Source organism: Novosphingobium sp. HR1a (assembly GCF_015594425.1).
GTDB classification, from domain to species: domain Bacteria; phylum Pseudomonadota; class Alphaproteobacteria; order Sphingomonadales; family Sphingomonadaceae; genus Novosphingobium; species Novosphingobium resinovorum_A.
In genome coordinates this window covers 1-57,671 of record NZ_JABXWS010000112.1, presented here as the reverse complement: position 1 = coordinate 57,671, position 57,671 = coordinate 1, and the positions used below count along the sequence as shown (strand labels likewise).

Here is a 57,671-nt window from a genome sequence, read left to right as displayed (position 1 = left end):
GAATAAGCTGAACGATTCTGGCTAGGCTTCTTTGATTTTCACAGGACAGGAAGCCGCCGTGGGAAGTCTCAGCGCACTAATCCGCCGATCTCATTATGGTCGATCAGGCTGATAGGAGGGATGCGGCGTGCGGGAAACGTCCCGCTGTGAAGTGGGACAGTTCGTCAATCATAGTGTCAACAACCACGCTCTTCTCTCTCTCTCTCTCTCTCTCAAGCACGCGCCGCGCAGCGGGTCGGGCAATCACATTATCTTTCAACCTCCTCATGTTGGCGAGCTTGGTGATCGGCAGGCTCAGGTCGCGGCTTCAGCAGAAGACGATCAGCGCCTAGGGGGCGGCCAGGGTAAAACCATCAGTTCGTCGATCGCTATTCCGAGCGCGAGCGGCTCGGGGTGCCGGTCGATACCGCCACCGATCACTCCACTATCGCGATATCCGGCAGGTAGTGGTCCACGGCGATGGGAAGGGACAAGCATTGTGGCGAGAAGGCAGCCAAATTTTCCACATTCCCTTTGAAATAGCGGGCATGCTGGTGGTAGCCGCCTTGCCCTCGTTACGTGGCTATCAAATTTCACATTTCTGAACCATGCGTTCGATTCGAGCGAATCGATAGCTTATGATGTCGATTGAAGTGGGATGATTATCAACCTTAGGCGGCCTGAAGATGGGATGCCGTTCGTCAAAAAAAGGATAATATGGCGCAATAATCGAAACTTATCACTTTCGCGGCATCGATTTGACTTGAGGCCGCGGAGGGATCATGATGTTCACAAGGCTGAACGATTGGTTCCTCATCGTGAACGCCATTGCTTGACCAGGGGTGGCATGAGCGACGAGATTAAATCCGCAGCACGCGTGCTGGATATGCTGGAACTATTTTCGGCCCGGTGTGATGGTCTTAAGCTCAGTGAGGTCGCGCGCGGTCTGGAACTGCCCAAGAGCAGCACGCTGGGCCTGCTGCGCACCCTGCACAAGCGCGGCTATCTGGTGCGCGAGGACGAGGACGACAGCTACCGCCTCAACGACATGATCCGCCGCGACGGCTTTGCCCGCCATGGCCGCATCCTGCGCGTCGCCCCGCCGGTGATGACCGCGCTGGCAGTGGACGCAGGCGAGACGGTGCTGCTGGGCATGCCCGATGCGTCCGGCCTCGTGCGGCTGCTGGCCAAGGAGGCATCGCCTTCGGACATCCGCTACGATATCGAACTGCCGCGCAAGGTTCCCGCCTACTGCACCGCGCTGGGCCGCGTGCTGCTGTCGCGGATGGAGCCTGCCGCGTTCGAGGCCGCGCTCGACAGCGTGCCGCGCGCCGCGCTCACCGCCTCCACGCAAGTCGACCGCAGCGCGGTGATCGACGCGGTCGCTGCCGCCCGCGAGACAGGCTTCGCGGTGGTCGAGGACGAATTCGCGGTCGGCGGCACCGGTGTCGCCGCTGTCATTCCGCTCGGGCCGGGGCAGCCGCTGGCGGCGCTCGGCCTCGCCTGCATCTCGCAGCGCTACCGGCAGGACCCCGCGCGCCTTCAGGCCCAGTTGGGCGGCGCGATTTCCCGCATTGCCGAGGCAATGGCGGGTCAGGGCAACATGTAACCAACGCTTCGCGCAAAACATGACGGTCGCAAACATCATGAAGCATCCTTTTCGAAACCTCGCTCTGACCGCCGCAGCTCTTGGCCTGTCGGGCATGGCCTCTGCCGCCGCGCCCGAGCGCGATGCCGCGGTGCCGCGCACCGACCGCCACGAGTGGATCGCGGGCGGCACCAACACCGATCACACCCCGCGCATGATCCCCGAGCGGCCCGAAGCGGCCGCCGGACCGGTCACCGTGCTGCGCGGCGGCTTCGTCTTCGACACGCAGTCCCTTCGGGTCGCACCGGGAAGTGTGGTGATGCAGGGTCGGCGGGTTATTGCCGTGCTTTCTCCCGACAGCAGCGCATGGCCCGCCGACGCGAAAGTGATCGACGTGACCGGCAAGTTCGTGATGCCCGGCCTGATCGACATGCATGTGCACCTAACCTACCCCGACAACGAAACGCCCTACGACGTCCAGGCCGAGGATGCGGACGGCGTACTGCGGGGGACGCGCAACTTGCGCTGGTTCATCGAGGCCGGGTTCACTTCCGTGCGCGACCTCAACGGTGTGGGCGATGCGCCTTATCGGCTGGCGGACTGGGCGGCCGAGGACGCCATTCCGTCGCCGCGCGTGTTTACCGCAGGGCACATCATTACCGGCACCGGCGGCCATGCCACAGAACGTCCGGTGCGCCCCTCGCACGGTCCCGACTACGCTTGGGAGCGCAACGGCGCCGACGCCTGGCGCACCGCCGTGCGTGAGACGTTCAAGCGCGGGGCCAGCGTCATCAAGGTCGCCAGCCACTTTGCCCCGGACGAGATCCAGGCGGCGGTGGACGAGGCGCATCGCCTTGGCCTGAAGGTGACGTGCGACTGCGAGACGATCTACACCCAGATGGCGGTGGAAGCGGGCATCGACATGATCGAACATCCACTGCCGCGCACCGACAGGACGATCGCCGAGATGGCGCAGCATCATACCGCCTCGGTGCCGACGCTGCAGGTCTACCAGAACGTGCTCGACCGTGCGGGCGGCTTCTGGGATTCGACCTCGCGCCGCTTCACGATGACCTCGGATGCGAACTTCGCGCTGTTCCAGAAGATGAAGAAGGCGGGCATCGTCATGGGCGTGGGCACCGACACGATCGGCGACGCCAACAAGATGATCCCCAACATCTACCTCGCCGAACTCAAGTGGTTCGTGAAGGGCGGTTACACGGTCCCACAGGCGCTGCAGGCGGCGACGCTGACGAACGCGAAGCTGCTGGCGATGGACGACCTCATTGGCACCATCCAGCCCGGCAAGCTGGCCGACGTGATCGTCGTCGATGGTCGCCCCGATCAGGACATCGACGCGCTGCGCAAGGTTTCGATGGTGTTCAAGGACGGACGCATGATGGTGAAGGACGGCGCCGTCGTTATCCCGCCGCATGTTCCCGTACCGCTCCCCAAGCCTTCGCCCGCCGAAGCCCCCTAAGACGCAAGGAAGACCTGCCATGACGACTACGGCGCTTCCCGCCGAGGGACAGCTTGCGCGTCCCGTACCCGGCCGCAAGGACATCGCGCGGGCCTTGGCCTCGGCGATGATCGGCAACTGGTTCGAACTGTTCGACTTCATCATCTACGGCTACTTCGCCGCGCAGATCGGCATCGCCATGTTCCCGGCCGCCGATCCGGTGACGACGATTCTCTCCAGTTTCGCGACGTACGGCGTTGGCTTCGTGATGCGCCCCGTGGGCTCGATGGTGCTCGGATCGATGGGCGACCGCTTCGGGCGCAAGTCGGCGCTGGTGCTGACGATGATGCTGATGGCGGGTGCGACCTGCGCCACCGGCCTCATCCCGACGTATGCTTCGGTAGGCCTGGTGGCGCCTTGTGCGCTCGTTGTGTGCCGTCTGGTGCAGGGTTTTGCGGCCGGCGGCGAGTGGGGCGGGGCGACCACGTTCCTTGTCGAATACGCCCCAGCCAACAGGCGCGGGCTTTTCGGGGCACTGCAGCAACTGAGCACCAGCCTCGCGGTGGTCTCCGCCGTGCTGGTGGCGCTGACGCTGAATTCGGTGCTTTCGGCCGAGGACCTGCAGGCCTGGGGCTGGCGCGTGCCGTTCGTGCTGGGCATCCTGATCGCGCCTTTGGGCTTCTACCTGCGCGCGAAAGTCCCTGAAACCCCTCACTTCAAAGCCGAGCGCGAAGTGCCCGAGCACCCCTTGCGCGAAGCACTGACCATCCACCGCCGCACCGTGCTGACGATCGCGGGCATAGTCGTGATCTGGACTGTCGCGGGCTATACTTACGGCACTTTCCTGGTCAGCTTCGCCAGCCAGGTGCTGGAAGTGCCCTCGCGCTATGCCTTGCTCGGCACCCTGACCGGCGCGCTGTGCAACGTCGCGGTGATCCCGCTCGCAGGCTGGGCCTCGGACAGGGTCGGACGCAAACCCTTCCTGCTGGCGAGCGCCGCCGGTTTCGCGATCGTCTCGATCCCGCTCTTCCTGTTCATGGCAGAGGCTCGCAGCGGCATCTCGGTCATCACCGCGACGGCGGTTGCGGGCGTGTTCTCCGGCCTCTTCAGCGGTACCGCGCCGACGTACTTGTGCGAACTGCTGCCGACCCGGGTGCGCTACACCGCGCTGTCAGTGGGCTACAACGGCGCGGTGATGCTGTTCGGCGGCTTCGCGCCCTTCATCGCGACGCTGCTGGTGCGCCTGACAGGGGTGACCATCGCCCCGGCCTTCTACGTCACGGCCGCCGCCGTGCTTTCCTTCCTCGTGATCGCCTTTGTGCGCGCGCCCGATCCTGCAAAGGCCATCGACCGATGAGACTGACCCGCGCTCTCCTCCTCGCCACCTGCCTGACGCTGGCGTCTCCGGCGCTCGCGCAGGAAAGGCCGGTGCCGACGCCCGAGCAGGTGCTTGGTCACCGGATGGGCGAGGACCGCTACGTTCCGTCCTACGACGACATGATGGCCTACTGGAAGGCCGTCGCCGCCTCCAGCGACCGGGTGAAGCTGGTCGATATCGGCCCCAGCACCGAGGGGCGCAGGCAGGTCATGGCGGTCGTCTCCTCGCCGGAAAACCTCGCGAAACTGGACGCATACCGCGAGACCAGCCGCGCGCTCGGCGCCGCAGAGGGCATCGACGCGGCAAAGGCGCGCGTCATGGCCGCCACCGGCAAGGCGCTGGTGTGGATCGACGGCGGCCTCCACGCCAGCGAGGTCGAGGCGCAGACCGCACTGATCGCACAGGTCCACGATCTGGTCTCCTCCGACGACCCAGAGGCGCGCAAGATCCGCGACAACGTCGTCACCCTGTTCGTGCCGGACAACCCGGACGGCCAGCAGTTCGTGGCCGACTGGTACATGCGCTTCAAGGATCCGATGAAGCGCGAGGCCGACTTCAAGTCGCTGCCGCGCCTTTATCACCCCTACGTCGGACACGACAACAACCGCGACTTCTTCCTCGCCACGCAGGTCGAGACGCAGAACATGGTGCGCGTGCTCTACCGCGACTGGCGCCCGCAGATCGTGATGAACCAGCACCAGACGGGGCCTGCCGGCACCGTGCTGTTTCTCCCGCCGTTCCGCGATCCGTTCAATTATCACTACGAGCCGTTGGTAATCTCCAGCCTCGACGAAGTGGGCGCGACGCTGCAGAGCCGTCTGCTGTCCGAGAACAAGGGCGGAGCGACCACGCGCAGCGGCGCGCACTACGACACCTGGTACAACGGCAACCTGCGCACCTCGACGTACTTCCACAACGCGGTGGGCATCCTCGTCGAGATCATCGGCAGCCCGGTGCCCGAGACGATCCCCTTCGTTCCCGAGCGGCAGGTGCCCGGCAATGATCAGGCGCTGCCCGCCAAACCCGGCCCGTGGTCGATGGCGCAGTCGGTGTCCTACAGCCTCTCGCTCGCGCGCGGGCTGCTGACGTATGCCGCCAACAACCGCGAGAGGCTGCTGTTCGTCCGCTGGCAGATGGGCGCCAATGCCATCGCCAAGGGCTCGACCGACAGCTGGACGATCTCCAAGGACCGCATCGAAGCCGCCCACGCAGCGCTGGCCGAGCGCGGCGGCAAGCCCAAGCCGGTGCGCACGCGCGGCTGGAGCGAGATCGACGCCGACCTCTACGACACGGTGCTGCATGATCCGGCGCAGCGCGATGCGCGGGCTTATGTCGTGCCGGTCGACCAGCACGATTTCCCGACGACGGCGAAGTTCCTCACCTCGCTCTCGCGCCTCGGCGTGGAGATGAGCCGTGCGGAGGAGCCGTTCACCGCTGCGGGCAAGACCTGGCCTGCGGGCACGTACATCGTCCCCGCCGCGCAGGCGTATCGCGCCCATGTGCTCGACATGTTCGAGCCGCAGCATTACCCGAACAACTTCGCCTATCCGGGCGGCCCGCCGATCCCGCCCGCCGACGCTTCGGGCTATACCCCGGCGTTCCAGGCGGGCGTCGAGTTCGCTCGTGCGCTCGATCCCTTCGCGGTGAAGATGCGTCCCGTCAGCGGCGAGATCGCGCCCGATGCGCAGCCGATCGCGGATGCAGGCGTGGAGGGCACCTCCGGCGGCTGGCTCGTCAGCCATGACCAGAACGACGCCTTCCGTCTCGTCAACCGTCTCCAGGCGGCGGGCATCGCGGTGAGCGCGTACAAGACGCCGCTCGCCGTGGCCGGGCGCGCGGCCGAGCCGGGCGCATGGTTCGTACCTGCATCGGCCGAGGCGCGCGGTATCGTCGAGGAGGGCGCGAAGTCGCTCGGCCTCACCGTGCAGGCGGTCGCCGCCGCGCCGCAGGGCGAGCGGCTTGCCGTGAAGAAGCCGCGCGTCGCGGTGGTCGATCTCTATGGCGGCCTCCATCCCACCGGCTGGCTGCGCTGGATCTTCGACGGGCAGGAGCTGCCCTATTCGATCGTCTACCCGCAGGAAGTCGACAAGGGCGGCCTTGCGAAGTCGTACGACATCGTCGTCGTGCCCGACGCGGCGATCCCGAATGCCCGCTCGGGCGTGGACGGCGGCATGTTCCGTGGCCGCTTCGACAGCGTCCAGCCCGATCCCAAGGACATGCCCGCCAAGTACCGCGCCTCGCTGGGTGACATCAGCGCGGAAAAGACCATCCCTGCCCTCAAGGCCTTCGCGGACGCGGGTGGCACGGTGCTGGCGATGGGTTCGTCCTCCTCGGGCCTTGCCGCAGCGTTCAAGCTGCCGGTCGCCGATCCGCTGCTGGTGGAGAAGGACGGCAAGCGCGTGCCGCTGTCGAACACCCAGTTCTATGTCCCCGGCGCCGTGCTGACGGCGGATACCAATGCGGCGGACCCGATCGCCTGGGGCCTCAACCCCAAAGTGGACTTGTTCTACGATTCCAGCCCTGTGTTCCGTCCGACCGCGCCGGGGGCTTCGGTCGCGGTGTCGTTCGGCGAGGGCGCGCTGCTGCACAGCGGCTGGGCCTGGCATCCGGAATACCTGAAGGACACCGCCGCCGTCCTGACGGTGCCGCAAGGCAAGGGCAAGGTCGTGCTCGTCGGGCCCGAGATCGCCCTGCGCGCCCAGACCCAGGGCGCTTTCAAGATCCTGTTCAACGCCATCGCGCTCTCCGCCGCGCGTCCTCAAGGAAAGTAAGATGCTGCGCGCAGCCGTCATTCAGCTCAATACCCGCAGCGACAAGGTCGCCAACCTCGCCGCCATCGAGGCCGCCGTGCGCGAATGCGTGGCGAAGGAGCGCCCCGACTGGGTGCAGCTTCCCGAGCATTGCGAATGGCTCGGTGGCTCTGCCGGTGCCCCCGCCGTCGCCGAACCCTACCGCGATGGCGACACCTGGACGCTGCTCTCGCGTCTCTCGCGCGAACTGAAGGTGTGGATTCACGGCGGCTCGTTCTACGAGCGGTCGGACAATCCGGGCCGCGCCTACAACACCACCGTCGTCTTCGACCGCGACGGCGTTGAACAGGCGCGCTACCGCAAAATCCACCTGTTCGACGTGACCACGGCGGACGGCGCGAAGTTCCACGAATCCGCCACCGTCGATCCCGGCAAGGCGATCGTTACCTACGATTGCGAAGGCGTCACCGTCGGCTGCTCGATCTGTTACGACGTGCGCTTTCCAGAGCTCTACCAGCAACTGGCGAAGCAGGGCGCGGCGCTGATTGCGGTGCCCGCCGCCTTCACCCTGCTGACCGGCAAGGACCACTGGGAAGTCCTCCTGCGTAGCCGTGCGATCGAGACCGAGTGCTGGGTCGCGGCGGCAGGTCAGTGGGGCACGTACCAGACGCCTGCGGGCGAGCGGCAGTCGTTCGGCCAGTCGATGATTATCGACCCGTGGGGCACCGTCGTTGCGCGCGTGTCCGAAGGGCTGGGCAGCGCCTCCGCCGCCATCGACATGGGTATCCTGAACCGCGTGCGCAGCCAGATTCCGGTCGCCGCGAACAAGGCGATCCGCATTGAGGCCAGCTTGTGAACTGCGTCCGCCCCCACGCCCTGCAGGACTTGAGCCACGCCGCCTTCGCCGCGCGGATCGCGAAGGATCGCCCGGTGATCGTCCTGCCGCTCGGCAGTCAGGAGGAGCAGGGGCCGCATGCACCGATGGGCGATTTCGTCGCCGCCGAGCGCATCGCCATGGCAGCCGCCGAAGCGGCGGGTGCGGTCTGCGCGCCGGTGCTGCCTTTCGGGTTCGCCGAGTTCTTCCGGGGTTTCCCCGGCGGCATGCAGCTGCGCGGATCGACTTTCCGCGCGGTGCTGCGCGACATGATCGACAGCTTCCTCGATCACGGCCTCGACCGCATCGTCATCGTCAACGGCCATTCCACCAACGCCCCGCTGATCGCAGAAGTCGTCCACGCGGTGCGCCGCGAGACGGGCGTGGTGGTTCCCGCCGTCCATCTCTGGCGCTCGCTGCCTGAGGCGGTGTGGCAGGAGGCCCATGGCGACAAGGCTGCTGTCGCACGCGGCCATGGCGCCGATCCGGTGACTTCGGTGATGATGTACCTCGCCCCCGGCCTCGTCGGCGAGGGGAAGTCGGGCGCCACCCCGCGCAAGCCCGTGTTCGGGCTGCCATCCGATCCGCACTTCGCCAGCGCGCAGTTCGGCGGCGTGCCAGTGGACCTGCCGCTCGATGCCACCGAAGTGGCGGACGATGGCGTCGGTTCGGGCGATCCCTCGCTCTCAAGCGCGCGGGCGGGGCAGGTGTTCACTCGCTTCCTCGTCGGCCACGTCGCCGATTTCCTGCGTCACTTTGCCAAGTGCGATCCGCGCAGCCCCGAAGCGGCGCCGGGAGAATGACGTTCGATCGCCAGCCGATGCCCCCGCAGGCTGCACTCCATCTGGTGCGCGGTCTGTCTCGCGTGGAGACTTCAACGCTGGGGCACTGGCGGCTCTGGGGCCTGTGCGATCCGGCGCTGCGGCCGCTCGCACCCGGCATGAAGGCGTGCGGAACGATCGTCACTCTCGCTCTGCCTGGTCCGGACGGCGCGCTGCTGCACGAGGCGCTCTCGCATCTGCGCGGGGGCGACGTGCTGGTGATCGACCGGCTTGGCGACACCCGCCATGCTGCGGTTGGCGGCGTGGTCGCGGCGGCGGCGATGCGGCGCGGGATCGCGGGCATCGTCGTCGATGGTCCCGTGGCGGACCTTGGCGAAATTCTCGAGACCGGTCTGCCGGTCTGGGCGCGCGGGGTGAGTGCGCGCACCACCCGGCGGCTGGGGCTGGGCGGGCGGTTCAATGCTGCGGTTAGCGTCGGCGGCGTGGTTGCGCGGCCGGGGGATATCGCGCTGTGCGATGCGGACGGCGTGGTCTTCCTCTCGCCCGAGGACGCGGCGGGGGACATCGACCGCGCCGAGGCCGCCGTGCGCCGCGAGACTTTGATCCGCGACGGGCTGGCCAGGGGCATCGCGCTCGAAGACCTGCTCGCCCCGCCGGCGCTGGCGGAGGTGCGCTGATGGCGCCCGCCCCTTCCGGACGGCTGACGCTCGACGATGCCGATATCCGCATCCTTGGCGCGCTGCAGAAAGACGGCACGCTGTCGGTCGCGGCGCTGTCGGAGGTTGTTCACCTGTCGCACAACAGCTGCTGGCGGCGGCTCAAGCGGCTGGAGGCGGCAGGCGCGATCACCGGCCGCGTGGCGCTGCTGGATCCGGTGAAGCTGGGGTTGGAATTGACCGCCTATGTTTCGATCCGCACCAGCGAGCACAGCGACGAATGGCTGCGCAGCTTCGCGCACGCGGTCGAGACGATGCCCGAGATCGTCGAGTTGTACCGCATGACCGGCGACGTCGATTACCTGATGAAGATCCGCGTCTCCAGCATCGCGGCCTACGACGCGGTCTACAAGAAGCTCATCGGCATGGTGAAGCTCACCGACGTCAGTTCCGCCTTCGCGATGGAGGAGATGAAGAACACCACCGAACTGCCCCTCGCGATGTCGCCCTGCAGGGCGGGGTGATGAATGTGCGGGGGATGAAGAATTCGGGGTGATGGACATCACGGCATTTCGCGAAACGGCGCGAAATCTGGGTGAGATCGTCAACGCCGCTACCGACTAGAAGACACGACAACGCCGCGCGGCCTTCGAACCCCGCGGGATACGACAGGAATTTCAAAGTGATTACCGAAGACGGCGGCAAGGGTGAAGCGACGCGGATGATCCATCCCGCAATGGATGGCAAATTCACGCTGCGCACGGCCGCACCTGTTCTTCAGCGTGGGACGACAGTACTTCTCGACGACTACGGCTGCTTCGGCCGCGAAGCGCCCACGTACGGGCGCGGCGGGCTGGCGACGCAGGCGGCGCTGCGCGTCTCGCTGTGTGAACTGGAGGGCGGCGAGGTGGCCGAACTCTACCCTTCGGGCCTCGCGGCGCTGTCTGGCGCGATCCTCGCGGTGTGCCGTACGGGCGACGAACTGCTGGTCTGCGAGACCATCTACGGCCCCACCCGCCGCTTCGCCGAGACGACGATGGGCGACTACGGCGTCACCGTCCGCTACTTCCCGGCTGATATCGCGCTCGATGATCTGGCGACGATGATCGGCGATAGAACCCGCCTGATCGTGCTGGAGGCGCCCGGTTCGCTCACGCTCGACATGCTCGACATTCCGGGCATCGCTGCGCTGGCACGGGCGCGCGGCGTGCTCACGCTGGTCGACAACACTTACGCTGCGGGCGTGCTGTTCAAGCCGCTGGCGCATGGCGTCGATATCTCGGTGCAAGCGCTGACCAAGTACGTCTGCGGCCATTCCGACGTGTTCATGGGCAGTGCCGTCGCCAGCGGCGAAGTGGGCGCGTTGCTGCGGCGCGGGTCGCGCAGCATGGGCTGGGCGGTTTCTTCGGACGACGCCTACCTTGCCCTGCGCGGCATGCGCACGCTGCATGCGCGCCTTGCCCGTCACGGCGAGGCGGCGCTGGAAGTCGCCGTATGGCTGCGCGCGCAGCCGATGGTGCGCGAAGTGCTCTGCCCGCAGCTTCCGGGCGCGCCGGGCCACGACCTGTTCATGCGCGACTACAGCGCGGGAAACGGTCTCGTCACCGTGGTGCTCGACGGGCCGGAGAGCGCCGAGCGCGCCTTCCTCGATGCGCTCTCGCTGTTCGGCCTCGGCTTCTCGTGGGGCGGGTTCGAGAGCCTGGCGATTCCATGCGGCGGCCAGATCCGCCAGCGGTCTTTCGCCGCTGACACGACATTCCCGGTGATCCGCCTCCACGTGGGGCTGGAGGACACCGCGGACCTCATTCGCGAACTTGACGACGCGCTTTCCGCATTTGCGGCGGCGGTCGGCGAGGGCGCGCAAACCGGGACGGGACAACCCGCCGGACACGTCGGCGCCGTCGCCCCTTCGGGCAACGATGCCCAGGGAGACAGCGTCATCTATCCGGCGGCAGCAGATACGCCGCCCATCATGGGGGTTTGAATGCGTAGAATACTCGTTACCTCGTCCATCCTCGCGCTGAGCATTGCTTCCGGCAACGCAGCGTACGCCCAAGCTGCTGATGATACCGCAGCACCGGGCGGTTCGGACATCGTCGTCACCGGCTCGCGCGGACAGGCCCGCACCGTCGCCACCAGCCCGACGCCGATCGACGTCATCAGCGGCGAGCAGATCGCCCAGCTCGGCGGCTCGATGCAGCTGCGCGACGTGCTGAGCCAGCTGGTGCCTTCGTTCCAGTCGCAGCAGGTCGGTTCCTCCTCGTGGAACTCGGTCACGCGTCCGGCGGGCCTGCGCGGTCTTTCGGGCGTGCACGTGCTGGTGCTGGTCAACGGCAAGCGCCGCCACAACTCGGCGCTGATCGACCTCAATTCGGGCTCGACCTCGATGGGCGGCAATCCGGTCGACCTCGACCAGATCCCGGCCAGCGCGATCGCCCGCATCGAAGTGCTGCGCGACGGCGCGGCGGCGCAGTATGGCTCGGACGCCATCGCCGGCGTCATCAACGTCATCCTCAAGAGCAACCCCGATGCGGGCAGCGCCTCGATCGAAGCGGGCCAGCGCTACAAGGACAGCGTCAACGGCAGCGACGGCGAGACCGTCTCGGCGCAGCTGTCCAAGGGCTTCCACCTTGGCGACAACGGCTCGATCGTGGTCTCTGCCGAAGCCAAGCGCCAGAAGGCGACGGTGCGCAATTCGGATTACACCGGCCGCATCTATTCGCGCATCAACGGCGCGGACGATCCGCGCGAAGCGACCGGCGACCGCCGCCGCTACCAGGGCGGCCTGCCCGACCTGAAGTCGGTGAATCTCGCCCAGAACAGCGAGATCCAGGCGGGCGACCTGACGCTCTACAGCAACGCCACCTTCGGCTACCGCGAGGCGCGCGTCGGCCAGGCGGGCCGCTATCCCAGCACCACCAGTGACATCGTCGAGATCTACCCCGACGGCTTCACGCCCTACTACACGATGGCCGAGACCGACTGGCAGGCCACGGCGGGCATGAAGGAGACGGTCGACGGCTGGAACCTCGATCTCAGCACCACTTACGGGCGCGACTACGTGCGTTCGGGCGCGGACAACACGCTCAACGCCTCGCTCGGCACTTCCAGCCCGACCAGCTTCGACACGTTCAGCTCGGCGTTCGACCAGTGGACGACGAACTTCGACGTCACCAAGGGCTTCGAGGTTCTGGGCGGCCGTAACCTGCAGGTCTCGGCAGGCGCGGAGTTCCGCTATGAAAGCTACGTCACCAAGTCGCTCGACACCGCGTCGTGGCAGAACGGCGGCTACGTCTACCCGACCGGCTCGGCGCTGGCCGGACAGCCCGGCGCGATCGGCGCGCAGGGCGCGACGGTCATCACCCCGGCCGACGAGGCGAGCATCCAGCGCACCATCGGCGCGGCCTACATCGACCTCGCGCTCGATCTCACCGATCGCCTGCTGGTGACCGGCGCGGGCCGCTTCGAAACCTATGACGACAGTTCGGGCAGCGTGTGGAGCGGCAAGGTCTCGGCCTTGTGGAAGGCTACCGACTGGCTGAACTTCCGCGGCGCGTTCTCCAACGGCTTTCGCGCACCCTCGCTCTCGCAGCAGGCTTATGCACAGACCGCCACGCAAGTCTCGCTGGTGAACGGTTCGTACCAACTGATCGAATCCAAGATCCTGCAGACCGGCTCCGCTATCGCGCAGGCGCTGGGCGGCAAGGACCTGAAGCCCGAGAAGTCGCGCAACTACAGCTTCGGCGTGACGCTGACGCCGCTGGCGGGCTTCACGCTGACCGTCGATGCCTACCAGATCAACATCGACGACCGCATCACCCTGACCGGCCTGCTCTCGAGCGCCGGGGTGCGCCAGATCCTGCGCGACAACGGGTTCTCGGGCGATCAGTACGTACGCTTCTTCGCCAATGCCATCGACACCCGCACGCGCGGTATCGACGCGGTGGCGAACTACAGCTTCACGCTGGGCGACTTCGGCAACGTCCGTGCGAGCGCGGCGTACAACTACAACAAGACCAAGATCACCCACATCGCCGACAACCCCGAGGAACTGGCGAACCTGGGCCTGACCCTGTTCGACCGGCAGACGCAGGGCTACTTCACGGTCTTCACCCCGCATGACAAGGTCATCCTCGGCCTCAACTGGTCGAAGGGGCCGTTCTCGGTCAATGCGAAGGAAACCCGCTACGGCAGCTGGAAGGCGCTGGCGAATCTCGTCAATGGCCAGCCTACCGCTGATCAGAGCTACGGTGCCAAGTGGATCACCGATGTCGAAGTGGGGTTCCAGGTGACCGAGAAGCTCAAGCTCTCGGGCGGCGCGTACAACGTGTTCAACACCTATCCTGACAAGAACACAGTGACCAACACTATCGGCAGCTCGCCTTACGGCAGCAACTCGCCGTTCGGTGCTTACGGCGGCTACTACTACGGCCGTCTCTCCTTCGACTTCTAACCTACCCATCCTGGCGGCCGGACCGGCGCCGACTGCGTCGGTCGGCCGCACTTTTCCCCTTACAACGTGACGATTTCACACCGCCGGGGCCTGCGGGCTTTCGCGCGGGGTGTCGTCCTGCGCCCGGTTCCCGCGATGCTGTTCCTGCTCCATGCCCACCCTCTGATGACCGCGATCGGCTGCGGCGGCCTGATCGGTCTCGTGCTCGCGCTGATCGGTGGTGGCGGCTCGGTGCTGGCGACGCCGATGCTGGTCTACGTGATCGGGCTGGGCAATCCACACCTTGCGATCGGCACCGGCGCGATCGGCGTCGCAGTGAATGCGGCGATGGCATTGGCCGGGCACGCGCGGGCGGGCCGGGTGCGCTGGCGAAGCGGCCTGCTGTTCGCGCTATGCGGCCTCGGCGGGGCGAGTCTGGGGTCGAGCCTCGGCAAGCTGTGCGACGCTGAGTGGCTGCTGCGCGGTCTGTCGGTGCTGATGCTGGTGATCGCCGCGTCGATGATTCTGCGCCGTGCCGTGGAAGACGCCGCCACTGTCCCCGCTTGCTGGCGCCGCCTTGCCGGGTTCGGCGCGGGCAGCGGCGGGCTTGCGGGCTTCTTCGGCATCGGCGGCGGCTTCATGATCGTGCCGGGCCTCGTCAGGGCGACCGGCATGTCGACGGCCGAGGCGGTGGCCACCTCGCTCATCGCGGTCACCGCTTTTGGCGCGACCACGGCCGCAAACTACGCGGCGTCGGGTCTCGTCGATTGGGCGGTGGCACTCGCGCTTATCGCAGGAGGGCTGATTGGCGGTCTTGGAGGCGGCGCGATTGCCGGCCAATTGACCGGCCAACGCGACCTCCTGCGCTTTCTGTTTTCCACGCTCGTCGCTGCAATGGCTCTGGCCATGCTGGCGAGCACCATCAACTGAAGGACTCTCACTTAATGCTGCGCAAGATCTTCCAGGAGCACCCGAAATCTGTCGGCGAGACCTACGTCGAGCATTTCCACTCTGCATTCGGCTTCGGGACCATGATGATCGTTGGGGGGATCAAATGCGTGATCCACGGATTTTTGCCTCCCATGTTCAAGACATCCGGGAGTGACGCAGTCCGGCAACTTCATGTGAAAATGGTGACGCACCGCCGTCGTGACACACCGCACGGCAAAGCATCGGAAGCATGAGATCATTCTAGGCGTTCGGGTCTGCGGCGGTATGTCGAGTAGCCGCCAATGACCCCGCTATTTTATTTGAATCCTGAGTTGGCCGTCAGGCGTCTGCTTTGAACGAGCAGCATTTATACCGACAGGCGCTTTCCAGAGCAGACTTTCGTCCATGTGGCCAGTACAAGGCATTCAGAATGGGAAGAACTGCCGGTCCGCACCTGAGTGAGTAAAATTGGCGGCTAAGCGAATGACAGGGGTCGCCTTATAACCGGCCGCGACGGCATGGTACGCAAGCACGATGGCATGTCCGGCGGGGCCCGCCCTCATTTCCGAGCTCGCCCCGCCGCCGGGCTTCTTGTGGGGCTACGCGGGAATGACAAACGGCCCGGACGCGTCGACGCGGAATAACTCGCCGTCCGAGTCGAGAATGTAGAGGTCACCAGAAGCATCAAGCACCATGCCCGCTGGGTTATCGATCGTTCCGGCATCGGGCGTAAAATCGGCATCGCGGATCTCCAGCGTGCCTTGCGCGACATTGGTCTGCCCTGTCCAGGGTATAGTCCAGATATGTCCACTCTTGTCGGCCAAGACATACCGGTCGGCCAAGCCGGTCAGCCTTCCTCGGTATATGAGTGCGGCGACGATGCCCTTGCTTTCGCGCCGGTTGGTGCCGACGGGGAGGACGAGCGACGGCGCGAACAGGTTTGCCAGCGCAGAACCGCCTGCATTGCGTTCCTGCTGTCCGTCGTAATAGGGCCATCCGAAATTCATGCCCAGATACCGCAAGGGGGCGGTCGTCACTTCGCTGAATTGCTCTCCCTCATCGGCGATTCCGAACAAGTTCTGTTCGAGCTTTGCGATGGCTGTCGGCGCATGCAGGCCAAGTCCCACGAGGCGTGGGTCGAAGTAGTGCGGGATCGCGCGGTTGGGGGCGGGATTGAAGGGATCGGGGTCGAGCCCGTAGTCATAGAGCTTGCCGTAACGGCCACCTGCCGGGCTGCTGTCCTGTGCACGCGCTCCCCCCTGGTCGCCGATCCCCACGAAGATCTCTCCGTCATACTGGCCCATGACGATGGACGTACCGTCCGCCACCGCGGCGATGTCGCTTTCGACGACGACGTCCTTGTAAAGCGAGACCCCGCAGCGGATGCAGGCGATGGACGCCACGCCGCCTTTTTCTTTGAGGACGTAGAGGCTCTTGTTGGGACCGAACGTGTATCCCCAGGCCAGGCCCAGGATGGTCATGCCATCGACCGACCGGCCCGACGCGTCTGTGAACAGGTGGAATGTCGAACTCGCGCCGGTAGCGCCGTTGATCAGGGAGACAAGGCTGCCGCTACCCGCGACCACCAGTTGATGCGTGTCTTCAATGCTGGCGATCGCATGGGTAGCTCCGAGCCCGGTGGCGATGCGCTTGACCGAAATGCCCTCGCGCTCGTTCGTCACGGTGATTGCCACGGCCTGGGTAGCGCTGAGCTTGCCGTCGCTGGCAGCAATCGTCACTTCGTAGACGTTATCGCCATTGGCGTCTGCAAAGAGGTCGAAGTTGGGCGCTTGCTTGAAATAGAGTTCACCCTGCGTGCCAAGAGTGAAAAATGCAGCATCCGCACCTCCGGTTATAGAAAATGACACAGGATCGTGATCCGCGTCGGTTGCGGTGGGGAGGTAAACATGTGCCGAAGAGTTTTCGGCGACTGATGCCTGTCCAGAAGACGAGAACGAGGGCGCGCGGTTAGGGCTTGCGGGGGCAGTCGATCCGCCGCCGCCTTCGCCGCCGCCGCAGCTGGCAATACCCATGGCCAATAGCGCAGCTGATGCACGTTTCATTCTATGGTAGAGCGCTCCGCGCTTCGATCCAGCCATTTGTATGTCCTACCCTGATTTTGCCCGGTAGAAGCGTCTATCCCTATGTTAAAAAAGGACAAGTATTGGAGGCCGATGCGCATGGGGATAACTGCAAGAATCCTGTGAAGTGCGAGGCATCCCATAAACGGATCCATTCAGTACTACTGGTGGGTACGGAGCCAGTCTTGGATGTTTAAAATGGGAAAGCAGACAGGCCGCATCTGGAGACGGAGAATCATTTGCTGAGCGACCGAGAATGATGACGTGGACGGCTCTCCAACCCTCCCGCAGGATGACCTGCGGATGAGCCGGAACGAGAGCCACGATGGCAACAGTCACGACGATTGGTTTGGACCTAGCGAAGAACGTGTTCCAGGTGCACGGTGTGGATGCCGATGGTGCGGCGGTATTGCGCCAGCGATTGACGCGCGGGCGCATGCTGAAGTTCTTTGCGAAGTTGCCGCCTTGTTTGATCGGGATCGAGGCCTGCGCCTCATCACATTTCTGGGCGCGTCAGCTCATGGCGCTGGGTCATGATGTAAAGCCGATGCCGGCGCAGTATGTGAAGCCGTACGTCAAACGCGGCAAGAATGATGCTGCCGATGCCGAAGCGATCTGCGAAGCGGTGACGCGCCCGACCATGCGGTTCGTCGGAATCAAGTCACCGGAACAGCAAGGCGCGATGATGTTGCATCGTGTTCGCCTTATTCTCAATCGCCAGCGGACACAGCTATCCAACGCCCTGCGAGCGCATATCGCAGAGTTTGGTATCGTCGCGCCAATCGGCAGGAATGGAATCGACCAGCTCCTCGATATTGTGGCTGACACGGAAGACGCTCGTTTACCCACGGATGTCCGGACCTGCCTGGACATGCTGGCAGCCCAACTGCGCATTGTGAAAGAGCAAATCCTCGAGAATGATCGCCGGATCATGGCAAGTGCGCGGGAAACGGAAATCGGTCGGCGGCTGATGGAGATACCGGGCGTGGGACCATTATTGGCAAGCGCGATCGTTGCGACTGTCCCTGATCCCTCAATCTTTCGCTCAGGCCGCGACCTAGCGGCTTGGATCGGGCTGGTGCCTCGGCAAAACTCCAGCGGCGGGAAGGAGCGCCTTGGTGCCATCACGAAGGCAGGACATCGCTATTTGCGGCAGATGCTCATCGTCGGTGCTGTGGCGGTCATTCGCTTTGCTGAGCGCCATAAGTCGAAGCGGCCCTGGCTCGTGCAGTTGCTGGCGCGTAAGAAGGTCAAGGTTGCCGCCGTGCCGCTCGCCAACAAGAATGCCCGCATGATCTGGGCGATGATGACCAACGGTGAACGGTACCGCGAGCCGCAGATTGCATAGAGCTCAGCGCTGACGATGTTGGGAAGGGCGGACAGGAGCTAATGAACAAAGTCGGTTGAAACCGCCGGATCGGGAAAACCCATGTTTCGACCCAGCACCTCGAGTGCGCGAGAATGGTTGGGACCCGAGCCGCGCTAATGGCATTATGGCCAGCGGTGATATGTGCCGCATAAAAAGGCCGGACACATGGCCGCACCAACCACCGCTGCAAAAGCTCAATATGCCACTTGCCAGCGGAGAGCCGTCCACACAGGGTCGGGAGCTGAACCACTTACGGCGATGAGAGCCGTAGACCTCAAGAGTTGTGCAGGGCCGCGACCAAATCGCGGGAGCCGCTGATAATTCGCTGTACGGTGACGATAGCCATGTCAACGGTATATGCGATCAACACGCGACGTTCGAATGTGAGTGTCCTCAGACCTGCAATCAAGTCGTCGCGAGGGGATCCGCGGTGAGGAAAATCAGCCAACCCGGCAATGCGCTCTTCGATCCTGGCAAGGTAGCCGTTTGCAGTGGGCAGGTCAGTTTCCGCGCTTACCCATTGGTGAAGTGTGATCAGATCTTCGATCGCCAATGCCGACAATTGGACGTCGTAGGTCATGCTTTGGCGACGGAAGCACGTACCTGAGCGAAGGCCTTGTCGAGCGCCATTGGGGGACGAGGGTCGGCCAAAGCCTCCGCAACGCGAACCCGGATCAGTTCATCCAGCACCGCCTCTTCACGATCTAGCGCGCGCAGGCCTGCCCGCATCACTTCACTCATCGAGGCATATCGACCGGAAGCCAGATGTCGTTCAGCATGCGATGCCATCTCACCGAGCGTTACCGAAATTGCTTTCGCGGCCATGTCTACCTCCACTTAATATGATTAAATCATACCCGATCTTTCGCTTGCAAGCTAGTGACTGATTAGCGGGATGATCCCACGAGAGATTTTCCGAGTGAAGGCAACTGTCGGCTCCCAGCGAGCGGGAACTGACTCATGAAGGTCTGAGAAGATTGACACCTGCCGGGTTGGCAGACCGTCAGCAGCTGGGTGTCACGCATTGGATGTTGAGGGTCTGCAATGGGTCGACTGTAGTAAGGGCTTCTAGGCGTCGTTCAGGCCGCGCAACTGCTGCGACGCAACTCCCCAGAGCTGTCGACTCCGGCTAACCCGTCAGCCGGTATGAACCACCGTGTCTGCGGCGTAGGCCTTGCGCTTTCCTAACGGCTGCTCTTCCCCAGTGGTGTGTCGCTCGATGTCTGCCGCTCTAACTCGCAATTCAGCTCGGCACCCAGCAAAAGCACGTAGGCCGAAAGATACAGCCACGTGAGCAGTACCATAGCTGCGCCGAGCGACCAGTACGTGGCGTCATAATTGCTGAAATCCGCGAACTAGAGCCCAAAGCCGAATGTCAAGAACATCCATGAGCAGGGTGTAAGTGTCTGATTCAAAATTGCGGGCGTGGCAATCAGGGCCTTGCGATGCGGCGAGCATATAGCTGGATGGATGCGATAAAGAGCCAAGCTGTGGCGGACGCGATGGTCTCCTCGAAGTCCTTTGCCAGACGCCGGTTGCGGCTCAGCCATGCGAGCGTTCTTTCGACGACCCATCGTCGCGGCAAGACCTCGAAGCCCTTGGCAGTATCGGACCGTTTGATGATTTCGACGGTCCACTTTCCGATCCGGCGCAGGGCCTCCCTGAGCTTGTTTCCGGCATAGCCGCCGTCTGCAAACACGTGACGCAGCCAGGGGAAGCGCCTGACGATTTCTCCAAGAACCAGCGGTGCCCCGTCCCGGTCCTGAATGTCGGCGGCGTGCACAACGGCATGGACAAGATTTCCATCGGTGTCGGTCAGGATGTGCCGTTTGCGTCCTTTGATCTTCTTCCCTGCATCGTAACCGCACAGGCCACCGCTTTCGGTCGTCTTGACCGACTGGCTGTCGATCACGCCAGCGCTGGGAGAAGCCTCTCGCCCATCAGCTTCTCGGGCCATCATCAACAAGGTGTGGTTTATCGTCAGCCACAGCCCGTTGTCTCGCCACAAGTAGAACCAATGCCGCACGCTCGACACCGGCGGAAAGCAAGGCGGCAGCATCCGCCATGGCAGGCCTCCGCGCAGTAGGTACAGAATTGCCTCGACGATGCGTCGTAATGGCCATTTGCGGGGCCGTCCGACACGAGACGCAGGTGGAAGCAATGGCTCCAGCAGCGCCCACTCGGCATCCGTCAAATCGCTTGGCAAAGCTAGCCCTGTTCGCGCATGAAGGGCGCGAGTGGTATCGGTCCACATCGTTGAATCCATGGTAGTTTTTGGCGAAACCCATGAATCAATGACAGGCCAAAGCGTCAAGCTAACCTGCTGATACCACTCAACTTATTTTCCGATCAGGCTCTAAAGATCGAGCCAAGCGTAAGCCACCGCGATTTCACGCGTGCCCCGTTAGGGCCAAAGCGGTCGATGACCGCGGCCCGAGCGATGCCCACCTCGCCAACGAGCAGGTACGAAACAATAGTAATCTGAACGGCAAAGAAAGGTGGCGCGCCACTGAAACTGGCACTGAGCGTGGACAGACCGACATCTTGGAAGATGCAGGCCCTAGCTGCTGCAGCGCCTGGATTCGAGCTTACCTATCCTCGTCTCCGATGATGGCGCCTGCTGTTCCGCCCACGACAGCACCTTTAGTTGTGCCCAGACCCGTCTCACTTCCGGCAGCCGCGCCGCCCGCACCGCCGATCAGACCGCCCCGCGTGGCGCCATGCGAGCACGCGCTCGTGCCAGAGGCCAGCACGACGATCAGCGCTATCCGGCGGCGACCTTAATGTTCATAATGGGATCCTCCTGTTGCTTTGAACTGGAGCGAGCGGCCGGTGGGAATGTTCCCGATAACCCGGGCAACACCACGTTTCCGCTAAATAACCTCGAAATTACTGGCGCATATCCGCTGCCGTTGCTCCGGTGAGGCCACCAAGAATAGGACTCGCCACTGTCGGGAAAAGCAACTCGATAAGCTGCGAACCGCCATCGATGCCAATTGCACGACACGAGGAGGCTGCCGATGCAAAAGCCAAGTCGATTTGCGACGGCGCAAGCGCACCTTTCGCCATCAGAACCTGCGCCAGCGAAGCGATGGAAAACAGCGCGGCCATCGACCCGTCAACGGCATCGATGGCAATACTGCGATCCGTCATGCGTGTCCTATCTGCAGTTGCCGCCCGGTCGAGGCCGGCGATGGTTTCCTGCGGGAATCGTACGATAAGCCCGGTTTGATCCAGACACGCCGGTTACTAGGGCTTATCATTGATCCGATTTGTAAGCAGGCTTTCGGGAATTCGCGATCGGCATCGCGCTTATCGGTGCCAGCGCCGGGACAACCTGGGAAATCGGGCAACCTAGCAACTGGATCCAGGAACTCGAAATGTCGGGTAGCCCTTTCCACCTTCGAACACGCCAAGGCGCGGCAACTTTCCACCCTTCTGTCAATCGACGCGGGGAAGCGGGTCGGGGGCGACCCGTCAAACCGAGGCCCGCTGATATCGGCTAAGCGCATCGTCCAGCGCCATGCACTCAGGGATGAAGATCTCGCAGCCTGCCCCCGACAGCACCGGCTACGCTGGCGATAAAGGCGCCAACCACAAGGGACAGTCCGGTAAAGCCAGCCAACGTCACCGCCGCCTCTCTCATCGCATCGGCGGCTGCATGCGTACTTTCCATATCGACCGTGGGAACAGCAGGATTGGCAAGAGCGCCCGCAAGAACGGCAACGAGAGCAAGAAAGACCGTTGCAGTCGCCCAGGTTAGAAAGCCATGCGCGGTGTCGCGGAAGAACACCTCGTCGCTATGCAGACCGTGCCAGCGAGTGCGCAAACGACCTGCAAGATAGCCGCCGCTGAGCGAGGCCAGCCATTGAGTCACGATCATCCAGATGCCGGCCCCGATCGCAAATGCGGAGCCTTTTGCCCCGACGCCTGGCCATGGGGATACAGACCCCAGTCCAAAGGCGGATCCCAGGATCATGAGCACCAATGTGACGGAGATGGCGGCGATCACACCTCCCAGGATCGCAGACCATGATATGGCTGATCCGGGTTCGCCAGCAGGGGCCCCGCTGGGGTAAAGTTCTGGATTGACGTGCGGATGTGCAGGCTCAACCATGGTCAGTGCCAGAACAGGAGGAGAAGCAGGATTATCGGCAGCGGAATGCCGAGCAGCCAAAGAACAATTCCCTTACCCATGATTGCCTCTCCAAGAACAACGACATTGTTACAGAACAGAAACAAAACTGTCTGACCGTAGTTCCCAATCATCAGGCGTGCTCATGATCGAATGCCTTGCACTCAGCATGGCCTGAGGGCCGCATCCGTTTCTAACAGGGCGATTAGGATCAATCCATGCTGCGATCGTTCCCAGAAGCCGAGAGTGGCGCGAGTGGCGTCTGGATCGACCTGCTCTCGCCTGACCCTGATGAGCGCTCCATTGCCGAGCAGCGATGTGGTTTGAAACTGCCGGCTCGCGAAGCGTTGAGCGAGATCCAGGCTTCGAGCCGGCTACGCGCAGATGGCGACGTCCTCTATATGAGCGCGGCTCTGATTTCGGGTACCGGCGCCGGGGAGTGGAGCAATGCGCCAACCGGCTTCATCCTGACCCCCGATACCTTGATCACGGTGCGATATGATTATCTGGAACCGTTCGATGCGGTCGGTGAAAAGCTCAGGCACGACGTGGACGTAAGCGCAGCAAGTGTGCTGGCAACGCTGCTCGAGGACATTGTCGGTCGGGCTGCCGATCATCTGGAACAGGCGTCAGCAGTCGTATCCAAAGCGTCGCAATTGCTCTTCATTGAAGAAGAGGAACGGCCCGGGCTTAAGCGGGAAACCCGCAAGATACGTCTGATAATGCGTGATGTAGGGCGGGCCAGCGATCAGGCATCGCGCGTGCGCTATGCGTTTCTCAGCCTGGGCCGGATGGTCAGCTTCATTCTGGATCGTTGCACACCGGACCTTGATCAGCTCATGCAAGAGCGGTTCGATTCCATACGGCATGACATCAACTCGCTCGATGAGTTCGAGACCAGTCTTGAAGGGCGCATCCAGCTGCTTCAGGACGCTGCAGCCGCTTTTCTGAGCATTGAGCAGAACGATGTCGTGAAGGTACTTACAGTCGCCTCAGTCGTAGGTGTCCCGCCCGTTCTTGTCGTGGGCGTCTACGGCATGAATTTCAGGAACATGCCAGAGTTGAGTTGGGAACTGGGCTATCCCTACGCGCTGATCCTGTGTCTTGTATCGGGTCTGCTGCCCTATCTCTGGTTCAAATGGCGGGGGTGGATCTAACTAGCACCGCCGACCCGTCGAGCCTCATACTGCTGACTATGGCCGTTCCCCCAGCGGAACCTCGATCATCGATATTCGCTTTTAATTGCAACGGATTCAAACGGCCCTTAGCATGCGAGGTAGTGAGCGATGGACATAGACCTGACGGGCAAGCGCGTCCTGGTCACAGGGGGCAATTCCGGGCTCGGTGCGGCCATCGCCAAGGCCTTTTCTGCCGAAGGCGCCTGCGTAGCCATCAACTACCTCGTCAATCCTGAAGAGACCGACACGCTGGTGAAGCAGTTCGTGACAGCCGGTGGCAAGGCGCTGGGACTGATGGCCGACATCAGCGACGCCGAAGCGATCGAGGCGATGTTCGAGGAGATCGACGAGGCTTGGGGCGGGATCGACATCCTGGTGAACAATGCCGGGATCGATGGCCACGCCGCACTGGGCTGGGAAGCTGAACCCGATGCCTGGGGCAAGGTCATCGACATCAATCTCAAGGGGGCTTTCCTTTGCGCCCGCGCTGCACTGAAGCGCATGGTCCCGCAGAAGTCCGGCGTAGTGCTCAATACTTCCAGCGTTCACGAGGTGATCGCCTGGACCGGCTACAGCGCGTACACGGCTAGCAAGGCCGGCGTGTCGATGATGTCGAAGTCGCTGGCGCAGGAGGCTGCTCCCCATGGCGTGCGGGTGCTGTGCATCGCTCCTGGCGCGATCCGCACGCCCATCAACAAGGCGGTATGGAGCGATCCGGAAACCTACAAGGATCTCCTCACCAAGATCCCTCTTGGTCGCATCGGAGAAGCGGAAGACATCGCCAGGATGGCCGTCGTTCTTGCTTCCGACGTTGCCGGCTATATCACCGGCACAACCGTCTTCGTCGATGGCGGCATGACCGACTACCCCTCCTTCGCGCATGGTGGGTGAGGGCATGGCGAACCGCATCGAGGATTACGGTCTGATCGGGAACATGCTGTCGGCTGCCCTCGTCGGTATCGACGGGTCCATAGACTGGCTTTGCCTGCCACGCTTTGACGCGCCGGCCTGCTTTGCTGCCCTGCTCGGCACGTCAGAGAACGGACGGTGGAAGATTGCTCCGGCTGATACCGCAACCAGGGCAACCCGGCGCTATCTCTCGGATACCGGCATCATCGAGACCCGCTTCGAGACCGCGACCGGGGTGGTGACCCTGACAGACTTCATGCCGATCAGTGAAATGGAGAACCATGTCGATGTGATCCGCATCGTAACGGGCATCTCGGGTGCGGTGGAGATGGACATGGAGTTCATCCTGCGCTTCGAGAACGGACAGGCAATCCCGTGGGTGACACGCAAGGACTATGGCATCAGCGCCGTTGCCGGGCCCAATGCGCTCGAGTTGCATACCAGCCTTGCGCTCGAGAACCGCGACATGCGCACCGCAGCCCGCTTTACCGTAGCGGAAGGCGAGAGCGTTCCGCTTACCCTGTCCTATCACCCCTCGAACGAGATGCCGCATTTCATCACGGATCGTCACGAGGCGCTCGAGCGGACCGCAACGTGGTGGCGGGAGTGGGTGAAGAGCGGCAGTATCAATGACATGCCCGACGACTGGTGTGATCCGGTAGTCCGCTCGCTCATCACCCTGAAGATGCTCACTTACAAGCCCACAGGCGGCATCGTGGCGGCACCAACCACGTCCCTGCCAGAAGCCATCGGGGGCGCGCGCAACTGGGACTATCGGTATTGCTGGCTGCGCGATTCAGCGCTGACGCTCTACGCATTGCTTAATGCCGGATATCGCGAGGAAGCCGAGGCTTGGCGACAGTGGCTGCTGCGGGCAGTGGCAGGCGCGCCGGAGCAGCTTCAGATCATGTATGGTCTTGGCGGGGAGCGCTGGCTGCCCGAGTTCGAGATTCCCTGGCTGCAGGGCTTCGAAGGCAGCAAGCCCGTGAGGGTGGGCAATGGCGCGGCTGACCAGATGCAGCTCGATGTCTATGGTGAGTTAATCGACACCCTTCATACCGCTCGCGATGCCGAATTGCAGCCGCAGGACGAAGCGTGGCGGTTGCAGAAGGTGCTGCTTGATCACGTCGAGGAAGTCTGGGAGACGCCCGATCGCGGGATTTGGGAAGTGCGCGGCCCGGCGCGGGCCTTCACGCATTCGCGGATGATGTGCTGGGTGGCATTCGATCGCGCGATCGAAACCGCCGAAAGGTTCGAGCTTGAAGGGCCGGTCGAACGCTGGCGCGAAGTGCGGCAGATGATCCATGACCAAATCTGCGATCAGGGCTTCGACACCGAACTGAACAGCTTCGTCCAGTATTATGGCGGGAAGACCCTGGACGCGAGTCTGCTGCTCATGGCGCAATTCGGTTTCCTTCCCCCCAGCGACCCGCGCGTGCAGGGCACGATTGCGGCGGTGGAGCGCGAACTGCTGCAGGGCGGCTTCGTCCAGCGCTACTCCACCGCCAGCGCCGATGATGGCGTGGGCGGCAGGGAAGGCGCATTTCTTGCGTGCAGCTTCTGGCTCGTCGACGCCTATGTGCTTTCGGGCAGGTTGGAAGATGCCCGCGATCTGTTCGAGCGGTTGATCGGGCTCGCGAACGATCTGGGTCTGCTTGCAGAAGAATACGATGCGCAGGACAATCGCCTACTCGGCAACTTCCCGCAGGCGTTCTCGCACATTGGTCTCGTGAACTCCGCTCACAACCTCGTAATGGACAAGGGGCCTGCGGCTCAGCGCGCCGACAGGTGCGCTCCACGATCCCAGAGGAAACCCTCGACCAATGGGTGTCGTAAGCCGGTGTCCGCGCTGATGCGGCCTGACCCTAGGCGATCCCCGAATTTCTGACCATAAAGATCGGCAGGAAAGCCAAGGGCATGCCGAAGTCATCCGCAAGCCGACATGCGAGCGGTCGTGCCGGAACGACTTGAGCCGGTTGCCCCTGCCGGGAAAGCGGAACGTCCGCAGCTGTGAACCGAAAATATGGCGCTGGGCGTCCGGGAAAGGTCGTTTCAATATTCTTTTAATTGCTCGCGCAGGATCAACCCATCGCCAGACACCCTTCAATGTTTCTTAAATGGCACAACTTCTCGTGACTGATCGTCCTTATATTGCCAATAAGTCGCAATAGCGGTAGCCAGGCCATTGTTGATACTCAGTCGCAAAAGGGTGTTTATGTTTTCCGTTCGTTCGATCGCGCTGTGCACTGCTGCAGTATTCGCCATGACGACGGCGGTTGCCGCCCATGCTTAGGAACCGGCGGCCGAAAATGCGGGCGCGGCTTCAAACGGTGACGAGATCATCGTTACTGGCGGCATTTCGGGTACCAAAACCGAAACGCCGCTGATTCAAGTGCCTCAGCCGCTCACCGTCATCACCTCGGAGCAGTATCTCTCGCAAGGCGCGATCAGCATCAGCGATACCGTGAAGTATGCCGCCGGTGTGCTCGCGAATGCCTATGGCCGCGATACCCGCGTCGATGGCTTCCGCGTGCGCGGCATCAATGCCCTGCAGTTTCGCGACGGCATGCGCGACGTCTTCTCGTACTACGCGAGCATCACCTCGGACCCCTACAACTTCGAGCGTGTCGAGATCGTGCGTGGCCCGGCTTCGGTGCTGTTCGGCCAGGGTTCGATCGGCGGTATCGTCAACCTTGTTTCCAAGACGCCGGAATTCCGCACAGGCGGCGAATTCAATGTCGTCTACGGCAGCTACGACCGTAAGGAAGCCATGGGCGACATCAATGTCGCGCTGGCCGACAATCTTGCGATCCGAGCCGTGGCACGCGTGCGCGACGCCAACACTTACGTCGATCACGTACCCGACGACCGCGTGATGTTCGCGCCTTCGATCCGCTGGCAGCCCACGCCCGACACCAACGTCATGGTGACCGGGCTCTATCAGGAGGACGACACCGGCTCGACCTCGCAGTTCCTGCCGATCGTCGGCACGTTCCTGCCCAATGCTGCCAACCCGAGCGGCAAGCTCGATCCCTACACCTTCGTCGGCAACGCAGGCTGGGACCGCTACGCTGGTCGCTCCCTGCAGGGCGGGGCCGCGATCACTCACAATTTCTCGGACAGCGTCCGCGTCAGTCTCAAGGCCCGCTACATCGACAGTGACCTCGAATATAACACCCACTACGCCGACAGCTATTCCAACCCGACCGATCCGTTCCTGCCCTATGCCCAGTACGGCACGTATGGCCGCACCATCGGCCTTTATGCCGATGCCAGCGACGCGCGGATGAACGTCTTCTCGACGGACAACAACGTCCAGTTCAAGTTCAACACCAGTGCCAATATCGAGCACACCATGATCGTCGGCATCGACTATAGCTGGAACAAGGTGGGCAAGCGCTATGCGGCGACGCCCGGCATCACCTACGACGCAAACGGCACCCCCGATTTCGACGGTATCGAAAAGATCGACATCTACGACATCAATTACGATGCGCTTCAGACTTACGATCCCACCGGCCCGTACGCCTATGAATCGCAAAAGCAGCTTGGCATTTACGTGCAGGACCAGATCCGCGCATTCGACCGCGTCTCGGTCGTCGTCGGCGCCCGCCGCGACCGCGTGACCGGCTCCTCGGGCCAGAAGGACAATGCCACCACGTTCCGTGCGGGCATCATCGGCGAACTGGGCGCCGGCTTCTCGCCTTTCTTCAGCTACACCGAGAGCTTCCTGCCGCAGGCCGGCACCATCATGCTGCCCGGCGGCATCCCCGGCGATCCCTACAAGCCGCTGACCGGCACGCAGTACGAAGCGGGCGTCAAGTGGCAGCCCGAGCCGCACACCCTGGTCACCGTCACCGCCTTCAAGATCAAGGAGCAGAACCGCGTGCTCTATCTGGCGGAGAACGCGACCACCCAATCGGGCGTGCTGAACACCAAGGGCATCGAAGTCGAGGCGAGCCACACGCTGCCGGGCAACTTCCAGCTGCTGCTCAACTATGGCTACAACAAGCTGAAGTCGGAAACCGACACCAATCTAGACTACATGCCGCGGCATGTCGCCTCGGCATGGACGACGAAGACCTTCGGCATCCCGGGCGACGCGCAGCTACGCCTTGGTGCGGGCGTCACCTATAATGGCAAGAGCCGCTCGACCAGCGCGATCTGGTCCATCGTCACGCCCTCGCGCACGAACGTCGATGCTCTTGCAGAAGTCTCGTGGGAGAACTGGCGCTTCTCGGTCAACGCGACGAACCTGCTCAACGAGATCCAGTACGCATCCTGCCTGGCGCGCGGCGACTGCTTCGTGGCGGCTCCGCGCAACATCATGGGCTCGATCGGCTACCGTTTCTGATCCGACACCTACTCCTATCGCCATCGTGCGCCACTGCAGCGCACGATGGCGTAGTCTCGCCACTCTCTTCCTTCGTCCCGATCGCGCGGCCGGCCTGCTGGAGGCTTCGCCAGCCCGAGAGTCGGCATTTTGCTGGCGCCGGTTTGGATAGAGGCATTGGTTTGGAAGGCGAACTTCTTGTTGCCAAACAGAGTAGCTGACCGTCCGTACCTGAGAACGAGATGCGGGCGCTTCAACGACCGATAAGGGGCGCCGGGAGCTATCCAGCCATGGCCGCAGAAATGGCCTGATCAAGCATAGTCTGTCCAAACGGTTTGCCCAATCGAACGATCCGCTGCTGGGAGCCTGCTGGTACGTCACCATATCCGCTGGCAAGGATGATAGGGATGTCCGCCCGTATCTCCGTGACATGGTCGGCCAATTGGGTTCCCGTCATCTGTGGCATCGCCTGATCTGTGATGACCAGGTCGATGTCCGGATACTGCCGGACAAGCGCAAGAGCCTCCGCGCCGGAATTCGCTTCCAGAACCTCATGCCCCAAATCCTCCAGCAAGGCGGAGGTATTCATGAGGATCAGGAAATCATCGTCCACGACCAGGATCTTCAGCTTTCCGGCGAAGGATGCCCTGCTTTCGCGCTGGGGTGCCGCCGGCGCAGCGTCCGGTTCGGCAGCAGGCAGCCACAAGGTTGCGCTGGTGCCGCGCCCGACAATGCTATCCAGTGTAAATCCGCCCTCCAGTTGCTTGGCTAGCCCATGGATCATGGAAAGGCCGAGGCCAGTGCCCTTGCCGATGCCTTTCGTCGTGAAAAAGGGCTCGGTTGCGCGGGCCAGCGTCGCTTCATCCATGCCGCTGCCGGTATCGATGACCGACAGGCCTATATAGGTGCCCGCCAAGAGGCCGTCAGACGGAATGTCCTTCGCCTCACGGCACTGGGCAACCACCTTGATGGTGCCGCCCTCCGGCATGGCGTCGCGGGCATTGACGGTCAGGTTCAGCAAGGCCAGCTCCAGCTGGTTGCTGTCTGCCAGAACGGCCGGAAGATGGTCCGGGAATTGCAGGTCGAGGGACCATGCCGGGCCCAGGGTGCGCTCGATCAGTTCGCGCACGTCATTGACCAGCACCGGCACGTCAATACGCTCCGATGCCAGGTCCTGCCGACGGGCGAATGCCAGCATGCGCTGCGTCAGGGCGGCCCCGCGCTCCGCACCCTGCTGGGCATTCTCGATCAGCTTCTGCGTATGGGGATCGGCCGGAATGCGTTTCTGAAGGAGCGTGAGGCTGCTGGTGATCGCCATCAGGAGGTTGTTGAAGTCGTGCGCGATGCCGCCGGTGAGTTGGCCGACAGCCTCCATCTTCTGCGCCTGTCGCAGCGCGTCCTCCGCCTGCTGGCGGTTGGCGACTTCCTGCTCGACCCGGCTTTCCAGCGTATCGTTCAATTCGCGCAGCTTGGCCTCGTTCTCTTTGGCCGCCGTGACATCATAGATGACGCCGATCAGGCGATAGCCGGCGCCTTCGCGCACAATCTCGCCGCGCCGTGCTATCCAGCGCATCGCACCATCGTCGTTTCGCCGAATGCAGAACTCCGCGTCGAGGCCATCGGGAATGGCGCCCTCGCGGTGGCTGGGGATGAGGAGGGCATTCTCCCCCTGCAACACGCCGTTGATCGTCTGTACGGGCAGGACGGGGGCAGGGTGGAGGCCCAGCAACCGGCAGAATTCATCGGAAACCGCAGTCGTGGCATAGCCGTCGACATATTCGAAAGTGCCGACACCGCCTGCGCTCTGGGCGACACGAAGGCGCTCCTCTGTCCTCTTGCGTTCGGTAACGTCGACCAGGATGCCGGTGAACCGCACCGGCTGATCATTCTCGTCGAGATGGCCTTGCCCCCGCGCGTGCATCCACAAGGGGACGCCGACGGGATCGACGACGCGAAACTCCTTGGAGAAGAGTTCCGCGCCCGACAGGATGCCCGCAACGGCGATGCGGATACGGGCGCGGTCCTCCGGATGGATGGCGGTGAAAAAGGCGCTGGTCGGTAGGTCGTTCGCCGTCTGCGGATCAAGGCCGAAGAGTTCCGCGAAGTGCGCATCGACCGACAATCGGTCGGCCGCAATGTCCCAATCCCACGTTCCACTGGCGCCCGCCGCCGCGAGGATGGAGCCGATCTGTTCTGGCTTGATCACGGTCAGATGCCGTCCTCTCCCACCACGCGCTCTATAAACTCGCCCAGTAATTCCTTCAACATGGCCAGCGACGGCAGGTCCATGATCATCGCGATATAGCCCCGAATGTCCCGGCTGCGCACCGCGAAATCGATATAAAGAAAGAGGACGAGCCCGTCCGTCTTGCCGTCCTCGCTCACCTCGAACAGGCTGGCCCCGGTTCCGCGCAGAACCTCCGGAATGGTCATGGTAAGCGAGCGACGAAGCATGTTCGCCATCGTCGCTAGGCAGCTGTTTAGTATGACATTGCCGGTTTCAGCCAGCGCCTCCTGCTCCATGTCGAGCACATCCTGCGCGGACAATTCGCCGCCGGTCACCGCCCGCACCAGCTCCAGACTGTTCGTCTCGGGAAAGATCAGCAACGCACGGCCGGAAAACGGGCCGGAAAAATCCTGACGCACGGCAACCAGATCGGTCACTTCACGTTCGCTGATGAGCCGCGCGGCTCGCTTCTGGCTCACCACTTCGATGGACGGCACCGACAGGAATACCTGGTCGCCGATCATCTTGCGCAGGCTGGATGCCGCGCGGCTGACGCCGATATTCACGATTTCGGTCAGTGCGTCGCGTTCAAGCTCGGCGAGCACAATGCTTTCAGGAATCACGCGCGCTGCGATCTGAGACGGAGTGCGGCCCCCGAGAGGAAGGGTTCCAGAGCATCGGGCGTCACGGGTTTGGCGACGAAAGCGGCGCCGATTTCCCGCGCGCGCGCTATGATCTCGTCCTGGATATTGGCAGTGATGATGGCGATAGGCATATCGGGTCGCAGAACGTGCAACTCGGCGGCAAGTTCAAGCCCGTCCTTCTCCGGCATGTTGAAATCAATCAGCGCGACGTCGGCGGGCTGTTCCGCGATGAGCTCCAGCGCCTGACCGGCGTTGCCGGCCTCGATCTTCCGCCAGTCCGGCTGCAGTTCCGCGAGGGCCTTTCCCGCGACGATTCTCGCCAGCTTGCTGTCATCGACAATCAGAACGGTAACGGACATCAGGCACTCCGGAAACAGGGAATATCGCGGCATTCTCGGCCATGGTTGCTAAGGCGTTTTGGTCGCTCTGTCGCTATCCGAAATCATTGGCTCAAAAATATTTCGCGCGAGAAAGGCTGACTCCGGTACGCCCCGAATGACAGGACGAAGCGCGAGCAGGACCTGCGCGACGGCCATGTGCAGCTTGTGAACGGCAGTGATGTCCACCACGGCCTCCGGCGCATCCTGCAAGGCAGCGAGCAGCGTTTCCGCATCCTCGACGCCGCAACGCCCCTCCAGACGGATGGTGTCGTCGGTTTTGCGCACGGTCATGCGGCCAGGTCCGGCAGGTCGAGGACGAGAAGGACGCTGCCATCGCCCATGAGGGCGGAGCCGATGACCCCTCGGGCAGAGGACAGCATGCCTGTCGGGGGGCGCACGATCGTATCGATGCGTTCGGCGAAATCATCGACCCGCAGCGCGATTGGCTCGCCGCGGCTCTGCGTCACCACCAGCTTGGCGTGCGGCCCTTCCGCGCGGCGGGCATCGAGCAGGGTCGCGAGGTCGAGCACGGGCACGGTCCGGTCACGCAGGACGCAGGCGATGCCCCGGCCGACCGGGAACAGCACGGACCGATCGATGCGGACCGTCTCGACCACCTGATCGAGGGCCACACCATAGCGCTCGCCGCCGACCTCCACGACCAGCAGTTGCGTCGTGAGCGCATTGGCAGGCAGGCGTATGCTGAAAATGGTGCCCTGGCCGGCGGTGCTGTCGATCTCGATGGAGCCTCGCAACCTGTCGATGGCCGCCTGCACGGCATCCATGCCGACGCCTCGTCCGGATACTTCCGTGACAGTGCCAGCGGTCGAAAAACCGGGAGCGAAGATGAGGCGTAGCGCGGCTGCATCGGTCAGAACCTCGGCTGCGTCCTGTGGCAGGAGGTCGCGTGCAACGGCGAGCTGCCGAATATGCTTGGGATCAATGCCTGCCCCATCGTCGCTCAGCGTGGCAACCACCGCGTCTCCCTCGCGAGCGAAGCTCAGGGCGATCCTGCCCTCCTGCGGTTTTCCCGCCGCACGGCGAACCTCGACGGCTTCTATGCCATGATCGATGGCATTGCGGACCATGTGGAGCAGAGGTTCGAAGAGGCCGTCGGCAATCTGCTTGTCGACCTCGATCCTTTCCCCGGCAATGGTAAGCGTCACGCTCTTGCCCAGGCTTTGCGCGATCTCGCGTGTGAGCCGTGGCAGGCGCTGGAGCGCAGGTTCAAGGGGAACCAGCCGCACGGCGGTCAGATTGCGATGGAGGGAACCCATCGCCCGCTCGATGGTCGCCTGGACGGCGCGGATGCGTGCCGCAAGGGCATGATCGACGCCCTGCGCGTCCTCGGCCAGCGGGGCGAGTCCGTTGATTGCCACGGCAAGGTCGGCCAGCCCGTCAGCCATCGCATCCACCCGTGCGGATGCGACCCGCAGCACGCTCGTATCGACGCGAGATGTACGGGCGATTTCGCCCCGGTCCCCGGACGTCAGCTCCGCAAATTGCACCTGATCGGGTTGCAGTCGGAAGGCGGCGCGAACCCTGTCCGGAGAGGCCGAACTGAGGCCCTCCAGGACGCCGAAGCAGGAGAAAGGCTCGATGGCCGTGGCACTAGGCCATGCTCCGTCGCGGGGGAGCATGGTGAGCGTGAGCAGGTTCGGCACGGCTTCCGCCACCGCCAGCGGGTCTTCGCCGCGAAAGAAGCAATCGGCATCCGGCGCGTAGCAAAACGCGACGACGGGCCCCGCCGCACCCGCGATGATCGCTGCCTCCCTCTCCGACAGGCGAGCGAGCCAGTTCTCTTTGTCCATCACCGGGTCAGGGGAAGGGGGCTCGGCAGCGCGCGACCTGAGACGGGCAATTGCCTGTTCACTCTTTGCCGGGGCATCCTCGCTCAACCGGCCGTCCCGCTCCATGTCGTCGATCCAGCGGTCAACCTCATCAAGGCTGGCGACAAGCGCGTCGGTCTCTGCCGCTTCGAGAGCGCAGGTGCCCTTGCGGACCCGCTCCAGAAGATCCTCGGCGGCATGCAGCAGCCGTTCGGCAGGGCCGAGGTCGAACACCACCACGGACCCCTTGAGCGTATGGATCGCCCGAAAAGCGCTGTCGATGGCGGCGACGTCGGTGGCATCGCGCGACAGGGCGGCAAAATCCTTGCCCGCCTGCGCGACGAGTTCGCGCCCCTCGATCAGAAATTGTTCAAGCAGTTCGTCCATTACGGCTTACGATAGACGATTGCGTCCGGAAGACGAGAGAGGGTGAAGCGATCGGAGATGCGCCCCATGGACTCGCTATGGCCGAGGCAGATGGTCCCGCCGGGGTTGAGGGCATCGAAGAGGTTGTTCGCTGCAATCAACCGAGAGCTGTCGTCAAAATAGATCAGCAGGTTGCGGCACAGGATCACATCGAACAGGCCCAGCCCGCTCAGGCTGCTCGCGTCGATGATGTTGGCGGCGACAAAGCGCACCGATTCCCGCAAATCCTGAATGATGCGGCGGCGATGCCCATGTTCCGGCTCGAAATAGCTTTCACGTACGGTGTCGGGCAGGCGGGCGAGCGCCCGTTCCGCGAAATGCCCGTCCTGTGCTTTGGCAATGGCACCCGTATCTATGTCGGACCCGACGATCTCGACATTATAGGCATCCACCAGCGGCCAGTTTTCCAGCAGCCAGAGCGCGATCGAATAAGCCTCCTCGCCCGTCGAGCAGGGCATGGACCAGATGCGGACAAGATCGCCCGGACGCTTGGTCCGGACCAGTTCGGGGAGGATGTCGCGGGAGAGGGCCGCAAGTTGATGCTCCTCGCGATAGAAATAGGTCTCGTTGATGGTGAAGGCGTTGATCAGCGCCTCACGCTCGGCCAGATGCACGCCGATAAAGCCCAGATAGGCTTTGGCTGTGGTGATATTGGTGCGCTTCATCCGCTCCGTGATACGGCGCTCGATATAATAGCGCTTGTTCTCGCCAAAGATCATGCCCGTCCAGCGGTAAAGCAGCGTGCAGACCGCCGCCAGCTCCTCCGGTGACAGGGCGATCGGTGCGTTGGCGGCGGAGGGTGCATCGCTCACGCGGGCAGAAGAGCCGTGAGCGCGTCGGCAATGCGGCCGAGTGGTCGGACAATGCCCGCGCCGTCCGCCTGCACCAACGCGCCGGGCATGCCCCACACCACCGCGCTGCTCTCCGCCTCGGCGATGGTGAGGCCGCCTGCCTGCTTCAATCGTGTCATTGCCGCTGCTCCGTCCGTGCCCATGCCGGTCATCAACACACCGACCAGCCTGTCGGGCGCAACCAGACGCATCGCACTGTCGACGAGCCGGTCGACGCTGGGGTGCCAGAAATAGTCGCTGCTGCTGGGAGCAGGGAGCGCGACGAGATGGCCATTGCGGCGCGAGAGGATGAGATCGGCATCGCCCTTGCCGATATAGGCATGGCCGGGGAGCAGCGGCGTGGTCCCTGTGATCTCCCGAACGGTCAGCGCACACATCCGGTCGAGGCGGCGCGCGAGCGGCCCGGTAAAGCTGGCGGGCATGTGCTGCGCGATCAGGATCGGCCAGGGAAAATCCTCCGACAGTTCGCCGAGCACGGCATCGAGCGCAGGCGGCCCACCCGTCGAGCAGCCGACGAGCACAAGGCCCGTCTCACCATCCACGCGGGACAAGCGCGGCAGGGGCGCGGCGCCATCCGGTATCGAGCGGACGGGGCGCGGCTTGCGCCCGGCGAGCCCGCCGCGGGCGCGCGCGCGAACGCGTTCCTGAAGGCGGGTGGTGCGGGAAATGCGGGCTTTCGATGCGGCGCGCACCTTGTCGACCAGATCGTCGGCGATGGCGTCGATTTCGAGCGATACGGCTCCTTTGGGCTTGGCGATGAAATCGACCGCGCCCAGCGCCATCGCCTCGAGCGTTTCCTCGGCGCCGTCTGCGGTCAGTGACGAGACCATGACGATGGGGCAGGGGCGTATCACCATGATCCGGTCGAGGCAGACCAGCCCGTCCATCCCCGGCATGTTGACGTCGAGCGTGATGACGTCCGGCGCGACGTCGGCCAGCATCTCCAGCGCCTCCGCACCGCTTCGCGCAACGGCCACTTCGAAGTCGCCCGCCGACGTGAAGATTTCGATCAGCAGGCGCCGCATCAGCGCCGAATCGTCAATGATGAGCAAGCGGGTCACGGCGCTTTGGTCACGCCCTTCTTGCTCAGTCTGGTCAGCAAATCCTGTGCGGCCCGGTCCAGCAACTCGCGCGGATTGACAATCAGGACGAGGTCGTCCCGGCCGCCGAGCGTCGCGACACGTTCGAAAACGCGTGTCCCCTCCGCACCCAGATCCGGGGCTTCGTGAAGCGCGCTTTCAGGCACCTGGGCGATTTCGGACACGGCATCGACGATGAAGCCGGCAGTCAGCGCGCCGATGCGCACCACGATCACACGGGGTTTGGCGCTGCCTACGGCGGTGCCGTTGAACCGCCGCGCCTGGTCGATCACCGGGATGACCTGACCGCGCACGTTCATGACTCCCTGCACGAAGTCGGGCGCCTTGGGCAGGGGCGTGAGGCGCGGCGGCAAGGGGACGACCTCATCGACCGCATCGAGGGGCAAACCGAAGCTGTCGTCGCCGATCCGGAACAGAAGAAACCGCTCGCATCGTTCGCTCGCCGCGCCGCCTGTCATGTTGCCCTGTTCCTTGCCATCGCCTTGTAGCAGCCTCGCCATGATGTCCTCGCGCAGCAGCTGGTCCGTGGCGAGGACGGACAGCAGGCCCTTGCCCTCCCCGAGCCGGCAGATCGCCTGGATGCGTGCTTCCGCGCCGCCCCGGTTCAGCACTTGCGGAACGGAATCGATGTCAGTCTCGGCGACGCGCACAACGGACTGCATCGCGTCGACCAGCAGACCGACGCGATGCGTGCCGATCCTGACGACGAGAATGCGGGCATGATGGTCTGCGGGCCGGATGGGAAGGGCCAGCAGGGCCGCGAGCGACAGCAATGGCAGGAGGTTGCCTTGCAGCGGCATGGTGCCGATCACGACATCGTCCGCATGCGGCATCCGGGCGATGTCGTCGGGCACGCGCATGATCTTGTCGATGTTGGACAAGGGGAGCGCAAAGGCCTGATCGCTGATCGTGAAAGCAACGAGCGCCAAGGTGTCTTGGCGGGCAGCGCGGCTTGCCAAAGCGATGACGCGCCCGCTGGACTCGCGCTGACGTTTCTTCGGCACGGCCTGTGCGACCAGCTCCGCAACGTCGAGCAGGGAGACGTCATGGACCGCGCGCTGGTCCGCAAGCTGAGCAACGCTGGTAACGGCCAGTCCTACGAGGCCGTCGGCATCGACGATGATCACACGCTGGCTTTCGCTCTCTTCCTGACCGATCAGCCGTCCAACGCAAATCACCGCAATAACCGTGCCGCGCATGTTCGCGACGCCCAGCAGCGCATCCGGCGCATGCGGCACACGCGAAATCCTCGGCATCGACAGGATTTCCCGCACCTGCGCAGCGGGCAAGCCCAGACGCCGTTCGCCGACGGTGAACGTCAGAATTTGCATGGCGGGGAGAGGGGCGGCGGCCAAACTCAGTTCTCTTGTACGGCAAGGACGGTCGCGATGGACGCGATTTCCTCGATCGCTGCCGCCAGCGCCTCGGCGCCCTGTGCCTGTTGGCGTGCGGCCGCGCTCGCTTCCCGAATGGCGGCTGCGGCAAGTCCGGCCGCTTCGGCGATCTGGGTGGTGCCGCTTTGAACCTCCCGAACGGACCGCAACATGGCATCCGCGCTCGTCAGGATCGCGCCGTTGGATGCCTGCGCATCCTCCAGTTCCGCTGTCACCAGCGCAAAGCGTTCCACCATGGCTCGGTTGCGGGCTATTTCCGCCTCGGCAGCTCCAACAACCTGATCGAGATCGCGGCGGACGGACACCATCTGATCCTGTATCGTGCGGACGATGTCCTTGGTCCGCTCTGCGCTATCGGCGGCATCGCGAGACAGCTTGCGGATATCTCCCGCGACCATTGCAAATCCCGACCCTGCGTCCCCAGCACGGGTCGCCTCGACCGCGCCGCTGACGGCCAGCATATTCGTCTGGATGGAAATCAGGGCCAGGCTGTCGGCAATCTTTTCGATCTTTCGCGTAGTGTCGTTCAGGCCTGCCAACAGGCCCTGCACGCCGTTGACCTCTTGCAGCGCGGTGCCGACGCCATCGACCAGCTGCTCCATCATCGCCCGGCCTTCCGTCACCGATCGCACGATCGCGGTGATCCGGCCGTTAGCGCCTTCCGCTCTCTCCTGAGCAACGCGAGCGGATTTTTCGATCTGGCTCATCGCGGCATTGGCCTGAAGGGTGGCTGATGCCTGAACCTGAGTGCCACGACTGATCTGTTCAAGCGCCACGAGGATTTGTCCGGACGCGCCGGACAGTTCCTGCACCGTTGCTGACAGTTCTTCCGCTGCCGCTGCCACCTGTTCGACCACGACCTCGCCGGCATTGCTCTGCAACTGCTCGGTCAAGTCGCCAAGCGCCTCTGCCGTTTGCTGGCTTTCCTCCAGCGAAGATCCCTGCTGCTCTATAGCCTGCTGGGCTTCTGCTGCGGCGGCGGACTGCTCCTCGGCGGCGCTCGCCACCTGCTCCGCGCCGCGCTCCGCCTCGCGGGTCGCACTTTCCGCCTCCAACGCTGTCTGGAGAATGTCCTGCATGTTCATGCCAAGTGCCGCGAGATCATCGCGCGCAACTTTCAGGCGCGCGACGACCTCATGACCCAGGCCGGCCTCGCTCGTGGCCTGCGTCGATGCCGCTCGGATCTTTTCCGCGATTTGCTGCACCTCGGTTCCGATGCTGGCGGACAGGCGCCGAATGTCGCTGGCGCCCGCTTCGGAGTTCTCGGCCAGCGTGCGCACCTCGTCCGCGACGACCGAAAAGCCCGCCCCGCTGTCGCCTGCACGCGCGGCTTCGATCGCAGCGTTGAGGGCAAGCAGGCTGGTCTGGTCCGACACATCGGCGACATAAGCCCCGATCTCGTCGATGTTTCCCGCTGCCTCTTCCAACGTGGACATCAGATCGACGGTCGACAGCTGTCGCTGCGCACTCAATTCTATGGCCGCGACCGATCCTTCGATCTGCGTGCTGATCTCGGCAAAGCTGGTCTGCACCGCCTCCGTCTGACGACGCGATTGTTCCGCGCGGCTCCGTGCGTCGCGGAAATTCATGCCGAGCGCGGCGATCAGGCCGAGCGATTCCTGCGCCGCGCCCGCCGCCTCCTCTGCCCCGCTCGAAATCTGGGCCATCGTGCGCTGCAACTCGGCGGCCGCTGCCGAGGCTTCGCCCAGGCCGCTCGCCAGTTCCTGCGTCGCCTGGTCGATGCGCTCGGTAGGGGTGGCCGATTTGCGCCTTGCAGCCGGCCGGCGAGTAGTGCTGACTTCCGCTGATGGCGCGACCTCTGCAGCAGCTGAGGTCGTACCCCTTGCACGAGAACCCAAGGTCGATTTCTTTACCAGCGCCATAAGCTCTCTTGTTGTCCATGCAGGAGGCTGTGGCTTACGGCACGGAAGCCCCTGCTACCAGAGTTCGATTTAGATGGTCGACATTGAAGCCGCCTTGAGACAAGGCGCCAGCGATTTTGAGAGCACAAGCCACTGCGGACCGTCCGCTGCCGGGAAATGAAATCCGGGCGTTGAATGACCGACATGGGTGGATGGCGCAAGGGGCTGCTACGCGCCCCATTCCGGTCGCTTAACATTCCAAACATGATTCCCGGAACCTGCCATTCTGCAGCATTAAGATGGGGTTTGATCTGAGGAACCTTAGGTCGTCGGATTCGCAGATTCCAGCACGTGTCTTGTGCGGAAGAATTTGCCGATCCGTCGAAGGCGCCGCTAAATATCGCTCCCTCTATTTCTCCCGGCCCGAGCACAGTCATATGCCGCAAATACCCCGGATGGCCCTGATCGCAGCTTTGGTTACGGCCTACCCCTCGCAAGCAGAGGACAGGCTCAGCATTGACATTTACGCGATCCCCTCACCGTCCATCGTTGACGCGGTAACGGAAGCGAGCGTCGATCTCGCTGCTAGGGGCATGACCACGTTTCATGCGCAAGGCCATCCGGCACACGTCACGCTTTACCTGACGCAATACCCGGCATCCGCGGCGCCTGCGCTGAAAGCTGCTGTCGCCAAGGCCGCGAAGGCGTGTAGGTCATTCCCGCTCACGGTCACCGGCCTGCAAAGGACTGCCTCGAACTGGCTGTTCTTGAAGGTCGAGAGATCGGCCCCTCTGCAAAGGCTGGCCGATGAGATGACGTTGGCGGCAGAACCATTGCGATCGCACGACCTAGCCCCGCCATCGTGGATGAAGGAATACCCTGCAAAGCTGCCCGCTTTCGAACGCTATGGGTCGCCGAACGTGTTCATGCAGTTTGATCCCCACCTGACCCTTCTTGCAAACGAGGCCAATCCAGACCTGGGCAAGTATATGGCGGATGTGGCCTCCCGTCCGCCGCGCGCCGAGGGCGGGGTGACAGGTATTGGTCTGGGGATCGTTGACGCGAACGGGCAACTGGTCAGGACGTTGGCGGAATATCGCTGCAAGGCATGATCACGCTGCTCACGGATGGCGGTGGGCGCTCCTTGTTCGTCAAAGATCCGCGTTGTCACATAACTGTCATATTGACGTTTCCGGAATGCTCGGCCTAGCTCTTCGAAGATTGGAGACCTGCCTTGAAGTTCAAACTGTCGATTGCCGCTGCAGTGACCGCAACTGTGCTCATCGCCGCATCCGCAACCTCGAACGAAAGACCCAGGGGCTATCTGGAACCGGGCGAGTTCGATGTGACGCATGTCGTTGAGCCGGCGCCTCGCCCCGGTGATCCGCGCTACGAAACCGACCGCAAGATTTTCAAGGCCACGCGCAAGCTCGCGGATACCCCGCGCTGGCAGTTGGCCACACAGGATGCCGACTATACGGTGCCGGCGCTGGCGCGCGATTTCAGCTGCGCGGTGGGAGTCAAGCTCACGCCGCAGAATGCCCCGAAGCTCATGATGCTGATCGAACGCGCGGGCTCAGACACGGGTGCGCAGTCCAGCAGGGCGAAAGCGGTCTACCAGCGGCACCGCCCTTTCACGATCGACAAGGGCCGGATCTGCCAGCCCGAATCCGAGCTGTACGACGAGAAGAAGCACGGGATGAGCTATGACTATCCCTCCGGTCATACGACCTGGGGATGGACCTGGGCGCTCGTCCTTTCAAGCATCGCACCCGATCGCGCGCAGCCGATCCTCGAACGTGGCCGGGCTTACGGCGACAGCCGCTTTGTGTGCGGTGCTCATAACGAGAGTGCTGTCGAAGCGAGCATGCTGTCAGCCACCGCCACGATGGCGCTGGTGCAAACCAAGCCCGAGTACCAGGCTGACCGTGCCGCTGCAAAAGCGGAACTCGACGCCCTGCGCCAGACCGGTGAGAAGCCCACCGGCTGCGATGCGGAAGCATTGCTCCTGAATCAGCGGGTCATGCCGCGCTTTTGAAGTTAAGTTGATGCACGCTTCGCTGTTGCCTGCCTTGGCGTCGTAACCCGATTAGGATTGCGTCGACGGCGTTACAGAGTTGAAATATGCCTCTTCAGACGCACGCCCTTCCTTACCGTCGGACAAGCGACGGCCTCGAGATCCTGCTGGTGACGTCTCGCCGCAAGGGCAAGTGGATCCTGCCCAAGGGAAAAATAGAGGCGGGTGAAACGGCGGCGCAACGTGCTGCCATCGAAGCGTTTGAGGAAGCCGGAGTACGCGGCTCGGTCTCGGCCAAGCCCCTGTTGGCGTCCTCACTGGCCGATCCCAGTCAAGCGCAGATCTATCCGCTTGCGGTGCTGGAAGAACTGGAGCAGTGGCCAGAAATGGCCGTGCGACAGCGTGCCTGGTTCTCGGTTTCGGAAGCGCGGGCACGATTGCAGGACGAGGGGATGCTTCGCGCTCTTGCGGCTTTTGCTTCAAGGTTCTCCGACGCCCCAAGCCCTTCAGATCCAAGCGGCTAAGACCCTGAGGTCCAGCTCAGAGCCACCCGCAGGCCTCCGATAGGAGCCTCATCAAACTCCATCGTGCCCCCCGTCGCATCGACCAGTTCCTTGACGATCGCCAGACCGAAGCTGTGGCCCGAACCCGCCTCATCCAGGCGCGCGCCACGTGCGAGGGCGTTATCGATCCGCCCGGCATCCATGCCGGGGCCATCGTCATCGATGAAGACGCAGATCATTCCGGCCTCGGCGATTCCGCTGATCGCAACTCCCCGGCGGGCAACCGGACTGCATTCTCCATCAGCGCGCCGATGACTTCCGTGATCTCGGGCGCAGCCACGGGAGGTCCAGAGCGTCGAAGACGATCTGGAAGACACCACCATCCTGCTGGTCCGGGTCTCGCAGGCCGACATCCGCGCAGGTGCGGCCAGGTTGAAGGAAATGCCCGGCGTGCAGAACGTGAAGGTGTCGAAGAAAGGGACTCGCAAGCGGTAGTGCCTCGGCAGCGCCGAATGGCCACCCGGTGAAGGAGCCCCGCTTCGCTTCTTACAGATCGCAGGTTCGGCCATGCCGAACCTGCCGTGCGACGTGGGAAAAGTCGGAGAACGGTGGCTTGGACTACCGTCGCTTCGTGGTTTTTGCCTCGGCATCCGGAGTTTCAAAAACCCAGTTCAGGTAAGCCGCGATGCGAACGCCAGCCATCTTCAACCGACTGTCGATGTCCTCACGGTGTTGATAGGCGTAGTCGTATGAGAGGGCGGTATCGGTGGGGTAGGCCTTCTTGCGGATCGCAATGCTCTCGTGAATCCAGACCATCGGGTTGCGCTCATTCCACTGAATGACTTGCTGAGGCGTCGTCGAACGCTCCAGCCAATGCGCGTATTCCGAGTAGGACAGCGCCCGCTGCTCGATCATGCTGGAATCCCAGATCGTGTGCAGGTTCGTGGGCTTGTCAAACCATGTGACCTTTACAGCGTTGCCGCCCCTGTCGGTGCCCGTTCCCACGTGAAGCGGCTGATGCAGGTCACCAATGATATGGACGACAAATCGCAAGGCTGTTCGCTGATCGTCGGCCGATGCCTTCGGATCACGCAGGACAGCTGTGTAGCGCTTGAGTGCGCTCAGCCCATCACCCTGTCCGGGTTCATCCGATGGCGCGTAGTCATCGCCTGCCACTGTCACATAGTGCCAGGCAGGCGACGTCTTCTGCCAGAACTCTGCCGGGTCCGATCGCATATCGTCGGGCCAGGTCGCGGCCTCGGCAAGGTCTACCTCACCAAGCAGGATCTCGACCTTAGCCCGCGCCACGCCGCTGAGGTTGTCCTGGGCGATTGCACCTGTGATACGATGCCCTATCGGTCCCCAGGCCATTGCAGGGTTCGAGATGGCAATGGCAGCGCCCATTACGGCCGCAGTGGCGAAACGCATTCGATTTCCTTTGCGAGAGCAGGCGATCCGGCAGACCGCCGCTGCCAACAGTCTTTCACGGATGCCTCTCCTTACTGGCAATTGGAGGGGGCATGTCCACCATCGATGCAGTCTATCGCAAATCGGGGCAGTTTTCCCCGCTATCCACAGGGTGTGGGCAACTGCATGCCTGCGGAGGACCCTGCGATCGCCTATGGTCACGCAATGCGGTTTCTGTGCGCTCTTGGTCGGCATAAGCCATCCTCTGTCTCGATCTCGCGAGGCAAGAACGATGATTATCGAGCGCTCTGCGACGAATGCGGGGTGCCGATGGTCAGCCATGGCAAGAATGCCTGGCGCGCAGCCCAGCCAGCAAGCGTGACCGCTGCAGTCACCACATCTCCGTCTGCCCATTGAGCGCCAACGCGTGGCGCTGAAACGCGACGTGGACCTTTCAGGAATGTTTGAAGTGAGCTGCTTGATTTGCCTCCAACACAGCTAAACGATGGGTGCCAAGCTGGGGGCGCAGCGGTACACGGCGCACGCGGCGCAGTTGGCCGAGGCGTACAGCAGCAATTCATGCAGCTCGCACATTGCTGACCTCCCAAACGGAGGCGACTATGAAAATTTTCAAGCTATCTCTTGCTCTTGCGATGGCAGTCACCGGCATCGGCATGAGTGCCTCGGCAGAAGCCCACCCGCGTGATCATGATCGCTGGGAGCATCGCGATCGGGACCATCATCGCTATCGCGATTATCGCAGGTATGATCGACCACGTCATTGGAGCAATCGCGCATATCGCGATCATCGCCGTTGCTGGACCGAATGGCGTCACCACCGCCGAGTTCGTGTCTGCCGCTAGATTAGAGCGTGTCGCTTACCCGTTAATCGCCGTCGGATAGCGACACACCGTTCCTTTTCCTATGGCCGTTGCCTGCTAATGCCCAGTCCAAGATGGCAATACCGTCCGTCGTGATGAGGCTTAGCGGGCTCGGCTCTTCAACGTCGTATCGCATAAGTCAGCAGTTCCTCTCGTCGCGGCGTAAGTCGCCGAGCGCAGATCGGCTATGATCGGGCCCGGGACCGATTGCGCGGCTGTGGTACGGCGTGAGCTGCCCAGCCGTAACGCGCCCATCCGAAACGTTCGACAGCGATTTTGTCGTGCTTGGAAGCGGACATTCAGATTACATCTCCGCCTGCTACTGTGTCGGCGAGGCTATGAGGTGGTCGCATCGGCTGCCAATCTCGAGTGTGGTCTCAAGGCAGCAAATGGCGGTGAATTCGAGATCGGCGTGCTGGATATCAACCTGCACGGCGTTCAATCCTATCCCATCACTGAAGTTCTGGAAGGCCGTGGCATCCCGTTTGTATTTGTCAGCGGCTACACCGGGGCTGGAGTGGACGCGCGCTTCACGAATGTTCCCAAACTCCAGAAGCCTTTTACCGCTAAGGCGCTTGGCGAGGTGCCATTGCGTGTGCGTCTGAGTGCCTAACGAGGACAGAGTGGCGGGTGGACTGACAATGGCTCGACGCTGCCCCCGGAGCAGGATGAACTCCGGTTGGCCGACAACGTTTTTCTTGCCGATCATCAATTTGGCCGGTTATCCCTGTCGATGGTATTCGACCAGATTGCGGACGCCATTGCTCTGCGTGAGCCGCTCGATGTCGATTGTCCAAGCCGATGCTGCGTTCCGTGGCGCCTCGGCGAAGCGTTGCGCAGGGCGGCTACTGGGTCGGGTTAATAAGGGCATGGCTGCGATCGATCGGGCTGGTCTGACAGATAGGACGAAGTGAATGACGAAAGCGTTGGGGAGCGATATTGCGGCGATTGCGCGCATCGATGCGGTGCCATCCATCCTCGAAATCGCTTGCCGCATCACTGGCCTTCGTTTCGCTGCGGTGGCGCGCGTCACCGACACGAGCTGGACCGCCTGCGCTGTCCGGGATGAAATCGAGTTCGGGCTCGGCGTCGGCGGCTCGCTCGACTTGAAGACCACGATCTGCGACGAAATCCGCGATTCCGGCCAAGGCGTGATCATCGATCATGTCGCGTATGATCCTGTCTTTCGCGATCACCACACGCCGAGGCAGTACGGCTTCGAGAGTTACATCTCGATCCCAATCCTGAGAAAAGACGGGAGCTTCTTCGGGACGTTGTGCGCGCTCGATCCTCTTCCAGCCAAGCTCTCCAACCCCGGCATCATCGCCACGTTCGAGAATTTCGCGCAGTTGATCGGCCTTCAGCTCGACTTGCAGGACGATCTTGTTCGCAAGGAGGATCAACTCCTGGAAGCGGGGCAGACAGCTGAAATCCGCGAACGCTTCATCGCTATTCTAGGGCACGACTTGCGAAATCCGGTCGCTGCTATCGAAGCTGGCATCACCATGCTCGGCAGGACGCAAACCGACGAGAAATCCGGCTGGATACTGACGCAGCTGCTGCAAAGCACCCGGCGTATCAGCTTGCTGATCAATGATTTACTCGACTTCGCACGCGGTCGTCTCGGGTCCGGACTGACGCTGCGGTCGGTGCTCGTGCCGAGGATGTCCGTCCCGATCGAGCAGGTGATCGCGGAACTCCAGATTGTCCACCCAGACAGGATCGTCGACCTGAACCTCAAACTCGAAGAGGCGGTGACGTGTGACGTCGAGCGCATAACGCAACTCGTCTCGAATCTCGTCGGCAATGCCCTTACCCACGGAGCGGTGGACGAACCCATCGCCGTGACTGCGACATCCGCTGGCGGCACTTTCACCCTGAGCGTCTCGAATGGCGGTACCCCGATCCCGGATGAAGTCCTGCCGACGCTGTTTCAGCCGTTCACGCAATCCGCAGAGGGACAATCGGCGAACGGTCTCGGCCTCGGCCTCTTCATAGCAAGCGAGATCGCCAAGGCGCACGGCGGCTCCATTGAGGTTAGTTCTTCTGACGAGGGGACGAGGTTTAAATTGACCATGCCCTGCAGTTGTTGATCGCCTTCTTAGACTCTCGTTAAAATCTTCAGCAATACCGTGAATGGTGAATATCACTAAATGGCCATATGCTAATCATACACTTCGATCGAAGCATTCGGCAGCTTTTGACAGGGGCAGTCATTTACTAAGGCAGTTTTAATTGACCGGCCTTGGTCGGGACGCGATGCACCCTAAGGGCGCTCATTGCTTGTCCGGCAGATCGTCAGGTAACCTGCCGCCTGCCGCCTGCCGCCTGCCGCCTGCCGCCTGCCGCCTGCCGCCTGCCGCCTGCCGCCTGCCGCCTGTCGCCGCCTCGCTCGGCCTGCGCGCGGGTCGGTTCGGGCGCCCGAGACTCGTAGATATCGGTGGTCACTGGCGCTGGACTGCGGTGCCCCTGGCCGGAGATCGTGCCGCTGAAATCGGCGGGGGCGACATTGTGCAAAGGTCCATTTCTGACAATCAAGACATTGCGGCGAACCGATCAACACAGATCGGGACGAATTAGCAGTTGCCGCGTTCAAGGGATTGGCGGGGGCAAACGACAAGGAGACGGATCATGCCTCGCGGAGACAAGTCGAGCTACACCGACAAGCAGAAGCGGAAGGCTGAGCATATCGAAGAGGGCTACGAGGACCGTGGGGTAGGAAAAGAGGAAGCAGAAAGGCGCGCCTGGGCGACGGTCAACAAGGAGTCCGGGGGCGGAAAGAAATCTGGCTCTGGCCGCGGCAAGAAAGAAAACCACGAGAGTTCGCGCAAAGGCGGCCACAAGGGCGGATCGAGCCAGAGCGCGGAAAAGCGCTCTGCGGCCGCAAAAAAGGGCTGGGAAACCCGCCGACGCAGGGGGAATGCCTGATGTGGATCCACAAGATGATAGCGCCGCATACGGGTTTGGGTGGATGGCATGATGCTGGGGTGTCTTCGTGATGAAATTTCAATCTTCACGATCTTCGGGATAGCGGTGTATGACGGAATGGATCTCGGCCATTGTCGAGCAGATGGGGTACTGGGGCATCGCGGTGCTCATGCTGCTTGAGAATGTCTTTCCTCCCATACCCTCTGAAGTGATCATGCCCCTGGCGGGCTACACTGCGGCTGACGGCAGCCTCAACATTATGCTTGTCGTCATATCCGGCACGATAGGGACGGTCACTGGCGCCGCCTTCTGGTGGTCGCTGGCAAGTAAATGCGGTGACCGGCGATTGAAAAAACTGGCTGACCGCCACGGGCGCTGGCTTACCTTATCGGCGAGCGATATCGATCACATCGACGACTGGTTCGATCGGCACGGCTCATGGGCAATTCCCGTTGCCCACATCATTCCTGGACTGCGCACGCTGATCTCGATTCCGGCTGGCGTGTTTGGCACCCCTTTCCCACGGTTTCTCATCTTGACTACGCTGGGATCGGCTGTGTGGAACAGTTTTCTGGCTGGAGCCGGATACGTTCTGGGGAAGCAGTTCTCGGCCGTCGACCGGTACCTCGGGCCTGCTGGCCTAGGGATCATGGCGGCAGTCCTGGTCTACTTTATCTATCGCGTCATCACGTTCCGGCCGAGTAGGAAAGATGCTTGAAGACGACCTGCCCACGACCCTGATGAGGCTCGGTCTTGCGACGGTTCTGGGCCTCGCCCTCGGCTGCGAACGCGAGCGCCGTGGGCACGATGCGGGTTTACGCACGCATGGACTTGTCGCGCTAAGTTCGGGGATGCTGACATTGTCGGCGCTGGAACTCGTCGAGCACCATGCAGAGGGTGATCCCGTTCGCGTCATACAGGGGCTTGCGCAGGCGATTGGTTTTATCGCCGGTGGCCTCATTTTCGTGCGCGGCGGAGATGTGCGCAATATGACGACCGCGGCAAGCCTGTGGATGGCTGCGGCCGTGGGGATCACTGCCGGGGCCGGTCAGTATATCCTCGTCCTGGCTGGCACAGCGCTCGCTCTCCTGCTGCTTGTCGCTGCTTCCCTTGTCGAACGCTATTTTCCAGCAAAGGAAGATACCGATAGTCAGCAAACGACGCAAATGCCGAACCGCCGCGGTGCTGCCGTTCCGCCTCCCTCGAGCAATCAGCTGAACGGAAACGACGAGTAGGCGCCAGGGGCCCGATGCAGGCCATGATGAGCCCTTGCGCGAGAAGGGCCAAATCGCGACCAGGCACAGCACGCCTGATTCTGGTCAAATCGTTAAGCCTGATCCTGTATGATCGTTTGATGGAGAGACGATCCCCATCCCATCGCACCCGTCCGCAGGCGACGATTTTTGGGCAGACGGCAGATGAACTGCTGCCGGAGGCCGTCTATCGCGACCTTCTCGCACCGCTCTTCGCGATGGCGACCCCAATCCTGGGATTTGGCATTCTCTACGCCGTCGTAGGAACACTGGTCCTGGTGAACTGGCACAGCGGGCCGGTTCTTGCGCTGGTACTTTGCTCCAGCATCGTGACCGCAGTTCGCCTTGTGATCATTCGCGCATATCACCGAGCAGGGGGGCTGACTCAGGACATTCCCGCGCTTCGGCGGTGGGAGAAGCGCTACACATGGGCAACATGTGCCTGTGCCGGCCTGATAGCGAGCCTCAATCTGGTGGCGCTCGCAGCGCCCCATCCCCTCGTCCACCTGGCCACCGTCAGCCTGATCTTCACCTTTGGCGCCGGGATCGTGTCGCGCAATGCGGGCCGACCCAGGCTCTGCTGGCTTGGCCAGACGATCACGGTTGTCCCGGTGTCGTTGGGAATGCTCGTGTACGCGACGCGGATCGGTGCTCAGACCGTGACCGGGCAGTTCTTCATACTTGAGGCCATTCTGCTTCTCGTCGTGGCGGCGATGAGCATCGAATCCGTCCGACATCTTTATCAGTCTGCGCTCGAGCATCTGACGACCAAGCATGACCTTGGAAATCTGGCGCGATACGATCCACTCACCGGTCTTGCCAACCGGTTGCTGGTGCGTGAATCCTTTTTCAAACAGGCGCAAACGTGCCGGATCGATCAGCAGGTCGCCATTCACTATCTCGATCTGGACGGCTTCAAGGCCATCAACGACCAGTTCGGGCATCCGGTCGGAGACAGACTGCTGGTCGAAGTCGCCACGCGATTGGGCGCTGCAGTGAGAGGCGATGACGTTGTCGGCCGCCTTGGTGGCGATGAATTCGTGGTCCTTCAACCCGGCGTGCTGCATGCGGACCAGGCCGAGCTTCTTGCGCGCCGCATTATCCGCCAACTTTCCGAAAGCTACCGCATCGACGATACGGAGATGGAGATTTCCGCCAGCGTCGGGATTTCACTATCGCCTGTTCATGGTCTGGACCTCGACAGGCTTCTGCAATGCGCCGACGCCGCGCTGTACCGTTCCAAGAGGAAGGGCAAAGCACAGGTTCATTTCTGTGAGGACTCACCGCCTTCCGGCAGGGGCAGGGCAGTCGCGTAGGCCCTGAACCTGAATGGCGGGCGTTGGTCGAAATAGCCTAATCTGGCAGGTCGCGGAATCGATCTACGTATTTTTGCACACTTCTAAAATTCTGCGATCGGAAATTATTCTGCGGCCATAAGGCACTTTTTGAGGGAGAGGATTCGTGCTCGCTGGATGATTACGTCAGCGAACATAACCCGATCAGGGTGGTCGAAGCCTTTATCAATGAGCTTGATCTGACGGCTTGAGGGCTTGAAGGCATGACCCCGGCATTGACAGGGCGACCCGCTTATCATCCATCGACCATGCCGAATATCGATTTGTAAGGCTATCTCAATAGCACCCAGTCGAGCCGACGGCTCGAACGGGAAGCAGGCCGCAATATCGAGTTGATGTGGCTGACGGGTCGGCTGGCGCCAGAGTTCAAGACGATTGCCAATTTCCCGCGTGACAACGGTGCTGCCATTCGTGCGGTATGCGGGCAGTTCGCGATGCTCTGCCGCAGCATGGGCCTGTTCAGCGGCGCCATGGTTGCGGTGGATGGCAGCAAGTTTAAGGCAGTGAACAACCGGGATCGCAACTTCACGGCGCATAAGGGGGCCGCGCGCATCGAACAGGTCCAGGCCAGCATAGATCGCTATCTGGTCGCGCTCGACCAGGCCGATCGTGGGGACAGTGACGTGCCCGAGATGCGGGCTGACAAGATCCGCGAGAAGGTCGCCGGGCTACGCCGTCAGATGCAATATCTGAAAGACATGACCGCGCAGGTAGAGGCTCCCCTCGACAATCAGATATCCCTCACCGATCCCGATGCTCGGTCCATGGCCACGACCGGCCGTGGCACGGGTGTTGTCGGCTACACTGTACAGGCGGCGGTAGATACCGAGCATCATCTCATCATTGCGCATGAGGTAGCGAACGAAGGCTCCGATCGTGCCCAGCTTGTTCCCATGGGCCGCGTTGCCCTGTACGCCGCTGGCACCCCGGATCTCACGGTGCTTGCAGACAGGGGCTATTACAGCCGTGACCAGATACTGGAATGCCAAAGCACGGGTGTGCTCCCCTGCGTTCCCAAGGTCGATACATCAGGCCGGTCGAAGCTGGGTCTCTTTGCAAGGCCGGACTGCGTCTATGACGTTGTCCATGGTTGCTACCGCTGTCCTGCCGGAGCCCATCTAACGCGAAGCAAGGTCCGTTCGGATCGAGAAGGTGAGATCGGCCACTACCGCAACCTTGCCGCCTGCCATACCTGTCAGCTCAGGCCGCGCTGTACGCCGGAAAAGGTGAAGCGGGTCAAGCGATGGGCGCATGAGGCGATACTGGATGAGATGCAAATGCGCCTCAATCAGTTGCTGGATGCCATGGGCATTAGGCGACAGACGGTCGAACATGTCTTCGGCACGCTCAAAGCCTGGATGGGCAGTACGCCCTTCCTCACCAGGACCCTGAAAAATGTCAGAAAAGAGATGAGCCTCAGCGTTCTGGCCTACAATATGAAGCGTTTGATTTAGATGATTGGCGTCCCGATGAAGATCCAGGTAATCCGGGCCTGATCGCATCATGCCGCCGCGTCGCTACCCCCATCTGCACGCCGCAGCGAAACCGCGTTTTTACACAGCCTCGGTCGGTAGTCGCCGATCTCGGCTGTCGACTCAACTATTGCATGAGTCTCCAGGCGGAGTTTTCCCGGCAGACTTCACGATGCCTTCTGCTGAATATACCGCTCGTACCAGCCAAATGCGATGGATATAAAAATGGACTATCGCCATATAGCGTCTGTAATTCCACCAACATATATCGTCACAGTGTTAGTGCGCACTTTATTGTAATAAAATTAATTCGCGACTTTTCCTTGATGTAATTAAAATGAGAATGGCTAGTTAAACTAATTAAAAGTTATAGAGGTAAGCAATTCTTCTGATCCGACTCCAAGGGACATAGGAGCTGCAATCGAAGGCAGGGCTGTGACGTCAAAAAGTTCGGTAATGTCGCCTTCCAAACGAAACCATTCGACCAGTCCCCCGGTAGACAGATCAATGATCATCACTCCGCACCACGCAGCCAGCCCGCGTGCGTGAAGTTCGGCGTCGAGCGGCAATCCCGCAAACGTTCCATACCGGGGTTTGGAGACTGTAACAAACGCAAGACCGGCGTAAATCTCGAGCCCGCGCATAAAACCGGGAACGAAGGCAAGGTCCTTGCTCGTTCCTTTGATGGGATCGACTTCAACGATATAGCCGCGACCTGAATCGAGCAGGTACACCATGTCTCCGACGGTTCTGGGAGAGTGCGGCATCGAGAACCCTTCGGCAACGATATTTCCGGTCCTGACGTCGATGAGAAGCCCGCCGTCCACGCGATGCTTGCGCCACTGGCCTGGCTCATCGGTGCCCGCGATCGTAGTCACATATGCCGGCGCGCCATCGAGCATGGCAATTCCGTTGAGGTGGCAGCGGTCGCCGGGGGCGAGTTCGGATATGAAGTCGGGTCTCCACAAGGCACGAAAACTGTGCACGGGATCGAGCGTGGCAAGACATGAGAAGCTCGTATTCGCGAAAACCACCTGTCCCGCGGAATCGATCGCCAGTTCGTGAACATCGAGATCGCCGGTAGTGTGGGCACTTCGCGGAATGAATACCGCATCGAAGCGGTCGTTGCCGACCTGACCGGGCCGGAGCATGTTTTCCAGACGCCAGATCTGGAACTTGCTCGCGAGGTAAAGGCTCCCCCTATCCCAGCAAAGTCCCATGGCTTGCGAATAATTTTGTTGATTCAACGATATGCTGCCATCGGGCATCAATCCTACCAGAAACAGTTGCCCGGTCTGGTAGGACGTGAAGCCGAACGAGGTCCTGTGCCGTTGCAGCCATTCAGGGAGCCCCGGCGACACGATGAATTCAACTTTCGGGGACGTGGCCCCTGGATTTTCGGCTTGGGCCACCGCACACGGTCCTTGAAAGGGATTGCGCAGGTTATGCGCAATCCCTGTATTCATCAGAAGCGAATTCGAAGACCGGCGCGGCCACCGGCGCCTTCGATATCGGAACGCGCAGCGCTGTTGTCGCTGAAGGACTTGATGTAAGTTCCCTCGATGAACCCGCTGACACCGCCGACCTGGGCGATTTCGACGCCCAGCTTGGCCTCGCCGTAATCACCCACACGGTTGTTGCGATAGGTAAGAGTCTGGCCTCCGCTCACGAAAGTGACACTATCACGGCCCTTGAATTCGTGAACGTAGTTGCCGCCGGCATAGATCGATGCCTTCGCCCCGAACATGTCGATCTGCGTGCCAAGACGTGCACCGGCACGCCCGCGCAGGCCATCGGCATCATTGAAGTCGACAGCAACACCCTGCGAGGCAAAGCTGTCGAAGTCGGACTTGACGTAGGACACGCTCACCGCCGGTTCGGCGAAGAAGCTGTCGTTACCGAAGCGCAGCCCCGCCTCGACCCTGCCGCCGTAAGCGTCGCCCTTGGACTTGTCGCGGAAACCGCCGCCGGTGCTGCGCGCATCGGCCCAGTAATAATCATACTTGGCCAGACCATTGATAAAGACGTTGCCGGTAGTGAAGCTGCCGTAGACGCCGGCGTTGACAACATCGAAGCTGACCCGATCAGCGGAACCATCGAATTGCATCGACGAAGAGATGTAGCCGCCGGTCAAGCCGAAGGCGAAACCGCCACGCTCGCCGCTACCCCCGCCGATGTCAAGACCGACCTGCCCACCGAAGTAGTCCTGCTTGTAGCCGGTGTTAACGGCGCGGGTTGCGCCGAACGCGGTGAAGTTGCCACCATTGTCCCGGTCTTCCACGGAGCCGTGCATCTGCACCCAGATCTTGCCGGTGGTTTCTCCCTCGCCTTCTGCCCAGAGCTGGTCACGGCGAGCCTGCAGCTGCGCGCTGACGACATCCGCCGACTTCAGCCAGAGGCTGCGAACGCCCTCCACATAGTTCAGGGTGCGCAAGGCCGCATCGCTTGGTCCACCCACAAGGCTGTAGGAGAAGTCGGTCGGGTTGTAGACGACGTCGTAGCGAACGAGACCAGCGTCCATCCCGCCGCCGGCACCGCCGAGGTTGAACGCGTTGGCTGAAGACGCAGCGCCAGCCTGAACGACGACCGTACCGGGGTTGAACAGAACCTCGGTTCCGGTCTGACGCAGAAGGATGGTGGTGCTGCCCGTTGCGCCAGCGCCGAGGACCAGGCGATCCGACGCGCCGGTGCCCAGATTGGCGTCCAGACCGAGCTGCGAAGCGCCGGAGCCCGCGAAGGTACCCGGAACGACCAGCCTGTCGCCCGTGACGCCATTGCGCAGATCAACGAGACCGGAGTTGTTGAACTGCTCCAGCCCGGTCAGCGTCACCGTCCCTGCGATGGTGCGCCCACTGGAGAGTGCGACCGTGCCGGTGTTGTTGAACACGTCGCTGCCGGCGCCGAAGTCGGGGTTTTCAGCCAGGACGAAACGACCACTGTTGTTCACGACGTCGTTGCCCGCGGTAAGCATGATGTCGCTTCGCAGGGTGCCGCTGTTGTTGATGGTCGCGGGACCGCCGGTGACGGCGATCGTGTAGCCATTCTGCGCTGCGCCCAGCACACCGGCGTTATTGATCGTGGTTCCGTTGACGGAATTCGCGGTGATCAGATTGCCATTCGCCGAAGCTATCGTGCCGTTGGCGGTGACGAAGACGCTTGCCATGTCACCGGCGGTGACGAAGACGGCATCGGCCGCGGCTCCGGTGGTCGATACTGCGCCGCGCACGGTCGCAGATGCATCGCCGGTGGCCGTAACATTGACGGCCCGCGAAGTTGCGCCGGTGGACGCGACGTTGCGAACGTCCGCGCTGGCATTGCCGCCCGTGGCGATGACAGTGACGGCGTCGGCAGGCCCGCCGTAAAGGCCCTGGCCGGCCATCGCGGCCGTGCCGGTGACGACGACGCTGGCGTTCGCACCTTGCGCATAGATCGCGCTGCGGCTGGTCGCGGTGTCAGCCGCATCGGCTGCGACAGTCGACACGTTGTTGGCCGAGATCGCAACGTCGCCGGTTGCCGAAGTGGCGTAGATGCCGAAGCCGCCGCGACCCGTGGAGGCGACATCGCCGGTGGTCGTCACGTTCACAGCGCCGGTATCGGAATAGCCGTAGATCGCCGAGGAGACAGCACCAGTCGCGGTGACATCGCCGCCGGTGATGTTGACGTCCCCGCCGCTCGAGCCCGCGATCACACCCGTCGACAAGGTGCCCGAGGTCGAGACCGCGTCGAAGTCGACGGTGCTGCCGCCTTCGCCCGAAATCGCCTGAATGCCGGTGGCATTGAAGCCGGTGGTGGCAACGGTGGTTGCCGAGACCGCGGCGCTTCCGTTACGCGCGGTGGCGTAGATGCCCTGCGCGCCATCGCCGGCGGTGTCGACCGCACCGGTGGTGGTGACGGTGACATTGCCGGTGTCGCTGTTGGCGGCAACGGCAATGGCATTGCTGCCGGTCGTGGTGACCGGACCGGTGGTGACGATCACGTCGCCTGCGGCCGCACTCGCATTCACGCCGCGTGCGCCAAGCCCCGCGGTGTTGATCGACCCGGAGGTCACAGAGACATTTCCAGTTCCCGCAGCGGTCGCGGTGATGCCGGTGGAATTGGGCAGGAAGAAGAAGCTGCTGCCATCCACGCCGGTGGTCGTCACATTGCCGGTCGCGACCGTGACGTCACCGTCGATGCCGCCGATCGCACGCACGCCGCCCGCGAGCGAACCGGAGGTCGACACGTCACCGATCGTCACCGAAACCGGGCCGCCGATGCTCGTGAGTTCGACCGCGTTTGCATTCGCGCCCGAAGTGGCGACCGTAGCGGTCCCCCCGCTAAGGGTAATCGCTTCGGTTCCCGAGGTGTTGATGAATACGCCGCGGGTTCCATTGCCGCTAGTCGCAATAGAAACGTCGTCATCCAGCTGCACGACCAGGCCATCAGCTTGAGCAGGGTAGGAAATGCCAGAGGCGTAGAGGCTCCCCGCCGCGCAGACCACAGTGCCGCCACCTGCACCAGGGATTCCGCACTCGTTGTCCGCAAGTGCCGGGGAAGAAAAACCGACCAGACCCATTACGATGGGTGCCAGCGCGCTGCCGAGCTTAAGCCGAGCGCCGACGGACGCTGACGCGCCGCGTCGTGAAACTATCGATTTCATATGTTCTCCCTAGGCGAAACCTTTTGTCGCATCTCGAGACTGTTGCGCGGTTCCGCCGACGCCCAGCACCACTCGCCCGATTTTTCGGCCAAGCAATCCTGATACCTTGGGCAAGGGTTTTCGATCCCAAGCTCACTGAAAATAAATAAATATTTCATTTGAAACTAAAACTTGACGGCGATGTTCGCGAGCGATTTGGGTGTCGAGCATATGCCGTGGATATTTATGCGCTCGGCAAGGAGACAGCGCATGTTCAGCATGAGCCAGAGTTTGACGAGCCATCGACGCTCGGGTCTTGCTTTAAGCGTACCGCTCGGCCCAGATTATGACTCTATGGGTGCAGTAACCTGGCGTTGACCCCTGGCAAAACACCTTCTCGGACTCGCAGCGGCAATTTTTCAATCTCCAGTCCCAGAGTAGTAGCCTTCCATTTTCTGAACGCCGAACCGGCCGATAAGAAACTCCGGGTTCCGAGCCCTGACCAGGCTGACGCCAGCGTTCGCCTCATCAAGCCTTTAAGGGAGATGCTGGACTTCCTGATTGGGACTACATCCTGTGAATAGCCGCGAGCACCGCGCTCCATTCGAGCAATTTGGATTGAAACTGTTCCGCTGAGAATGCGTAGCGCGGTTACCAATGAGGGCAACTGCAAGGTGGTGCAGGATGTTCGAAGCTGCCCTCAGGTCAGCGCGATCAGAAGCGGAAGCTGCTGGTCGCCATGACGCTCTGAGTGTCGAACTTGTCGCCGCGATTGATGCTGGCTCCGCCCGAAGGGGTGATGCGGAAGGGATTGGTCGCAGGCGCCGTTCCGGCACCGACATCGACACGGTAATCGCCGGCATTATAGCGGGTGTAGAGGTAGCGCGCACCGATCGAGAGTTTCTTCGCGACCTTGACTTCAACGCCGCCGCCGACGTTCCAGCCCCAGGCATCTTCCTTACGGTTGACCTCGGTACAGATGTTCGCCCCGTTGCTGGTCGCGAAGCTGTTGCTCACCTTGGCGGAGGACAGGCCGCCCGTCACATAGGGCATGATGCCGCTGCGCGTTGTCACGCCGAGCCGGGCACAAGTTGTGCAAAGGATCGTTGATGCTTCGGCGAAGCAGGGACGAGACCGGCGAATGCAAGAAGCGAGTTTTGCCTCACGGTCGGAAAACCGGGCACTTTTGGTCTCGGCGATCCATCTTGCCGCCAGCGGCGATGCGGCCGGATTGCGCAATGTCTATGACCTTACCTCCGCCAAGTTGTTCGGTATTTGCCTTCGCATCTGCGCGGACCGGGAAGCGGCGGAGGATGTGCTACAGGATGTCTACGTGAAGGTCTGGAGACGGGCTGCGTCGTTCGACGCCTCTCGGGCCAGTCCCGTAAGTTGGCTCGCCGCGATCGCGCGCAACGCCGCTGTCGACTGGCGCCGGGCCGAACATCGCCATGACGCCATCCCCGATGAAGCGATGGCCGAAATCGCGGACGATGCGCCGCTCGCCGACACGCTGATGGAAGGGGATGAGGAGAGACGCAGGCTACTCGTCTGCCTCGAAGGCCTTCCCAGCGAGCAGTCCGGCGCCATCCGCAGCGCGTTCCTTCAGGGCCTTACCTACCAGCAGTTGGCGGACCGCAGCGATACGCCGCTCGGCACGGTCAAGAGCTGGATCCGGCGCGGCATGCTCAGGC

The 57,671-nt window shown here is 62.5% G+C and carries 51 protein-coding genes and 1 pseudogene; 30 read left to right on the top strand and 22 right to left on the bottom strand.

Annotated elements, in window-relative coordinates:
- The first annotated feature begins 826 nt into the window (after nt 1–826).
- The 12 genes from HWN72_RS29335 to HWN72_RS29280 all read left to right on the top strand — a co-directional run bounded on the left by HWN72_RS29335 (nt 827) and on the right by HWN72_RS29280 (nt 15,082).
- On the top strand, nt 827–1,588 hold the full coding sequence (locus HWN72_RS29335) for an IclR family transcriptional regulator (RefSeq protein WP_211152162.1): 762 nt from the start codon (nt 827–829) through the stop codon (nt 1,586–1,588).
- 37 nt (nt 1,589–1,625) lie between these two features.
- Nucleotides 1,626–3,047, top strand: coding sequence for an amidohydrolase family protein (locus tag HWN72_RS29330; protein ID WP_211152161.1), 1,422 nt, complete (start codon nt 1,626–1,628; stop codon nt 3,045–3,047).
- A gap of 19 nt (nt 3,048–3,066) precedes the next feature.
- Nucleotides 3,067–4,383: an MFS transporter gene (locus HWN72_RS29325; RefSeq protein WP_211152160.1), complete on the top strand. Its 1,317-nt coding sequence runs from the start codon at nt 3,067–3,069 to the stop codon at nt 4,381–4,383.
- Nucleotides 4,380–7,175: a M14 metallopeptidase family protein gene (locus HWN72_RS29320; protein ID WP_211152159.1), complete on the top strand. Its 2,796-nt coding sequence runs from the start codon at nt 4,380–4,382 to the stop codon at nt 7,173–7,175. The genes HWN72_RS29325 and HWN72_RS29320 overlap by 4 nt, the downstream gene beginning before the upstream one ends.
- 1 nt (nt 7,176) lies before the next feature.
- Nucleotides 7,177–8,010 carry a carbon-nitrogen hydrolase family protein gene (locus tag HWN72_RS29315; RefSeq protein ID WP_211152158.1) on the top strand — a complete coding sequence of 278 codons (834 nt, stop codon included), beginning with the start codon at nt 7,177–7,179 and terminating at the stop codon, nt 8,008–8,010.
- 29 nt (nt 8,011–8,039) lie between these two features.
- Complete coding sequence (locus HWN72_RS29310) at nt 8,040–8,831, top strand: creatininase family protein (protein ID WP_248006454.1); 792 nt, start codon at nt 8,040–8,042, stop codon at nt 8,829–8,831.
- On the top strand, nt 8,828–9,487 hold the full coding sequence (locus HWN72_RS29305; protein WP_248006453.1) for an RraA family protein: 660 nt from the start codon (nt 8,828–8,830) through the stop codon (nt 9,485–9,487). The genes HWN72_RS29310 and HWN72_RS29305 overlap by 4 nt, the downstream gene beginning before the upstream one ends.
- The gene (locus HWN72_RS29300) at nt 9,487–9,990 is read left to right on the top strand and encodes an Lrp/AsnC family transcriptional regulator (RefSeq protein ID WP_211152156.1); all 504 of its coding nucleotides are present in this window, start codon (nt 9,487–9,489) and stop codon (nt 9,988–9,990) included. Before HWN72_RS29305 ends, HWN72_RS29300 begins: the two co-directional genes overlap by 1 nt.
- A 158-nt stretch (nt 9,991–10,148) precedes the next feature.
- Nucleotides 10,149–11,450: a cystathionine beta-lyase gene (metC, locus tag HWN72_RS29295; RefSeq protein ID WP_289357775.1), complete on the top strand. Its 1,302-nt coding sequence runs from the start codon at nt 10,149–10,151 to the stop codon at nt 11,448–11,450.
- A complete protein-coding gene (locus HWN72_RS29290) occupies nt 11,451–13,919 on the top strand; it encodes a TonB-dependent siderophore receptor (protein WP_211152155.1) in 2,469 nt (822 codons plus the stop codon).
- A gap of 66 nt (nt 13,920–13,985) precedes the next feature.
- Nucleotides 13,986–14,828 (top strand): sulfite exporter TauE/SafE family protein, encoded by an 843-nt coding sequence (locus HWN72_RS29285; protein ID WP_289357774.1) that lies wholly within the window; start codon nt 13,986–13,988, stop codon nt 14,826–14,828.
- A 14-nt stretch (nt 14,829–14,842) separates the two neighbouring features.
- Nucleotides 14,843–15,082: a DUF6356 family protein gene (locus HWN72_RS29280; protein ID WP_211152154.1), complete on the top strand. Its 240-nt coding sequence runs from the start codon at nt 14,843–14,845 to the stop codon at nt 15,080–15,082.
- Between the two features lie 345 nt (nt 15,083–15,427).
- On the opposite strand, the gene HWN72_RS29275 is transcribed toward HWN72_RS29280, so the two are convergent.
- The gene (locus tag HWN72_RS29275; RefSeq protein ID WP_211152153.1) at nt 15,428–16,891 is read right to left on the bottom strand and encodes a cadherin repeat domain-containing protein; all 1,464 of its coding nucleotides are present in this window, start codon (nt 16,889–16,891) and stop codon (nt 15,428–15,430) included.
- A gap of 343 nt (nt 16,892–17,234) precedes the next feature.
- On the opposite strand from HWN72_RS29275, the gene HWN72_RS29270 reads away from it, so the two are divergent.
- Nucleotides 17,235–18,257: an IS110 family transposase gene (locus HWN72_RS29270; protein WP_211152152.1), complete on the top strand. Its 1,023-nt coding sequence runs from the start codon at nt 17,235–17,237 to the stop codon at nt 18,255–18,257.
- Between the two features lie 295 nt (nt 18,258–18,552).
- Here the strand turns inward: HWN72_RS29270 and HWN72_RS29265 are convergent, their stop codons facing one another.
- From HWN72_RS29265 to HWN72_RS29240, 6 genes are all read right to left on the bottom strand, one after another.
- Entirely contained in the window at nt 18,553–18,858 is a 306-nt protein-coding gene (locus HWN72_RS29265; protein WP_069710045.1) for a type II toxin-antitoxin system RelE/ParE family toxin, read from the bottom strand.
- On the bottom strand, nt 18,855–19,103 hold the full coding sequence (locus HWN72_RS29260; RefSeq protein ID WP_008829273.1) for a type II toxin-antitoxin system ParD family antitoxin: 249 nt from the start codon (nt 19,101–19,103) through the stop codon (nt 18,855–18,857). Before HWN72_RS29260 ends, HWN72_RS29265 begins: the two co-directional genes overlap by 4 nt.
- A gap of 359 nt (nt 19,104–19,462) precedes the next feature.
- Complete coding sequence (locus HWN72_RS31450; RefSeq protein ID WP_248006452.1) at nt 19,463–19,582, bottom strand: hypothetical protein; 120 nt, start codon at nt 19,580–19,582, stop codon at nt 19,463–19,465.
- A 128-nt stretch (nt 19,583–19,710) separates the two neighbouring features.
- Nucleotides 19,711–20,532, bottom strand: a complete 822-nt coding sequence (locus HWN72_RS29250; RefSeq protein WP_211152151.1) for an IS5 family transposase — start codon at nt 20,530–20,532, stop codon at nt 19,711–19,713.
- Nucleotides 20,533–21,167: 635 nt separating this feature from the next.
- The gene (locus tag HWN72_RS29245; protein ID WP_211152150.1) at nt 21,168–21,431 is read right to left on the bottom strand and encodes a hypothetical protein; all 264 of its coding nucleotides are present in this window, start codon (nt 21,429–21,431) and stop codon (nt 21,168–21,170) included.
- Between the two features lie 376 nt (nt 21,432–21,807).
- Nucleotides 21,808–22,290, bottom strand: a complete 483-nt coding sequence (locus HWN72_RS29240; RefSeq protein WP_069710041.1) for a hypothetical protein — start codon at nt 22,288–22,290, stop codon at nt 21,808–21,810.
- Between the two features lie 341 nt (nt 22,291–22,631).
- Here HWN72_RS29240 and HWN72_RS29235 point away from each other — a divergent pair, with 341 nt between their 5' ends.
- From HWN72_RS29235 to HWN72_RS29220, 4 genes are all read left to right on the top strand, one after another.
- The gene (locus HWN72_RS29235) at nt 22,632–23,570 is read left to right on the top strand and encodes a CorA family divalent cation transporter (RefSeq protein WP_211152149.1); all 939 of its coding nucleotides are present in this window, start codon (nt 22,632–22,634) and stop codon (nt 23,568–23,570) included.
- A 129-nt stretch (nt 23,571–23,699) separates the two neighbouring features.
- Nucleotides 23,700–24,482, top strand: a complete 783-nt coding sequence (locus tag HWN72_RS29230) for a glucose 1-dehydrogenase (RefSeq protein WP_008829278.1) — start codon at nt 23,700–23,702, stop codon at nt 24,480–24,482.
- A 4-nt stretch (nt 24,483–24,486) separates the two neighbouring features.
- Nucleotides 24,487–26,388, top strand: coding sequence for a glycoside hydrolase family 15 protein (locus HWN72_RS29225; RefSeq protein WP_211152148.1), 1,902 nt, complete (start codon nt 24,487–24,489; stop codon nt 26,386–26,388).
- 450 nt (nt 26,389–26,838) lie between these two features.
- The gene (locus HWN72_RS29220; RefSeq protein ID WP_375154551.1) at nt 26,839–28,854 is read left to right on the top strand and encodes a TonB-dependent siderophore receptor; all 2,016 of its coding nucleotides are present in this window, start codon (nt 26,839–26,841) and stop codon (nt 28,852–28,854) included.
- A gap of 259 nt (nt 28,855–29,113) precedes the next feature.
- Here the strand turns inward: HWN72_RS29220 and HWN72_RS29215 are convergent, their stop codons facing one another.
- Genes HWN72_RS29215 through HWN72_RS29175 form a run of 9 tightly spaced genes read right to left on the bottom strand, consistent with a single transcriptional unit; the run spans nt 29,114 to nt 39,567 of the window.
- Nucleotides 29,114–31,039 carry a PAS domain-containing sensor histidine kinase gene (locus tag HWN72_RS29215; RefSeq protein ID WP_211152147.1) on the bottom strand — a complete coding sequence of 642 codons (1,926 nt, stop codon included), beginning with the start codon at nt 31,037–31,039 and terminating at the stop codon, nt 29,114–29,116.
- Nucleotides 31,040–31,041: 2 nt separating this feature from the next.
- On the bottom strand, nt 31,042–31,683 hold the full coding sequence (locus tag HWN72_RS29210; protein ID WP_037518441.1) for a chemotaxis protein CheX: 642 nt from the start codon (nt 31,681–31,683) through the stop codon (nt 31,042–31,044).
- On the bottom strand, nt 31,680–32,063 hold the full coding sequence (locus HWN72_RS29205; protein ID WP_008829074.1) for a response regulator: 384 nt from the start codon (nt 32,061–32,063) through the stop codon (nt 31,680–31,682). Before HWN72_RS29205 ends, HWN72_RS29210 begins: the two co-directional genes overlap by 4 nt.
- 48 nt (nt 32,064–32,111) lie before the next feature.
- Nucleotides 32,112–32,375 carry a hypothetical protein gene (locus HWN72_RS29200; RefSeq protein ID WP_069710036.1) on the bottom strand — a complete coding sequence of 88 codons (264 nt, stop codon included), beginning with the start codon at nt 32,373–32,375 and terminating at the stop codon, nt 32,112–32,114.
- Nucleotides 32,372–34,300, bottom strand: coding sequence for a chemotaxis protein CheA (locus tag HWN72_RS29195; RefSeq protein WP_211152146.1), 1,929 nt, complete (start codon nt 34,298–34,300; stop codon nt 32,372–32,374). Before HWN72_RS29195 ends, HWN72_RS29200 begins: the two co-directional genes overlap by 4 nt.
- A complete protein-coding gene (locus HWN72_RS29190; RefSeq protein WP_008829071.1) occupies nt 34,300–35,151 on the bottom strand; it encodes a protein-glutamate O-methyltransferase CheR in 852 nt (283 codons plus the stop codon). Before HWN72_RS29190 ends, HWN72_RS29195 begins: the two co-directional genes overlap by 1 nt.
- Nucleotides 35,148–36,251, bottom strand: coding sequence for a chemotaxis-specific protein-glutamate methyltransferase CheB (cheB, locus tag HWN72_RS29185; protein WP_211152145.1), 1,104 nt, complete (start codon nt 36,249–36,251; stop codon nt 35,148–35,150). The genes HWN72_RS29190 and cheB overlap by 4 nt, the downstream gene beginning before the upstream one ends.
- Nucleotides 36,248–37,645: a chemotaxis protein CheW gene (locus tag HWN72_RS29180; RefSeq protein ID WP_211152144.1), complete on the bottom strand. Its 1,398-nt coding sequence runs from the start codon at nt 37,643–37,645 to the stop codon at nt 36,248–36,250. The genes cheB and HWN72_RS29180 overlap by 4 nt, the downstream gene beginning before the upstream one ends.
- A gap of 2 nt (nt 37,646–37,647) precedes the next feature.
- Nucleotides 37,648–39,567, bottom strand: coding sequence for a methyl-accepting chemotaxis protein (locus HWN72_RS29175; protein WP_211152143.1), 1,920 nt, complete (start codon nt 39,565–39,567; stop codon nt 37,648–37,650).
- A gap of 434 nt (nt 39,568–40,001) precedes the next feature.
- Here HWN72_RS29175 and HWN72_RS29170 point away from each other — a divergent pair, with 434 nt between their 5' ends.
- From HWN72_RS29170 to HWN72_RS29160, 3 genes are all read left to right on the top strand, one after another.
- On the top strand, nt 40,002–40,658 hold the full coding sequence (locus HWN72_RS29170) for a 2'-5' RNA ligase family protein (protein ID WP_248006450.1): 657 nt from the start codon (nt 40,002–40,004) through the stop codon (nt 40,656–40,658).
- A gap of 122 nt (nt 40,659–40,780) precedes the next feature.
- Nucleotides 40,781–41,584: a phosphatase PAP2 family protein gene (locus HWN72_RS29165; protein WP_211152142.1), complete on the top strand. Its 804-nt coding sequence runs from the start codon at nt 40,781–40,783 to the stop codon at nt 41,582–41,584.
- An 86-nt stretch (nt 41,585–41,670) separates the two neighbouring features.
- Nucleotides 41,671–42,087: an NUDIX hydrolase gene (locus tag HWN72_RS29160; protein WP_069710028.1), complete on the top strand. Its 417-nt coding sequence runs from the start codon at nt 41,671–41,673 to the stop codon at nt 42,085–42,087.
- Here the strand turns inward: HWN72_RS29160 and HWN72_RS29155 are convergent.
- Both HWN72_RS29155 and HWN72_RS29150 read right to left on the bottom strand, forming a co-directional pair.
- Nucleotides 42,084–42,635: an ATP-binding protein gene (locus HWN72_RS29155; RefSeq protein WP_211152141.1), complete on the bottom strand. Its 552-nt coding sequence runs from the start codon at nt 42,633–42,635 to the stop codon at nt 42,084–42,086. The two genes, HWN72_RS29160 and HWN72_RS29155, sit on opposite strands and share 4 nt — an antisense overlap.
- Nucleotides 42,636–42,684: 49 nt before the next feature.
- Complete coding sequence (locus HWN72_RS29150; RefSeq protein ID WP_248006449.1) at nt 42,685–43,494, bottom strand: S1/P1 nuclease; 810 nt, start codon at nt 43,492–43,494, stop codon at nt 42,685–42,687.
- Nucleotides 43,495–44,175: 681 nt separating this feature from the next.
- On the opposite strand from HWN72_RS29150, the gene HWN72_RS29145 reads away from it, so the two are divergent.
- The 4 genes from HWN72_RS29145 (at nt 44,176) to HWN72_RS29130 (ending at nt 46,447) form a co-directional block, all read left to right on the top strand.
- Nucleotides 44,176–44,376: a hypothetical protein gene (locus HWN72_RS29145; protein WP_211152140.1), complete on the top strand. Its 201-nt coding sequence runs from the start codon at nt 44,176–44,178 to the stop codon at nt 44,374–44,376.
- A gap of 321 nt (nt 44,377–44,697) precedes the next feature.
- Nucleotides 44,698–44,967, top strand: a complete 270-nt coding sequence (locus HWN72_RS29140; RefSeq protein WP_211152139.1) for a hypothetical protein — start codon at nt 44,698–44,700, stop codon at nt 44,965–44,967.
- A 66-nt stretch (nt 44,968–45,033) separates the two neighbouring features.
- Entirely contained in the window at nt 45,034–45,216 is a 183-nt protein-coding gene (locus HWN72_RS29135) for a hypothetical protein (protein ID WP_156800026.1), read from the top strand.
- Between the two features lie 52 nt (nt 45,217–45,268).
- Nucleotides 45,269–46,447 (top strand): GAF domain-containing sensor histidine kinase, encoded by a 1,179-nt coding sequence (locus HWN72_RS29130; RefSeq protein ID WP_211152138.1) that lies wholly within the window; start codon nt 45,269–45,271, stop codon nt 46,445–46,447.
- Nucleotides 46,448–46,652: 205 nt separating this feature from the next.
- On the opposite strand, the gene HWN72_RS29125 is transcribed toward HWN72_RS29130, so the two are convergent.
- Nucleotides 46,653–46,871: a hypothetical protein gene (locus HWN72_RS29125; protein WP_211152137.1), complete on the bottom strand. Its 219-nt coding sequence runs from the start codon at nt 46,869–46,871 to the stop codon at nt 46,653–46,655.
- Nucleotides 46,872–46,985: 114 nt separating this feature from the next.
- Between HWN72_RS29125 and HWN72_RS29120 the strand changes: the two genes are divergently transcribed.
- The 5 genes and pseudogenes from HWN72_RS29120 to HWN72_RS29100 all read left to right on the top strand — a co-directional run bounded on the left by HWN72_RS29120 (nt 46,986) and on the right by HWN72_RS29100 (nt 51,344).
- Entirely contained in the window at nt 46,986–47,282 is a 297-nt protein-coding gene (locus HWN72_RS29120; protein WP_211152136.1) for a plasmid stabilization protein, read from the top strand.
- A 109-nt stretch (nt 47,283–47,391) separates the two neighbouring features.
- Complete coding sequence (locus tag HWN72_RS29115; RefSeq protein ID WP_008828473.1) at nt 47,392–48,000, top strand: DedA family protein; 609 nt, start codon at nt 47,392–47,394, stop codon at nt 47,998–48,000.
- Nucleotides 47,993–48,517 carry an MgtC/SapB family protein gene (locus HWN72_RS29110; protein ID WP_008828474.1) on the top strand — a complete coding sequence of 175 codons (525 nt, stop codon included), beginning with the start codon at nt 47,993–47,995 and terminating at the stop codon, nt 48,515–48,517. The genes HWN72_RS29115 and HWN72_RS29110 overlap by 8 nt, the downstream gene beginning before the upstream one ends.
- Nucleotides 48,518–48,531: 14 nt before the next feature.
- Nucleotides 48,532–49,851 carry a GGDEF domain-containing protein gene (locus HWN72_RS31445; protein WP_248006448.1) on the top strand — a complete coding sequence of 440 codons (1,320 nt, stop codon included), beginning with the start codon at nt 48,532–48,534 and terminating at the stop codon, nt 49,849–49,851.
- A 152-nt stretch (nt 49,852–50,003) separates the two neighbouring features.
- A pseudogene (locus HWN72_RS29100) lies at nt 50,004–51,344 on the top strand (IS1182 family transposase).
- Nucleotides 51,345–51,718: 374 nt separating this feature from the next.
- Here HWN72_RS29100 and HWN72_RS29095 read toward each other — a convergent pair.
- From HWN72_RS29095 to HWN72_RS29085, 3 genes are all read right to left on the bottom strand, one after another.
- Complete coding sequence (locus HWN72_RS29095; RefSeq protein ID WP_211152135.1) at nt 51,719–52,828, bottom strand: TIGR03032 family protein; 1,110 nt, start codon at nt 52,826–52,828, stop codon at nt 51,719–51,721.
- Nucleotides 52,828–56,001, bottom strand: coding sequence for an autotransporter outer membrane beta-barrel domain-containing protein (locus tag HWN72_RS29090; RefSeq protein WP_211152134.1), 3,174 nt, complete (start codon nt 55,999–56,001; stop codon nt 52,828–52,830). The genes HWN72_RS29095 and HWN72_RS29090 overlap by 1 nt, the downstream gene beginning before the upstream one ends.
- Nucleotides 56,002–56,694: 693 nt before the next feature.
- On the bottom strand, nt 56,695–57,054 hold the full coding sequence (locus HWN72_RS29085) for an outer membrane beta-barrel protein (protein ID WP_309141603.1): 360 nt from the start codon (nt 57,052–57,054) through the stop codon (nt 56,695–56,697).
- A gap of 67 nt (nt 57,055–57,121) precedes the next feature.
- Here HWN72_RS29085 and HWN72_RS29080 point away from each other — a divergent pair.
- A partial coding sequence (locus HWN72_RS29080) for a sigma-70 family RNA polymerase sigma factor (protein WP_211152177.1) occupies nt 57,122–57,671 on the top strand: 550 nt, incomplete at its 3' end.

Coding starts and splice junctions, on each gene's coding strand:
- HWN72_RS29335 (WP_211152162.1), top strand. CDS start 827: ATGAGCGACGAGATTAAATCCGCAGCACGCGTGCTGGATATGCTGGAA.
- HWN72_RS29330 (WP_211152161.1), top strand. CDS start 1,626: ATGAAGCATCCTTTTCGAAACCTCGCTCTGACCGCCGCAGCTCTTGGC.
- HWN72_RS29325 (WP_211152160.1), top strand. CDS start 3,067: ATGACGACTACGGCGCTTCCCGCCGAGGGACAGCTTGCGCGTCCCGTA.
- HWN72_RS29320 (WP_211152159.1), top strand. CDS start 4,380: ATGAGACTGACCCGCGCTCTCCTCCTCGCCACCTGCCTGACGCTGGCG.
- HWN72_RS29315 (WP_211152158.1), top strand. CDS start 7,177: ATGCTGCGCGCAGCCGTCATTCAGCTCAATACCCGCAGCGACAAGGTC.
- HWN72_RS29305 (WP_248006453.1), top strand. CDS start 8,828: ATGACGTTCGATCGCCAGCCGATGCCCCCGCAGGCTGCACTCCATCTG.
- HWN72_RS29300 (WP_211152156.1), top strand. CDS start 9,487: ATGGCGCCCGCCCCTTCCGGACGGCTGACGCTCGACGATGCCGATATC.
- HWN72_RS29290 (WP_211152155.1), top strand. CDS start 11,451: ATGCGTAGAATACTCGTTACCTCGTCCATCCTCGCGCTGAGCATTGCT.
- HWN72_RS29280 (WP_211152154.1), top strand. CDS start 14,843: ATGCTGCGCAAGATCTTCCAGGAGCACCCGAAATCTGTCGGCGAGACC.
- HWN72_RS29275 (WP_211152153.1), bottom strand. CDS start 16,891: ATGAAACGTGCATCAGCTGCGCTATTGGCCATGGGTATTGCCAGCTGC.
- HWN72_RS29270 (WP_211152152.1), top strand. CDS start 17,235: ATGGCAACAGTCACGACGATTGGTTTGGACCTAGCGAAGAACGTGTTC.
- HWN72_RS29265 (WP_069710045.1), bottom strand. CDS start 18,858: ATGACCTACGACGTCCAATTGTCGGCATTGGCGATCGAAGATCTGATC.
- HWN72_RS29260 (WP_008829273.1), bottom strand. CDS start 19,103: ATGGCCGCGAAAGCAATTTCGGTAACGCTCGGTGAGATGGCATCGCAT.
- HWN72_RS31450 (WP_248006452.1), bottom strand. CDS start 19,582: ATGGTACTGCTCACGTGGCTGTATCTTTCGGCCTACGTGCTTTTGCTG.
- HWN72_RS29250 (WP_211152151.1), bottom strand. CDS start 20,532: ATGTGGACCGATACCACTCGCGCCCTTCATGCGCGAACAGGGCTAGCT.
- HWN72_RS29245 (WP_211152150.1), bottom strand. CDS start 21,431: ATGACGGATCGCAGTATTGCCATCGATGCCGTTGACGGGTCGATGGCC.
- HWN72_RS29235 (WP_211152149.1), top strand. CDS start 22,632: ATGCTGCGATCGTTCCCAGAAGCCGAGAGTGGCGCGAGTGGCGTCTGG.
- HWN72_RS29230 (WP_008829278.1), top strand. CDS start 23,700: ATGGACATAGACCTGACGGGCAAGCGCGTCCTGGTCACAGGGGGCAAT.
- HWN72_RS29225 (WP_211152148.1), top strand. CDS start 24,487: ATGGCGAACCGCATCGAGGATTACGGTCTGATCGGGAACATGCTGTCG.
- HWN72_RS29205 (WP_008829074.1), bottom strand. CDS start 32,063: ATGTCCGTTACCGTTCTGATTGTCGATGACAGCAAGCTGGCGAGAATC.
- HWN72_RS29200 (WP_069710036.1), bottom strand. CDS start 32,375: ATGACCGTGCGCAAAACCGACGACACCATCCGTCTGGAGGGGCGTTGC.
- HWN72_RS29195 (WP_211152146.1), bottom strand. CDS start 34,300: ATGGACGAACTGCTTGAACAATTTCTGATCGAGGGGCGCGAACTCGTC.
- HWN72_RS29175 (WP_211152143.1), bottom strand. CDS start 39,567: ATGGCGCTGGTAAAGAAATCGACCTTGGGTTCTCGTGCAAGGGGTACG.
- HWN72_RS29170 (WP_248006450.1), top strand. CDS start 40,002: ATGGCCCTGATCGCAGCTTTGGTTACGGCCTACCCCTCGCAAGCAGAG.
- HWN72_RS29160 (WP_069710028.1), top strand. CDS start 41,671: ATGCCTCTTCAGACGCACGCCCTTCCTTACCGTCGGACAAGCGACGGC.
- HWN72_RS29155 (WP_211152141.1), bottom strand. CDS start 42,635: ATGGCCGAACCTGCGATCTGTAAGAAGCGAAGCGGGGCTCCTTCACCG.
- HWN72_RS29150 (WP_248006449.1), bottom strand. CDS start 43,494: ATGCGTTTCGCCACTGCGGCCGTAATGGGCGCTGCCATTGCCATCTCG.
- HWN72_RS29130 (WP_211152138.1), top strand. CDS start 45,269: ATGACGAAAGCGTTGGGGAGCGATATTGCGGCGATTGCGCGCATCGAT.
- HWN72_RS29120 (WP_211152136.1), top strand. CDS start 46,986: ATGCCTCGCGGAGACAAGTCGAGCTACACCGACAAGCAGAAGCGGAAG.
- HWN72_RS29115 (WP_008828473.1), top strand. CDS start 47,392: ATGACGGAATGGATCTCGGCCATTGTCGAGCAGATGGGGTACTGGGGC.
- HWN72_RS29110 (WP_008828474.1), top strand. CDS start 47,993: ATGCTTGAAGACGACCTGCCCACGACCCTGATGAGGCTCGGTCTTGCG.
- HWN72_RS31445 (WP_248006448.1), top strand. CDS start 48,532: ATGCAGGCCATGATGAGCCCTTGCGCGAGAAGGGCCAAATCGCGACCA.
- HWN72_RS29095 (WP_211152135.1), bottom strand. CDS start 52,828: ATGAATACAGGGATTGCGCATAACCTGCGCAATCCCTTTCAAGGACCG.
- HWN72_RS29090 (WP_211152134.1), bottom strand. CDS start 56,001: ATGAAATCGATAGTTTCACGACGCGGCGCGTCAGCGTCCGTCGGCGCT.